The organism is Streptomyces sp. NPDC049597 (assembly GCF_040675505.1).
Lineage (GTDB): Bacteria > Actinomycetota > Actinomycetes > Streptomycetales > Streptomycetaceae > Streptomyces.
On sequence record NZ_JBFAOY010000038.1, the window covers coordinates 1 to 53,718 of the forward strand.

General features: G+C 69.8%; 45 protein-coding genes and 2 pseudogenes. 22 read left to right on the forward strand and 25 right to left on the reverse strand.

The annotated features are described in order from the left end of the window. Positions 1-915: acyl-CoA dehydrogenase family protein (locus AB0K02_RS29580; protein ID WP_365995633.1), on the reverse strand; the 915-nt coding region annotated here is incomplete at its 3' end. A 194-nt stretch (positions 916-1,109) separates the two neighbouring features. Between AB0K02_RS29580 and AB0K02_RS29585 the strand changes: the two genes are divergently transcribed. Further along, the gene (locus AB0K02_RS29585) at positions 1,110-1,781 is read left to right on the forward strand and encodes a TetR family transcriptional regulator (RefSeq protein WP_365995675.1); all 672 of its coding nucleotides are present in this window, start codon (positions 1,110-1,112) and stop codon (positions 1,779-1,781) included. A gap of 254 nt (positions 1,782-2,035) precedes the next feature. Next, positions 2,036-2,422: an OB-fold domain-containing protein gene (locus tag AB0K02_RS29590; protein ID WP_365995634.1), complete on the forward strand. Its 387-nt coding sequence runs from the start codon at positions 2,036-2,038 to the stop codon at positions 2,420-2,422. Between the two features lie 156 nt (positions 2,423-2,578). On the opposite strand, the gene AB0K02_RS29595 is transcribed toward AB0K02_RS29590, so the two are convergent. Further along, positions 2,579-3,733: an aminotransferase class V-fold PLP-dependent enzyme gene (locus AB0K02_RS29595; RefSeq protein ID WP_365995635.1), complete on the reverse strand. Its 1,155-nt coding sequence runs from the start codon at positions 3,731-3,733 to the stop codon at positions 2,579-2,581. Positions 3,734-4,128: 395 nt separating this feature from the next. Here AB0K02_RS29595 and AB0K02_RS29600 point away from each other — a divergent pair, with 395 nt between their 5' ends. The 4 genes from AB0K02_RS29600 (at position 4,129) to AB0K02_RS29615 (ending at position 8,613) form a co-directional block, all read left to right on the forward strand. Continuing rightward, positions 4,129-5,715 carry an ABC transporter substrate-binding protein gene (locus tag AB0K02_RS29600; RefSeq protein ID WP_365995636.1) on the forward strand — a complete coding sequence of 529 codons (1,587 nt, stop codon included), beginning with the start codon at positions 4,129-4,131 and terminating at the stop codon, positions 5,713-5,715. A gap of 323 nt (positions 5,716-6,038) precedes the next feature. Beyond that, positions 6,039-6,398 (forward strand): HGxxPAAW family protein, encoded by a 360-nt coding sequence (locus AB0K02_RS29605; protein WP_365995676.1) that lies wholly within the window; start codon positions 6,039-6,041, stop codon positions 6,396-6,398. A gap of 143 nt (positions 6,399-6,541) precedes the next feature. Further along, positions 6,542-7,156: a TetR/AcrR family transcriptional regulator gene (locus AB0K02_RS29610; protein WP_365995637.1), complete on the forward strand. Its 615-nt coding sequence runs from the start codon at positions 6,542-6,544 to the stop codon at positions 7,154-7,156. Further along, a complete protein-coding gene (locus AB0K02_RS29615) occupies positions 7,153-8,613 on the forward strand; it encodes an MFS transporter (RefSeq protein ID WP_365995638.1) in 1,461 nt (486 codons plus the stop codon). Before AB0K02_RS29610 ends, AB0K02_RS29615 begins: the two co-directional genes overlap by 4 nt. A gap of 140 nt (positions 8,614-8,753) precedes the next feature. Here AB0K02_RS29615 and AB0K02_RS29620 read toward each other — a convergent pair whose 3' ends face one another. Continuing rightward, entirely contained in the window at positions 8,754-11,432 is a 2,679-nt protein-coding gene (locus tag AB0K02_RS29620; protein ID WP_365995640.1) for a LuxR C-terminal-related transcriptional regulator, read from the reverse strand. A gap of 532 nt (positions 11,433-11,964) precedes the next feature. On the opposite strand from AB0K02_RS29620, the pseudogene AB0K02_RS29625 reads away from it, so the two are divergent. Continuing rightward, positions 11,965-12,192: pseudogene (locus AB0K02_RS29625) on the forward strand (nuclear transport factor 2 family protein); the annotation flags it as partial. Next, positions 12,101-13,192, forward strand: a complete 1,092-nt coding sequence (locus AB0K02_RS29630; RefSeq protein ID WP_365995641.1) for a rhodanese-like domain-containing protein — start codon at positions 12,101-12,103, stop codon at positions 13,190-13,192. The pseudogene AB0K02_RS29625 and the gene AB0K02_RS29630, both read left to right, overlap by 92 nt. 360 nt (positions 13,193-13,552) lie before the next feature. On the opposite strand, the gene AB0K02_RS29635 is transcribed toward AB0K02_RS29630, so the two are convergent. Further along, the gene (locus tag AB0K02_RS29635; RefSeq protein ID WP_365995643.1) at positions 13,553-14,170 is read right to left on the reverse strand and encodes a TetR/AcrR family transcriptional regulator; all 618 of its coding nucleotides are present in this window, start codon (positions 14,168-14,170) and stop codon (positions 13,553-13,555) included. A 157-nt stretch (positions 14,171-14,327) separates the two neighbouring features. Between AB0K02_RS29635 and AB0K02_RS29640 the strand changes: the two genes are divergently transcribed. Both AB0K02_RS29640 and AB0K02_RS29645 read left to right on the forward strand, forming a co-directional pair. Further along, positions 14,328-15,098, forward strand: a complete 771-nt coding sequence (locus AB0K02_RS29640; protein WP_365995644.1) for an SDR family oxidoreductase — start codon at positions 14,328-14,330, stop codon at positions 15,096-15,098. A gap of 186 nt (positions 15,099-15,284) precedes the next feature. Beyond that, the gene (locus AB0K02_RS29645) at positions 15,285-15,821 is read left to right on the forward strand and encodes a hypothetical protein (RefSeq protein WP_365995645.1); all 537 of its coding nucleotides are present in this window, start codon (positions 15,285-15,287) and stop codon (positions 15,819-15,821) included. Positions 15,822-15,941: 120 nt separating this feature from the next. On the opposite strand, the gene AB0K02_RS29650 is transcribed toward AB0K02_RS29645, so the two are convergent. Further along, entirely contained in the window at positions 15,942-16,355 is a 414-nt protein-coding gene (locus AB0K02_RS29650) for a MerR family transcriptional regulator (RefSeq protein WP_365995646.1), read from the reverse strand. Between the two features lie 394 nt (positions 16,356-16,749). Between AB0K02_RS29650 and AB0K02_RS29655 the strand changes: the two genes are divergently transcribed. Further along, entirely contained in the window at positions 16,750-18,252 is a 1,503-nt protein-coding gene (locus AB0K02_RS29655; protein ID WP_365995647.1) for a SulP family inorganic anion transporter, read from the forward strand. Between the two features lie 318 nt (positions 18,253-18,570). On the opposite strand, the gene AB0K02_RS29660 is transcribed toward AB0K02_RS29655, so the two are convergent. Both AB0K02_RS29660 and pucD read right to left on the reverse strand, forming a co-directional pair. After that, complete coding sequence (locus tag AB0K02_RS29660; protein WP_365995648.1) at positions 18,571-19,074, reverse strand: nucleoside deaminase; 504 nt, start codon at positions 19,072-19,074, stop codon at positions 18,571-18,573. 133 nt (positions 19,075-19,207) lie between these two features. Beyond that, positions 19,208-21,532 (reverse strand): xanthine dehydrogenase subunit D, encoded by a 2,325-nt coding sequence (gene pucD, locus AB0K02_RS29665; RefSeq protein WP_365995649.1) that lies wholly within the window; start codon positions 21,530-21,532, stop codon positions 19,208-19,210. A 350-nt stretch (positions 21,533-21,882) separates the two neighbouring features. Between pucD and AB0K02_RS29670 the strand changes: the two genes are divergently transcribed. The 3 genes and pseudogenes from AB0K02_RS29670 (at position 21,883) to AB0K02_RS29680 (ending at position 24,048) form a co-directional block, all read left to right on the forward strand. Beyond that, positions 21,883-22,413, forward strand: a complete 531-nt coding sequence (locus tag AB0K02_RS29670) for a GNAT family N-acetyltransferase (protein ID WP_365995650.1) — start codon at positions 21,883-21,885, stop codon at positions 22,411-22,413. Between the two features lie 12 nt (positions 22,414-22,425). After that, positions 22,426-22,628 (forward strand): annotated as a pseudogene (locus AB0K02_RS29675) (hypothetical protein); the annotation flags it as partial. 301 nt (positions 22,629-22,929) lie between these two features. Next, positions 22,930-24,048 (forward strand): amidinotransferase, encoded by a 1,119-nt coding sequence (locus AB0K02_RS29680; protein WP_365995651.1) that lies wholly within the window; start codon positions 22,930-22,932, stop codon positions 24,046-24,048. Positions 24,049-24,238: 190 nt separating this feature from the next. On the opposite strand, the gene ptsP is transcribed toward AB0K02_RS29680, so the two are convergent. From ptsP to AB0K02_RS29700, 4 genes are all read right to left on the reverse strand, one after another. Continuing rightward, the gene (ptsP, locus tag AB0K02_RS29685; protein WP_365995652.1) at positions 24,239-25,882 is read right to left on the reverse strand and encodes a phosphoenolpyruvate--protein phosphotransferase; all 1,644 of its coding nucleotides are present in this window, start codon (positions 25,880-25,882) and stop codon (positions 24,239-24,241) included. Between the two features lie 42 nt (positions 25,883-25,924). After that, entirely contained in the window at positions 25,925-26,203 is a 279-nt protein-coding gene (locus tag AB0K02_RS29690) for an HPr family phosphocarrier protein (RefSeq protein ID WP_365995653.1), read from the reverse strand. Positions 26,204-26,906: 703 nt separating this feature from the next. Then, positions 26,907-27,290 carry a hypothetical protein gene (locus AB0K02_RS29695; RefSeq protein ID WP_365995654.1) on the reverse strand — a complete coding sequence of 128 codons (384 nt, stop codon included), beginning with the start codon at positions 27,288-27,290 and terminating at the stop codon, positions 26,907-26,909. A gap of 253 nt (positions 27,291-27,543) precedes the next feature. Beyond that, positions 27,544-27,972, reverse strand: coding sequence for a Fur family transcriptional regulator (locus AB0K02_RS29700; RefSeq protein ID WP_365995655.1), 429 nt, complete (start codon positions 27,970-27,972; stop codon positions 27,544-27,546). A 555-nt stretch (positions 27,973-28,527) separates the two neighbouring features. Here AB0K02_RS29700 and katG point away from each other — a divergent pair. Beyond that, a complete protein-coding gene (gene katG, locus AB0K02_RS29705) occupies positions 28,528-30,717 on the forward strand; it encodes a catalase/peroxidase HPI (RefSeq protein ID WP_365995656.1) in 2,190 nt (729 codons plus the stop codon). A gap of 161 nt (positions 30,718-30,878) precedes the next feature. On the opposite strand, the gene AB0K02_RS29710 is transcribed toward katG, so the two are convergent. The 3 genes from AB0K02_RS29710 to AB0K02_RS29720 form a co-directional block, all read right to left on the reverse strand. Continuing rightward, positions 30,879-31,241 carry a hypothetical protein gene (locus AB0K02_RS29710; protein ID WP_365995657.1) on the reverse strand — a complete coding sequence of 121 codons (363 nt, stop codon included), beginning with the start codon at positions 31,239-31,241 and terminating at the stop codon, positions 30,879-30,881. Continuing rightward, positions 31,238-32,992, reverse strand: a complete 1,755-nt coding sequence (gene ctaD / locus AB0K02_RS29715) for a cytochrome c oxidase subunit I (protein ID WP_365995658.1) — start codon at positions 32,990-32,992, stop codon at positions 31,238-31,240. Before ctaD ends, AB0K02_RS29710 begins: the two co-directional genes overlap by 4 nt. Before the next feature lie 450 nt (positions 32,993-33,442). Beyond that, a complete protein-coding gene (locus AB0K02_RS29720) occupies positions 33,443-34,303 on the reverse strand; it encodes a UbiA family prenyltransferase (protein ID WP_365995659.1) in 861 nt (286 codons plus the stop codon). Positions 34,304-34,339: 36 nt separating this feature from the next. Here AB0K02_RS29720 and AB0K02_RS29725 point away from each other — a divergent pair, with 36 nt between their 5' ends. Genes AB0K02_RS29725 through AB0K02_RS29735 form a run of 3 tightly spaced genes read left to right on the forward strand, consistent with a single transcriptional unit; the run spans position 34,340 to position 37,053 of the window. Beyond that, on the forward strand, positions 34,340-35,485 hold the full coding sequence (locus AB0K02_RS29725; RefSeq protein WP_365995660.1) for a 3-oxoacyl-[acyl-carrier-protein] synthase III C-terminal domain-containing protein: 1,146 nt from the start codon (positions 34,340-34,342) through the stop codon (positions 35,483-35,485). A gap of 9 nt (positions 35,486-35,494) precedes the next feature. Continuing rightward, complete coding sequence (locus tag AB0K02_RS29730) at positions 35,495-36,013, forward strand: isoprenylcysteine carboxyl methyltransferase family protein (RefSeq protein ID WP_365995661.1); 519 nt, start codon at positions 35,495-35,497, stop codon at positions 36,011-36,013. Beyond that, positions 36,010-37,053 (forward strand): NAD(P)/FAD-dependent oxidoreductase, encoded by a 1,044-nt coding sequence (locus AB0K02_RS29735; protein WP_365995662.1) that lies wholly within the window; start codon positions 36,010-36,012, stop codon positions 37,051-37,053. Before AB0K02_RS29730 ends, AB0K02_RS29735 begins: the two co-directional genes overlap by 4 nt. Positions 37,054-37,136: 83 nt before the next feature. On the opposite strand, the gene AB0K02_RS29740 is transcribed toward AB0K02_RS29735, so the two are convergent. The 5 genes from AB0K02_RS29740 to AB0K02_RS29760 form a co-directional block, all read right to left on the reverse strand. Further along, on the reverse strand, positions 37,137-38,003 hold the full coding sequence (locus AB0K02_RS29740) for a methyltransferase domain-containing protein (RefSeq protein ID WP_365995663.1): 867 nt from the start codon (positions 38,001-38,003) through the stop codon (positions 37,137-37,139). A 159-nt stretch (positions 38,004-38,162) separates the two neighbouring features. Beyond that, entirely contained in the window at positions 38,163-38,753 is a 591-nt protein-coding gene (locus tag AB0K02_RS29745) for an ATP/GTP-binding protein (protein WP_365995664.1), read from the reverse strand. Continuing rightward, complete coding sequence (locus AB0K02_RS29750; RefSeq protein ID WP_365995665.1) at positions 38,740-39,105, reverse strand: DUF742 domain-containing protein; 366 nt, start codon at positions 39,103-39,105, stop codon at positions 38,740-38,742. Before AB0K02_RS29750 ends, AB0K02_RS29745 begins: the two co-directional genes overlap by 14 nt. Next, the gene (locus AB0K02_RS29755; protein ID WP_100105847.1) at positions 39,105-39,509 is read right to left on the reverse strand and encodes a roadblock/LC7 domain-containing protein; all 405 of its coding nucleotides are present in this window, start codon (positions 39,507-39,509) and stop codon (positions 39,105-39,107) included. Before AB0K02_RS29755 ends, AB0K02_RS29750 begins: the two co-directional genes overlap by 1 nt. Then, positions 39,506-41,776: a nitrate- and nitrite sensing domain-containing protein gene (locus AB0K02_RS29760; protein WP_365995666.1), complete on the reverse strand. Its 2,271-nt coding sequence runs from the start codon at positions 41,774-41,776 to the stop codon at positions 39,506-39,508. Before AB0K02_RS29760 ends, AB0K02_RS29755 begins: the two co-directional genes overlap by 4 nt. Positions 41,777-42,587: 811 nt before the next feature. Here AB0K02_RS29760 and AB0K02_RS29765 point away from each other — a divergent pair. Then, a complete protein-coding gene (locus AB0K02_RS29765; protein WP_365995667.1) occupies positions 42,588-44,513 on the forward strand; it encodes a sensor domain-containing diguanylate cyclase in 1,926 nt (641 codons plus the stop codon). Between the two features lie 204 nt (positions 44,514-44,717). Here AB0K02_RS29765 and AB0K02_RS29770 read toward each other — a convergent pair whose 3' ends face one another. The 4 genes from AB0K02_RS29770 to AB0K02_RS29785 form a co-directional block, all read right to left on the reverse strand. Then, complete coding sequence (locus tag AB0K02_RS29770; protein ID WP_365995677.1) at positions 44,718-46,172, reverse strand: SulP family inorganic anion transporter; 1,455 nt, start codon at positions 46,170-46,172, stop codon at positions 44,718-44,720. A 161-nt stretch (positions 46,173-46,333) separates the two neighbouring features. After that, entirely contained in the window at positions 46,334-46,936 is a 603-nt protein-coding gene (locus tag AB0K02_RS29775; RefSeq protein WP_365995668.1) for a carbonic anhydrase, read from the reverse strand. Between the two features lie 53 nt (positions 46,937-46,989). Continuing rightward, complete coding sequence (locus AB0K02_RS29780) at positions 46,990-47,130, reverse strand: hypothetical protein (RefSeq protein WP_365995669.1); 141 nt, start codon at positions 47,128-47,130, stop codon at positions 46,990-46,992. Positions 47,131-47,570: 440 nt separating this feature from the next. Then, complete coding sequence (locus AB0K02_RS29785) at positions 47,571-48,254, reverse strand: class I SAM-dependent methyltransferase (protein ID WP_365995670.1); 684 nt, start codon at positions 48,252-48,254, stop codon at positions 47,571-47,573. 362 nt (positions 48,255-48,616) lie between these two features. On the opposite strand from AB0K02_RS29785, the gene AB0K02_RS29790 reads away from it, so the two are divergent. The 3 genes from AB0K02_RS29790 (at position 48,617) to AB0K02_RS29800 (ending at position 51,019) form a co-directional block, all read left to right on the forward strand. Continuing rightward, the gene (locus AB0K02_RS29790; protein ID WP_365995671.1) at positions 48,617-49,825 is read left to right on the forward strand and encodes an MFS transporter; all 1,209 of its coding nucleotides are present in this window, start codon (positions 48,617-48,619) and stop codon (positions 49,823-49,825) included. Positions 49,826-49,859: 34 nt separating this feature from the next. Next, positions 49,860-50,291, forward strand: a complete 432-nt coding sequence (locus AB0K02_RS29795) for a heme-binding protein (protein WP_365995672.1) — start codon at positions 49,860-49,862, stop codon at positions 50,289-50,291. Between the two features lie 401 nt (positions 50,292-50,692). Then, complete coding sequence (locus tag AB0K02_RS29800) at positions 50,693-51,019, forward strand: hypothetical protein (RefSeq protein WP_365995673.1); 327 nt, start codon at positions 50,693-50,695, stop codon at positions 51,017-51,019. Here AB0K02_RS29800 and AB0K02_RS29805 read toward each other — a convergent pair. Beyond that, positions 50,983-51,318 (reverse strand): hypothetical protein, encoded by a 336-nt coding sequence (locus AB0K02_RS29805; protein ID WP_365995674.1) that lies wholly within the window; start codon positions 51,316-51,318, stop codon positions 50,983-50,985. The genes AB0K02_RS29800 and AB0K02_RS29805 overlap by 37 nt on opposite strands. Positions 51,319-51,477: 159 nt before the next feature. Beyond that, positions 51,478-53,268: a gamma-glutamyltransferase gene (gene ggt / locus AB0K02_RS29810; RefSeq protein ID WP_365995678.1), complete on the reverse strand. Its 1,791-nt coding sequence runs from the start codon at positions 53,266-53,268 to the stop codon at positions 51,478-51,480. Positions 53,269-53,718: the final 450 nt, after the last annotated feature.

Sequence of the window (53,718 nt, forward strand, 5' to 3'; positions counted from 1 at the left end):
CTTCATCGCCATGTCCGCGAGCATGAACTGGATGCCCTGGAAGTCCGCGATCGGCTTGCCGAACTGCTTGCGCTCCTTGACGTAGCCCTTGGCGTAGTCGAGCGCGCCCTGCGCGATGCCCAGCGCCTGCGCCGCGATCGTGATGCGGGTGTGGTCCAGCGTCTTCATCGCCGTCGCGAAGCCCGTGCCCTCCGCGCCGATCATGCGGTCCGCGGGAATGCGGACGTTGTCGAGGTAGACCTCGCGCGTCGGCGAGCCCTTGATGCCGAGCTTCTTCTCCGGCGCGCCGAAGGAGACGCCCTCGTCGGACTTCTCGACGACGAAGGCGGAGATGCCCTTGGAGCGCTTGTCCGGGTCGGTGACGGCCATGACCGTGTAGTACTCGGAGACACCGGCGTTGGTGATCCAGCGCTTCACGCCGTTCAGGACCCAGAAGTCGCCGTCGCGCACGGCCCTGGTCTTCATGCCGGCCGCGTCCGAGCCCGCGTCGGGCTCCGAGAGGCAGTACGAGAACATCGCGTCGCCCTTGGCGAGCGGGCCCAGGTACTTCTTCTTCAGCTCCTCGGAGCCGGAGAGGATCACAGGCAGGGAGCCCAGCTTGTTCACCGCGGGGATCAGGGACGAGGACGCGCAGACGCGGGCCACCTCCTCGATCACGATGACCGTGGCCAGCGCGTCCGCGCCCGCGCCGCCGTACGTCTCCGGGACGTGCACGGCGTGCAGGTCGGCGGCGACGAGCGCGTCGAGCGCCTCCTGCGGGAAGCGCGCCTCCTCGTCCACCGCCGCGGCGAACGGCTCGATCTTCGCCTCGGCGAGGGAGCGGACCGTCTCGCGGAGCATGTCGTGCTCCTCGGAGAGGCGGAAGAGAACGAAGTCGTGGCGCATGGGGCTACCCCAGTCTGTCCCGGCCGCCATAGGCAGCGACGGCAACGAAGATGGCACTAAGTACCCTCCAGTATGCACACTGAGTGCCATGAATCCAGCCCCCGCCCCGGTGGCGCGGGACCGGCCGCACGCCACCCGGGGGCGGTCGCGTCCGGTGCTATGTTCCCGGCATGAGCGAGGTGCGTGGACACGGTCCGGGGGGCGGCGGCGACGTGAAGCCCTCGATGCGCGATGCCCTGATCGCGGCGGCGTTCGAGTTGTTCCTGGAGCGCGGATTCGAGCAGACCACGATCGACGACATCGTCGCGCTCGCCGGTGTGGGCCGGAGATCCTTCTTCCGCTACTTCCCCTCCAAGGAGGACGTGGTCTTCCCCGATCACGAACGGTGTCTCGCCGAGATGACGGCCTTCCTGCAGACGGGCGGCGACGAGGAACCCGTGGCACGGGTCTGCGACGCCGCTCGCCTCGTCATGCGGATGTACGCCGACAACCCCTCCTTCTCCGTGCAGAGATATCGCCTGACCAAGAGCGTGCCGGGGCTGCGCAACCATGAGTTGTCCGTGGTGTGGCGATACGAGCGCACCCTCGCCGACTACCTGCGTCGGCGCTTCGCCGGCTGGTCCGAGGGGACCCTGCGGGCCGATGTGATCGCGGCCTCCGTCGTCGCGGCCCACAACCACGCCCTTCGGTCATGGCTCCGCTCCGGCGGGCAGGGGGACGTCGCGGCCCGCATGGACCCCGTCCTCGACTACGTACAGAGCGCCTGGGGTCCGGCGGCGGAGGCTCAAGGGGCCGGCGGGCGAGAGGCGGAGGACGTGGTGGTCCTGGTCGCGAAGCGCAGAACACCGATGTGGCGCGTGGTCCGCGGGATCGAGACCGCCCTCGAGGAGAGCTGATCGCACACCCGACCTCAACTGGGGGAACTGAGTTCCTTTACAGGTGGCACTCAGTGCCATAGTCTCGCTGGCACGCGGCCGCGACGCGGCCTGCGTGCTCCAGCCGTGACCGAGGTGGGCCATCACCTCCCGTCGCGGAACGCTTCGGATGCCTCCGGCTGCGCGTGCAGGGAGATGACACGGTGTTCTATGCAGCGATCGAGACCGCGGACAACGAGCCCCTCCGAGGGAGTGGCGCTTCCAGCGCCGTGCATGTGCCACCTGCAGACTCGGACGATCTCGGCGGGATGTCGCAGGACGGGGTGCGGGGCGGCGAACTGTACTTCCAGCGCTGCCGGTGGTGCCACACCGCTGCCTTCCGCCGCCTGCTGTGCCCGGTCTGCGCTTCCACCGATCTGGCATGGGAGCGCAGCGCCGGCACCGGCGTCGTTCGCCATCTCACCGTCGTCGGCCGGAGCACCGGTAACCCCCGAGTGCTCGCCATCATCGACATGAGGGAAGGGTTCTGGCTGCGCTCCAGGGTCATCGGTGTGTCACCAGGCGCCGTGCGGGTGGGAGCCGTGGTGCGTCTGGCCGTGGACGGCGGACCGGAAGCGCACGAGCTCACCTTCCGACTCGGCGACGTCCCCCCACCGCGTTGAGCCGTACGCCCCTGGCGGTCGCACAGCCGGCCGCTCCCCTCGACACACCAGCCGGGGCTTCCACACCTACGACGGCTGACACCCTCCTCCCGGGAGGGACCGCGGCGTCACTGCGGCTGGAGCCGCTGCGGCGCACGAGGCCTCCGCGAGCGGTTCTCAGCGGGCGAGATCGTCCACGCTGTTCAGAGCGGTGTCGATCTCGGCTGGTGTGTTGATGACGGCGGTACCGATCCGGGCGTACGTCGAGGTGGACAGCCGCACGCGGTGGGTGGCGGCATGGTCGACGACCTGCTGATGGGTGCGTCCGGCCACGCTGAAACACGTGATGCCCGCTGACAGCTCCGGGTCGGCAGGGGTGTGCACGGTGACCCCCGGGATGCGGCTCAGTCCTTGTTTCACCCGCGTCGACAGCTGTGTGATGCGGGCAGCAACGCGTGCTCGGCCCAGCTGCTCATGCAGCGCTACCGCCACCGGCAGGGCGAAGGCATGCTCGAACGCCAGGAACCCGCCGGGCGACAAGGGTGCTGCTCCCCCGCCGCTGATGAAGCTCACGAATGTGGGCCGCAGTTGGTCGAGGACGTCCGGCGCCACCCAGACCAGCCCCGTTCCCCTTGGACCGAACAACCATTTGTGCGTTCCTGCGATCACCACGTCCGCGCCCAGGCCGGCGGCATCCTCGTCGATCGCCGCCAGGCCGTGCACGCCGTCGACGACCAGCAGGCACCGGTCGGCAGGGCTGCGGCCCTCATTGGCTCGGCGCACCACGTCGGCCACCGCGCGCACCGGCATCCGAAGCCCCGTGCTCGACTGCACCCAGGTGATCCCCACGACTCTGGTGTTCGGGCGAATCGCCTCGCCGACCGCCGCAGCGATGCCGTCCGCCGTCGCGGTGGCCGGATCGGCGAACCAGGAGGCCAGCCGCAGCGTGTTGCCGTGCTTGTCGGCCGCCAGCCGGGCGGCCGTGCGATGGGAGATGTGGTCGTGCTCGGTCAGCAGGAACTCCTGTCCCGGACGGGTCAGGAGGCCGTTGTAGAAGACGCCCAGCCCGATGCTCGTGCTCGCCGTCACCGCGATGTCCTCGGCCCTGCCTCCCAGACAGGCCGCGAGCGCCTGGCGTACCCGGGACCATCCGGTAGGACCGTCGGGCAGCGACAGCCCCGTGGGCACCGAGAGAGGATTGGCGTCGACCTGTTCGCTCACATGCTCCACCGCATCCCGCACCACCTTCGGATGCGAGGCCAGATAGAACAGCGCAAGGTTCGCCCATCCGGGCTCCAGGCGAAACTGCGCCCGCAAGGCGTCCCAGTCCACGCGCCCGTCGATCGTGGTGACGGGCCGCTCCCGTGGTGTGCTCACACGGGCCGCGCCGGAGCTGGGCACGAGGGCGACCGCCACCGCTCCCGCGGACTTGGCCAGCAGGTCGCGCCGGCTCGTCATCGACATCCAGCACCCCTTTGCACCGCGACCGGCGGAGCGGTGGCGGAATAGCTGTCCGGTGCCCTTCTGACGACGAGGTTACGCAAAGTGGCCGCGGGCGCCGACAGCACATGCCCAAACGGCGCCCGTCCGGGGCAGGCGTGCTGGGCGCTGCGCCACCGCCGTTTCGCGTGGCGTCCGGCCGGCTGCGCCGGCAACCCGTCCGACTTGTAACATTCGGCAGGGCACATCGCCGCCCCTGTGGCACAAGAGATCAGAGGCACAGTTCTGTGAAGGCACGTGACAAGTGGCTGACCATCCCGCTCGCGGCGGGGGTGGCGGCCGGCCTGTTGAGCGGCTGCGGCGACCAGGAGGGCGGTGCCGGTTCCGACGGCGGCTCTCTGGTCATAGGCATGTCGGACGAGGTCCTCGCCACTGATCCGGCGGCAGGCTACGACCCCGGTTCCTGGCTGCTGTTCAACAACGTCTTCCAGTCGCTGCTCAGCTTCCCCAAGGGCAGCTCCACCCCACAGCCGGAGGCGGCCGAGCGCTGCGCCTTCGACGAGGGTGGCAGCAGGGTCTACCGCTGCACGCTGCGCGACGGTCTGACGTTCAGCAACGGCAACCCTCTGACGTCGGAGGATGTGAAGTTCTCCTTCGAGCGTGTGCGGAAGATCGCCAGCGACGCGGGCCCCATGCCTCTGCTCTCCACCATCGACAGGATCGAGACGCCCGACGAGAAGACGGTCGTCTTCCGGCTCAACGCCCCCGACGCCACCTTCCCGAGCAAGATCGCCTCGGGCGCCGGCTCCATCGTGGACCACCGTGAGTACGAGGCCGACGCGCTGCGCACCGACGGCAAGGCGGTCGGCTCGGGGCCGTACAAGCTCGACTCGTACAGCAAGGACAAGGCGGTCTTCTCGCTCAACTCCCGCTACCGGGGCACCGCCAAGGCGCAGAACTCGGGTATCACCCTCAAGCTCTTCCACAGCGACCAGAAGGCGCTGGCATCGGCGCTCGGCGAGGGGCGGGTCGACATCGCCTACCGAGGACTGACCGCGGGCGACATATCCGAGCTCCAGGGCTCGGCGTCGGCGGACGCCCAGGGGATCGAGGTCATCGAGGGCACCGGCGCAGAGGTGCAGCACCTGGTCTTCAACCTCAACGACCCGGTCGTCGGCAGGCTCGGCGTGCGCAAGGCCATCGCGTACCTCGTCGACCGCGACGCCCTGGTCCGGGACGTCTACCGGTCCACGGCAACCCCGCTGTACTCGATCGTCCCGGCCGGCATCACCGGCCACAACACCGCCTACTTCGACATGTACGGCGGCAGTCCGCAGCCGCAGCGGGCGAAGCGGGCACTGCGCTCCGCCGGCATCAACGACAAGGTGAAGCTCACCCTCTGGTCCACGCCGAGCCGCTACGGCCCCGCGACCGACCAGGAGTTCAAGGCGATCGCCCAGCAGCTCAACGACAGCGGCCTGTTCGATGTGACGGTCACGTCGGTCGGATTCGAGCAGTACGAGAAGGACATCGCGGCCGGGAAGTACGGCGTCTACGTGAAGGGCTGGGTCCCCGACTACCCCGACCCCGACAACTTCACCCAGCCCTTCTTCGGCGAGGACAACGTCCTCGGCAACCACTACCAGAACAAGAGGATCACCGGCTCGATCCTCCCCCGGACCGCCGCCGTCACCGACCGGGCCGCCACCGAGCAGCAGTACGGGGAGCTCCAGGACCTGGTCGCGGCGGAACTGCCCATCCTGCCGCTCTGGCAGGGCAAGCAGTACGCGGTGGCCTACCGCAACATCACAGGCCTGGAATGGACATTGGACGCATCGACCGTCTTCCGCTTCTGGGAGATCAAGAAGATCTGACCGGCCGCCCCGCCCCGCCCCGGTGAGCAGCCGGGGCGCCCCGGCTGCTCACCGGGGACATCGACACCCGCTACCGGGCGACAAGGTCCTGCCCCACGAGCGAGCCGGCGGGGCGCAGCAGGCGCTGTCCACACGACCTCCGCGTGCCTTCTGCAGCCCACCGGTGATCACCCCTTCGGCGAGGAAGCCGTTGAACCCGCTCGTGCGCCCCGGCTCCCGTCCATGAGTGAGTAGTTCCTGCTCAAGTGCTGATCGCTTCCGGTGATCCAGGCTGTCCTTCGACGTACGAGCTGCGGCTCACCGGCAAGGCTTCGGGAGTATTGATGAGCGCACATGGTGATGTGGACATGGGTCACACGGTGGCGGGGTGGACCGGCACCTCCCTCGCAACGATCGGCTTCGGCGTCGCCAGCCTCGGCATCGTCTCTGTATCCGGTCCTGCGATCGCCGTAGGCATCGCGATCATCGCGCTGTCCGTGATCGTCACCTGGGTTCTTCATCTGGCCGGTTGGGGCAAGCCGAGCGGCCCTCGTCCGGCTGACCAGTGGGACTGGCGCGTCAAGGACCTCACCGCGCGTCAAGGGCACCCTGACTGTGTCGGCTGCCGGACAGCCGGACGGCGGGCATCGGCGGCTGCTGAAGTCGGCAAGCCGGTGCCGGAAACCGTCGGCGCGCGGCTGTAGAGCAGTGTGCTGTCTGCCGTCGAGGAACGCGTGGGGGGCACGGCCAGCTGACCGGTACCGGCACGGATACCGGCGGACCTTGTAGGGGTCGGGGCGCACCCAGGGAGTAGACAGTGTCTACTCAAGTCCTGTAGACAGGGTCCATGAGCGAACGGGACACGGGTCTGCGCGCCCGGCTGGTCGACGTCGGCGTCGATCTCGTGAAGAAGGAGGGCATGCAGGCCCTGTCCCTGCGGGAGATCGCCCGCAGGGCGGGTGTCTCGCACGGCGCCCCACGCCGCTACTTCCCGACCCACCTGACACTGCTGTCGGCGATCGCCCGCCGCGGTTTCGAGGACGTCGCCGCGCGGGCGACCGAGGCCGTCGCCGCCGCCCGGCTTGAGGACGACCCACGGGCGCAACTCGTTCTGTTCGGACGGGTGTACCTCGACTTCGCCAGGACCGAGCGCGGCATGTACGACCTGATGTTCCGTCACGATCTGCTGGAGAGCAACGAGCTGGGCCTTCGCGAGACAAGCCTGCCGTTGTACCGCACCCTCGTGGACCTCGTCGGCCGGGCACGGACGGAATCCGGCATGGGCGATGGAGTCGGCCTCGCCTCCGAACCGGTGATCGTCGCCGGTGCGCTGTGGGCGAATCTGCACGGCATCGCGCAGTTGTGGGGCTGGGGAAGCCTCCAGCTCGCCACGGGCAGCGACGACGTCGAGCCCCTGCTGGGCGCCGCCCTGGACGCGCACCTTGGTCCATGTACCCGATGAGCGTCCCACCGACCGGCACCACGGCGCCACCGGGCCGGCGTGGCCTCCAGCGAATAGCCCTCACCAGCAGCATCACCGGTGCGGTGGTGGTCGCCGTGGACGGCTCCGTGCTCACCGTTGTGCAGCCGGTCATGCAGCGCGAACTCCACGCGTCGTTCACGCAGATCCAGTGGACCAGCACCGGATATCTGATCGCCGTGGCGAGTCTGCTCGTGTTCGCGGGCCGGCTCGGCGACCGCTTCGGTCACCGCCGCATCTTCGCCGTGGGGGCGCTGGGCTTCAGCGTCACGTCGGCGGCGATCGGCCTCGCCGGCAGCGCCGGACTCGTGATCGGATTGCGTGTGCTCCAGGGCGTCTTCGGCGCCCTGCTGCAGCCTGCCACGCTCGGAATGCTCCGCGCCGCCTACCCACCCGACCGGCTCGCCATGCCCATCGCGCTGCGCACCAGCGCCATCGGCCTCGCGGTCGCCGCCGGGCCTCTCGTCGGCGGCGCACTCGCCGTCCATCTGGGCTGGCGCTCGGTCTTCTTCCTGAGCGTCGTGCCCGCGCTCACCGTCGGTGTGCTCGTCCTCCTCGTGCGGACACCGGAGCCGGAGTGCGCCGACCACGCCCGCGGAGGTCTCGGCCTGCCCGGAGCCTGCCTGTTCGCTGTGTCCCTCGGGAGCCTGGTGCACGCCCTCGTGGAACTGCCCGGGACCGGCTGGACCGCGGCGACCACCCTTGCGGTCTTCGCCGCGGCGGCCGCCGGAGCCGCCTTCGTTGCCTACGAGCGGCGGACCGCGAGTCCGCTCGTACCGCCCGACGTGCTGCGGTCGGTGCCCCTCATGGCGTCGCTGGCCGTCCTGGTGTCGGCGTCCGCGGCGCTGCTCGGAACCCTCTTCCTCGCCACATACCTGCTCCAACACGTCCTCGGACTGGACCCGTTCTCAAGTGCGCTGCGCATGCTGCCTCTGGCGGCGGTGATGGTCCTGGGCGCCCCTGCGTCAGCGCTGCTCCAGCGCCGGCTGGGCCACCGGCGCACGGCGGTGGCGGGAATGGCGCTTCTCGCGCTCGGCATCCTTCTGGCGTCGCGCCTCGACGGGCAGTCGACGCCGATGGCAACCGGCCTCTCCTTCCTTGTCATCGGTGCCGGCTTCTGCCCCGTCATGGTCACGGCGACCGCCGTCGTCGTGCGGGAGGCGCCCCTCGGGGCGGAGGGCGTGTCCGGCGGTCTGCAGCAGACCGCGATGAACATCGGCCCGGCGCTGGGCGTCGCTGCGGCGACGTCACTGATGACCCTCCCGGCACAGGGTGCTGGTGGAGACGGGGGTGCGGAGTCCGGCTGGACGAGCGCGGCCTGGACCTCGGCGATGGGCCCCACGCTCATCGGCCTCGCCGCCGTGGCCGCGACCGGCGCGCTGCTGGCCACGATGCTTCCCGACCGCGCCCGCGTTCACCCATACCGCCACCGCAAATGAGGCCAGCCACCTCGGACTCGGTGTGGACTGTTTCCTGTGCCGAACCTGCGGGGACGAACGAGCGCGCCAAGCGGCCAAAAGCGGTCGCCGACCGTCGTGGTCAACCGCGGCTTCTCCTCTGCGGACCCTGTCACAGCTGCTCAAGGAGCCCGGTCGAGGTGTGCTGCGAGTTCTTGACGTGTGGTGATGCCCATCTTGCCGTAGATGCGTTGCAGGTGGTTGTCGACGGTTCGGACCGAGAGGGTGAGCCGTGCCGCTATGTCCTTGCTGAGGAGTCCCCGGGCGGCGAGCAATGCTATTTCCTGTTCCCTTTTCGTCAGTGAGGCACCGGCTTCGGTGATCAGGAGAGCAGGGGTGCGGGCACCTTCACAACGTGCCGCGAGGTTCCGGGCCCTGATGGCGGCGGCTCGCGAAGGCCGTCCGCTGCCGTTCGCTCGCAGGAGCTTTGCCGCGGTGGCACACGCTTCGGCAGCCAACAGGTCCGCTCCCATGGTCTCCAGTCGGTCCCCGACAACGAGGAGTCCTTCAGGATCCTCAGCTGCCCATGCGGTGGCAAGGTCCGACCGAGCCTTGTGAAAGCGGTTGTCACCCGTTTCGGCGATCTCCCTCAGGCGGCCGGCGGCCTCCCGAGCGCCGCCGAGCCGAGTGAGGTCCGTCAGGAGAATGGCTTCGAAGGAGATCTGGTGTCGTTCTCGAGCCTCTCGTGCCGCCGAGCCCAAAATCGTCCGTGCACGCGTCAGCTCGCCGCGCGCGACACAGAGCCACGCCTCGCCCAGCATCTCTTCCGGCAGACGCACCGCCGTACCCAGTCGACAACGCTCGGTCCAAGCCTTCTCCGCCGCCTCCACGTCACCTTGCAAGGCGGCAGACGCCGCCAGGCCTGCCAGTGCCATCGACAAAGGGTTGGCAGTGTGGGGGCGCGACGCGTAAGCCACCTGGGCGTACCAACGGCGCGCCGACCCGGGGTGACCGGCAAACCACTGGGCGCGCGCCAGGTGAAACTCCAGGAGCCGGTGCGAAGTGGGAGCCGAGACGGGTTCCCTGGCCAGGGCGGCATGAATCCCTTCTGCGACCGAGCGGGCCTCGTTGAGCCGGCCGTCCTCCGTCAGGGCGAGGACACGGATCGACTGGTACTGATGCAGCGCCTCATGCATGCCGAGGGGGGAGCCATTCGACTCAGCCGCTGACATGACGTCCCTGGCCCTTTCCGCCCACGCCAGTGCTTCCTGCGCCGCGCCGAAGGCGGACAGGGCTGCCGACTTCGTGATCGCGGCGATGAACCGCGTCTGCACATCGACAGCCCCCGGGTCGTCCAGGTCGAGGCTTTCACACAAAGCCCGGCTACGGGCGAAGTCACCCACCGCCAAGGCGCACATCGCCTCGTTGACCGTCAGGGCGAATCGGCCGGACGGGCTGCCTACGCGACGACGAGCCGCGCCCAGTACCTCCCACACCCGCTCGGAGGAACTGCCCAATCCCCAGACGAGGTTCTGCGTCCGCACCAGCGTGACAGGGACAACCTCACGTTCACCTTCGGCCACGGCGTCGGCCATCGCGAGAACGGCCTCGGCATGGTCGAAGTCACCCGTCTCGAACAGTGCCTTGCCCATGAGCAGGCGTGTGCCGACACCGTGCTGCTCCTCGGACAGCGCCCGGAGCAGGAACAGCGCCTGCGTGTACTCAGCGGCATGCACCGCCAAGGCCGCGGCCTGGGCCAGCAGCGCCGGGTCGGCCGTACCGGTTGCCGCCAGTCGGTAGCGGGCCAGATGCAACGCATCATCACGGCGCCGCGCTCCGCACCTTTCCAGAACGGCGACATGGCGCAGCAGCGTCTCGCGCCGGCGGACCTCCGGCATCTGCTCGCGCAGCACCTCGCCGTAGAGGGGATGAGCCAGGCGCATGGTGCTGCGCCGCTGCTCGGGCACGACGACGACGAAGCCGGCTTCTTCCAGCTCCTCGGCGGCTTGCAGGTCCCCTTCCCCGGCCAGGAGTGCCGGCGACAGTGGTTCGCACAGGGCCAGTGTGTCCAGAACGCGGCGGCCTGCGGTCGAGGCACTGCTCAGACGCAAACGGATCAGATCGGTCAGACGCCGAGTCGTCGAGAACCGGCACTCCGTGATCTCCCAGAGTTCGCCGTCGTGCGCCAGGGTTCCGGCCTCGGCGGCCCCTGTGACCAGCTCGCGCAGGAAGAGAGGATTGCCGCCGCTCGAGGCGTGGACCAGATTGGCGGCACGACTGCCGACCGTGCCACCGAGAACACGCTCCAAAAGTTCCCGTACACAGTGGAGCGGGAGGTCACACAGATCCACACGGTGTGCTGTGTCGCCGCCTGTCAGTGCCGCTACGACGTCGTTGCAAGCCTCTCCCGACCGTACAGAGCCGATCAGAAAGACAAGTCCGGCGTCCATCAACTGTCGCAACAGCATGGCGGAGGTCGCATCGAGGAGATGCACGTCGTCGATGAGGATGACGGTCCGGCCGCCGCGCGGCCGGCTTTCCCGAAGAGCCTCGGCCACGGCGGCGAACCCGGCCACCGGGTCGGAGAGGCCGATACCGTTCGGCAGGAGGTGCGCAATGGCCCCGAGCGGAACCGAGGCCGCCGCCACGGTGGCCACCGCACGACGGGTGGCATGCCCCTTCTCCTCGGCCTTCTCCAGGCACTCCTCTGCCAGGCGGGACTTGCCCACACCCGCATGGCCGTAGATGAAGAAGCCCGTTCTGCGCCGATCGGCGAGAACCTCGTCGAACTCCTTCGTCTGGACGGCACGTCCCACGAGGGGCCATCGGCGCACCAGCCGTTCCCGGACCAGGCCCTGCACTTCGTCTCCCCACCTCCCCAGCTGCGCGCGCCCCCCGCATCCTGCGATCAGGTGCCGTGACGACCTCCACACCCGCCGACGATTGATTCGTCGCAGCCGAATCTCCCTGGCTCTCGCCGGAGCAGTGCAAGGACAACGGGTCGAACGCCACGGACAGGCCAATTGTCCTCCACCTGGACTCCGCGACAGTGATCGCCAATTCACGGCGTTCGACGGCTCCCGAGCCCAAGGATATGACGGCTGGACGAAGAAGCCGCGGCGCGGTCGCCGGCGGATGAGGTGGGAGGTCAGGCAGGCCGGCAGCAGTGCGGAGGCCCTGCTGTGCGCCGCCCGCCGACGCGGCGGGCTCGCCCGCCCTGCCGCGGATCGCGTCGGCCACGCGGGGCCGGAGCCGGTGCGCCCCGCGGGCCCCCACGCTCCTCCGGCGCTGCCGAGCACGGCTCCGCCCCGTGCCCCAAGGCCGCGCCGAACCGCATGGCCTTCCAGGAGTCCTGTCGTTCGGCGGCGGCGCGGCGATCGGCTTGCAGCGCACCAGGCGCTGACGCCGGACGTCCTGTTCTGGGGGCCTTTGGGACGCAGCCAGGGAGTCGAGGCGGTCGAACGCTTCGTGTCCGAGATACGCCTCCATCCGGCAGGGCCGGGCACCATGGTGCTCTGCTCCGCGGTCGATGCTCCAGGCGAGTGGGCGCGCTACAGCTGGGTGTACAACACGCTGGGCAGCGGTCCGACGCTGTTCCGCACTGACGTGGTGCATCTCCGGTGGTGCGGGGCCAGCCCGTTCGGGCCGCATCGCAGCGCCGCGCCACCGGCCACGCGCGGCACTCCCCTGCGACCCAGAACCTCAGCCGCGGCCCGCGGCATCGGGCCGGCGTCCCCGGCCTCGGCAGCGGACTTCCCAGCTGACGCTCGCGGGGCTCCTCGGATGCTGGAAGGATTGTCCCGTGTTGATCTCGGTTCCTGAGCTGCGACGGAAGCTTGGCCAGTCAGGCCTTGTAGTCATCGATGCCCGAGCTCCCGTGGGAGAACCTGCCCGAGGCCACGCGAAGTACAGAGAGGGTCACATTCCCGGTGCGCGCTGGCTGTCATGGGACGAGGCGCTGCATGCACGCGACCCGCACACTCCGGGGCGTCTGCCCGAAGCGGAGCGTATACGGGGGGCGCTGGCAGCGTGTGGCGTAGGGGAAGGCGACTCGATCGTTGCCTACGACGACAACCAGCAGTTCACCGCCGCGCAGTTGGTATGGATCCTGCATACCTACGGGTTTCGTCGTGTGCACAGGCTCGACGGGGGATGGCCGTGCTGGACAGCCTTGGGCGGGGCCGTTGAGCACGGGGAGCCGGCGGTCGAGCCCCGCACGGGGCCCGCGTTGCCGGCTCACGCAAGCGAATCCAGCCGAGCCGAGATCGACCACGTACGGGCGCTGATCAATGAGGGTGCTCCCATTCTTGATTGTCGTCGCGACAGCAGCTGGTGCGAAGATCCCTACCTGATACCAACGGCACAACGTCTTCCCGTTCGGCTGCTCCTGGACGACAACGGCCTGTTCCTGCCGCCGAGTAGACGCCTCCGTATCGCGCAAGAGGCTGGTGCACTTGCGGACAGAACGACTCTCGTCTACTGCGGAGCCTCCATCTCCGCAGCAGCAGTCTGGTTGGGGCTCACCGAGGCGGGGTGGGAGGACGTACGCCTTTATGACGGCGGCCTGCCGGAGTGGACCTCGCTGGGTCATCCCGTTCAAGCCAACACTCGCCCATCGTGACGTCGGCTGCTTCCGCGGGTGCGGCGGTGGGCGACGGGGTGGATGCGGTGTCGGTGGCGGAGTCGGTGTACTGGCGAAAGTGGCGCGCCCACGGACCCGGTCGTGGGTGTGCGGAGTTCCAGGCAGTGTTCGCGCAGCCGGCGCAGACGTTCAGCGGCCTGTGGGCCCAGCCGGTCGGGGCGGTGATGATCCGGCGTGCGGCTTTCCCCGGGGAATGGGTCGTTCGCGAGACTCGTCCAGGGCCAGGCCACCTCGTCCTGCAGGGCCCCGGCGCTCGACCCGACGCGGCCCCGCGAGGCGCGGCCGCCCGGGGCACCGGCGGGGGCTCGTGCGGACCGGCGACGGTCCGAGGCCGTCAGGTCAGTGCCTGCTCGTTGCCGTCGCTGCCGCCGCGCGGAGGTGTTCGATACCGGTGTCGAGCGCCGACGTGAGGTGCGTCGAGTCGCCCGTGGACATCATGATGGTCACGCCTCCCTGGATGCCCGCGAGCAGCGCGGCGGCCGTCCGGTCCACATCGAGGGCCGGCGACACCAGGCCGTTGGCCTGAAGGGCGCGCATGCCGCGGGCCAGTTGCTGCTGCCATTGGCGCATCAGCTCCGTGACGATCGCCCGTGCACCGGGGCGGGACCGCCCGACCTGCAGGAACAGCGCCCCCAAGGGGCAGTGGTCGCCCTGTCGTTCGTAGCGTTCCACCACCGCGTTGCGCCACTCGTGCCAGGACTCCCACGAGTCCAGACGCCCCAGGTGCGGCTGCTGGTCCTCCAGGACGCGGTCCGCTTCGAACCGGGCCACCGCCAGCAGCAGTTCGTCCTTGCCGTCGGGGAAGTAGTGGAAGAGCTGGCTCTTGCTCGTACCGGTGCGGCTGCGGATGTCGTCGAGGGTCGTGAAGGCGACTCCCTGCTCGCGCAGCACCTCGGCCGCCCCGGCGACGATGCGGGCCCGTGTGGCGCGGCCCTTTGCAGTCGGCGCGTCCGGCATGGCGCCTCCTCTCCCCACTCGATGGACCAACCAGTCCACTTTACGGGAGGCAACCCGGACGACGGCGCTCCCTGCACGATGCCTTTTTGGACTTGCCGGTCCATTTTCTGCCGTGGACAGTTGGCCGCACATCGAGGCAGGCGAGGGAGATCGCATCATGAGTGAACGACTGCGGAACAAGACGGCACTGGTCACGGGATCGACCAGCAACATCGGGCAGGCGATCGCAGAGGCCTTCGCCGCCGAGGGGGCCCACGTCGTCGTGTCCGGGCGCAACCGAGAACGCGGGACACGGGTCGTCGAAGGGGTCCGCGCCTCCGGCGGCCGGGCCGATTTCCTGGTGGCGGACCTCGACGGCAGCCCGGAGGCTTCCCGCGACCTGGCCGACCGGGCCCGTGAGGCTCTGGGCGGGCGGATCGACATCCTGGTGAACAACGCCGGCATCTACCCTGCCCCGGGCACCACCACCACCGACGAGAAGACATTCGACGAGGTCTACGGGGTGAACGTGAAGGCGCCGTTCTTCCTCACCGCTGCCGTCGCCCCGGCCATGGCGGAATCGGGCGGCGGGGTGGTCGTCAACCTCGGCTCGTGGATCGCGCGCCTGGGTGTTCCCCTCGGCGCCCTCTACAGCTCCACCAAGGGAGCCATGGAGACGCTCACACGGGCGTGGGCCGCGGAGTTCGGCCCGAGGGGCGTGCGGGTGAACGCCCTCTCGCCGGGCGTGATCCTGCCCCCGGCGCCGGACGGCGGCGAGCCCCACCCGGGCGAGACCATGATGAAGGGCACCCCGGCCGGTTCCGTCGGCACACCGGAGGCCATCGCGCATGCCGCGGTCTGGCTGGCCAGTGACGAAGCGTCCTTCGTGCACGGCACGGTGGTGGACGTCGACGGCGGCAGGACCGGCGTCGCGGTCATCGCCGCATAGGCCCGTCGGAGCACCTGCTGCCGGCCCCTTCGGGTGCCGGACGCCGCCGCCACGGGACCCGGCGCCGGCGTCCGACACCCCTTTGGGGCACAACAATCACGCGAGCAGCGCGTGGCGTCGCGCTCGCCGACGCCACGCGGGTGAGCATGTGCGGACCCAGCCCTCTTCCCGCACCGAGGCGATGCCATGCCCGACCGCGCCGACCATGTCCGTCCCGAGAGCGTCGCACCACGGTGGGTCCAGCGGCACCGGCCGCAGGAGCAGTCGCTGTTCAGCGGGATCTACGGACTGGTCCTCGCCAGTGCCCTGGTGGCCGCGCTCCACGCTGCGGGCGAGGAGGCCGATCCGGGTCCGGACGCCCTGTGGGTCCTGCTCACCGCGATGGCGTCGGGCGCCGCCCATGGGTACGCGCACGTCATCGCCCAGCGTGCGTCCGCCAACGCGGCGACCACCACGAGCAGATCGCGGTCGGTGCTCGCCGAGTGGCCACTGGTCGCCGCCGTACTGCCCACGGTGGCGATGCTGCTCGCCGCGGTTGCCGGATGGTGGGCAGAGGCCACGGCCGTGGACGTGGCCCTGCTCTTCAACACCGTCGCGCTGTTCGGCCTGGGCACCTCGGCCGCCCGCACCGCCGGGTACGGATGGCCGTCCTCGTGCCGGGCAGGGGGTCTGGACATGCTGATCGGCCTGGTGATCATTGCCGCGAACGCCCTGATCAAGTAGCCACCCCGCCGGGCCGGCCACCACAGCGACCGGCCTCAGCTGGCCGCCAACAGCGGCGACGGTGCCGGGCCCGCGCACCCTGGTGGTGCGGCAGTGCCGGCGCGGCATGATGCCGCGGGTTCAGGGACGGGCGACCGGGCGGCTCTGCGTCAGGCGGGCGCCGAGGGTGGCGGCGAAGTCCTCGGCGCGGGCCAGCTGAACGCGGAGCCTGTCGACCTGCTCCGTGGCGGCCTGCTCGTACTCGCGCACGCGGTCGAGCAGGCGCTCCCGCTCCTCGGTGTCGAGGTCGCTGTCGGCGTCGAGCCGGTCGGTGGCGTCCAGGAGATCGCGCATCTGGTCGAGGGTGAAGCCGAGCGGCTTCATGCGGCGGATGACCATGAGCCGCTGTACGTCGGTTTCGGTGTAGAGGCGGAAGCCGCCCTGGGAACGGGCGGAGGGGACGACCAGGCCGGTCTCCTCGTAGTGCCGGATGGTGCGCAGGGACAGTTCCGTCCGCGCGGCGACTTCACCGATCTGCATGTGCTTGCCGTCCACGCCCGTGGTCCTGGCCCTTCTCGTCGTGGCGGGGCTGCGTCCGTGCGGCGCCGCCGATCTCTACCCTAACGTTAGGGTAGAGTTGCTGACGACGAGGGCGGCCTGCGCCGCCCGCAGTGCTGTGTCGGGGCCGACGACGCCTCCGGCGAAGATCCGATTCTTGCGGAAGAGAGCGTGCGCGAGCCCATGACGCCCATCGCCGCCGCCTGCCCGCCATGACGCCGCGCCCCCGGGCGTGAGCCAGGCCGCACTTCGCGCAGCCCCAATGCTCCGCTGCCTCCTCCTTCCGGTCCGCCCCTGGCGGGTCGTCCGCGGGGTGCCGGCCCGGCCCTTCCGCGTTCTCCCCCGTGCCCCCGCCCAGGGGTGTGCCCGAGCACGACAGGTTTCCTCTCCCTTGTCCTCTTCCGCTGTGTCCCCCGCCGCGCGGCTGCGCGGACTGCGCCCCGACTGGCTGAACGACCCGAAGGTCTGGCGTACCGAGGTCCTGGCCGGTCTGGTCGTCGCCCTCGCGCTGATCCCCGAGTCGATCTCGTTCTCGATCATCGCCGGGGTCGATCCGGCGGTGGGCCTGTTCGCCTCGTTCACCATGGCCGTGGTGATCTCCGTCGCGGGCGGGCGCCGTGCGATGATCTCCGCCGCGACGGGTGCGGTCGCGCTCGTGATCGCGCCGCTGAACCGTGAGCACGGGTTCGGGTATCTGGTGGCCGCGGTCGTCCTGGCCGGTGTCATCCAGGTCGCGCTCGGCGCGCTCGGTGTCGCGAAACTGATGCGGTTCGTGCCGCGCTCGGTGATGGTCGGCTTCGTCAACGCCCTCGCGATCCTGGTCTTCATGGCCCAGGTCCCCGAGATGACGGACGTGCCGTGGCCCGTCTACCCGCTGATCATCGGCGGTCTCGCGCTGATGGTGTTCTTCCCGAGGATCACCACCGTTGTCCCGGCGCCGCTGGTCTCCATCGCCATCCTCACAGTGATCACGGTCGCCGCGGGCATCGCGGTGCCGACGGTGGGCGACAAGGGCGCCCTGCCGTCCTCGCTCCCTGTACCCGGGCTGCCGGACGTGCCGTTCACCCTGGACACGCTCACCACCGTCGCCCCCTACGCCTTCGCGATGGCGCTCGTCGGCCTGATGGAGTCGCTGATGACCGCCAAGCTGGTCGACGACATCACCGACACCCACTCCTCCAAGACCCGCGAGTCCGTCGGCCAGGGCGTCGCCAACATCGTCACCGGCTTCTTCGGCGGCATGGGCGGCTGCGCGATGATCGGCCAGACGATGATCAACGTGAAGGTGTCCGGCGCCCGCACGCGCCTGTCCACCTTCCTCGCCGGCATGTTCCTCCTGGTGCTGTGCATCGTCTTCGGGCCGGTCGTCTCGGACATCCCGATGGCCGCCCTGGTCGCGGTGATGGTGATGGTGTCGTTCGCGACGTTCGACTGGCACTCCATCGCCCCCAAGACCCTCAAGCGGATGCCGGCCGGCGAGATCGCCGTCATGGTCATCACCGTGATCTGCGTGGTCGCCACCGAGAACCTCGCCATCGGCGTCGTCGTCGGCTCCGTCACGGCGATGGTGGTCTTCGCCAAGCGCGTCGCCCGCTTCGCGGAGGTCACCGCTGTCACGGACCCCGATGGAGGTACGGTCGTGTACTCCGTGACCGGAGAGCTCTTCTTCGCATCCTCCAATGACCTCGTCGGCCGGTTCGACTACGCCACCGACCCGGACAAGGTCGTCATCGACCTGTCCGCGGCGCACATCTGGGACGCCTCCTCGGTCGCCGCCCTGGACGCGATCGGGACCAAGTACGCCCAGCGCGGCAAGACGGTGGAGATCATCGGCCTCAACCACCCAAGCGCCGACCTCCACAAGAAGCTCACCGGCGAACTCACCAGCCACTGACCCGTCCCGGTAAACCGTGCGCCGGGTGGTGGCCATGTCCGGGCCGCCCGCCGCCGAGCCGGGCGGCACCACTCCGGCCTGGAACGTCAACCCCTGGCACGGTGCCTACCCGGACTCCCTGGAGCACCAGTGGGACCAGGTCGCGGTCCCGTTCTGGCGCGAGATCGAGAGGCCGGCCGCTGAGCGCGGTACACGCGGCGCGGCCGGCGGGCGCGCGGACCGGGCCGTCGCCTTCCCGGGCACGGCGGCGACCGCCGCCGTGCCCGGTTCCTCGTGCTGGGGGTGCATCTGTCCGCCTGGTCTACACGAGCACCCTTGTCAGTACGCGATGCGGTCGGATGTGGCCAGCCACGCGTCGAACGGCGCCGTGCGGTTCGGGAGGTCCAACTGCTCGACCCGCATGGGCCACATCGACTGGGGCCTCTTCTCGAACAGGTCGTAGAACTTGCGGTCGTCGAAACCGGCGACCGCGGCGTCGTGCCGGTCGGCGGAGTAGACGAGCCGGTCGACCCGTGACCACAGTGCCGTGGAAAGGCACATCGGACACGGTTCACACGAGGTGATCAGGACGCAGCCCTCGAGTGTGAAGGTGTCAAGTTCCTTGCAGGCGGCGCGTATCGCGCTCACCTCGGCGTGCGCGCTGGGGTCCAGGGTCGCGGTGACCTGGTTGTTCCCGGTCGCTACGACGTCGCCGTCCTTGGCGATCAGTGCGCCGAACGGGCCGCCGCCGCTGGTCGCGCTGCTGGTGGCCAGTCTGATGACCTGGTCCATCCAGGCACGCTCGAAGTCCTGGATGCCTGTTTCGTGGGTGTGCGTGGTCACGGTCACTCCTTCGGGAGACGGTCGGGACTTTCCGGGTGCTCTGCCCGTGCGGGGCACCGCATCGGGGGAACGCGTGGCGCGCCGCGGGTGTCGACGTGAGATCAGCGCTGCCGACGGCACCCGCGAGGCGTCATCACGGCTGGACGCCGCAGATCTGCTCCGGCTTGACCGGGGTGTGGGTGAGGTTCAGCCCCGTCGCGTTGCGGATGGCGTTCACGATCGCCGGGGTGGCGGAGATGGTGGGCGGTTCGCCGACGCCCCGCACGCCGTACGGCGCGTTCGGATCAGCCCTTTCGATCACGTCCACCGTCATCGGAGGCATGTCCAGAACGGTCGGGATCAGGTAGTCGGTGAACGACGGGTTGCGGATCTTGCCGTCCTTGACCTGGATCTCCTCCATCACGGCAAGGCCGAGCCCCTGCGCGGAACCACCGTGGATCTGCCCGACGACGGCGTCCGGGTTGACCGCCTTGCCGACGTCCTGGGCACAGTCCAACCGCACGACCTTGACCAGCCCCAGGTCGGTGTCGACGTCCACCACCGCCCGGTGTGCGGAGAAGGCGTGCTGGACGTGCACACGCCTGCTCTGTCCGGTCTCCGGGTCCATCGCGTACGTCCGCAGGTGGTGGTATTCCCTGGTTTCCTCGATCACGTCGTCGCCGAGCAGGTCGACGAGGTCCGCGACGACGCCGGTGGATGCGGAGACGACCTTTCCGCCGGCGAGCGACAGATCCGCGGGGTTTTCGCCGAAACGCTGGGCGACCCGGTCGAAGAGCACGTCGCGGACGGCTTCGCACGCGTTCTTGACGGCGCCTCCGGTGATGTAGGTCTGCCGGGAGGCCGAACTCGACCCGGCGTCACCGACGTTGGTGTCGGCCGGGTGGATGTTCACCCGCTCCACGCCGAGTTCGCTGCGGGCGATCTGCTGCTGCACGGTGACCAGGCCCTGCCCGACCTCGGCCGCCGCGGTGTGCACCATGGCGACCGGCTCGCCGCCGATTGCCTGCAACCGCACCCGCGCCGTGGAGTAGTCGTCGACGCCTTCCGCGTAGGAGACGTTCTTGATGATCACACCGTAGCCCACGCCCCGGACAACGCCTTCGCCGTGCGAGGTGTTGGACAAACCACCCGGCAGGCTCCGGACGTCCACCGGTCCGGTCCGGCTCTCCGGTGGCATCGGGAGCTTCTCGAGCCGTTCCAGCAGCTCGGCGACCGGCGCGGGGGAATCCAGCACCTGCCCGGTGTGCATGGTCGAGCCCTCGGCGACGGCGTTGAGCTGACGCAGCCGCACCGGATCCATGTCCAACGCCTTGGCGAGCTTGTCCATCTGCAACTCGTAGGCGAACGCGGGCTGTACGGCGCCGAGACCACGCATCGCGCCGCACGGCGGATTGTTCGTGTAGAGGCCCCAACCCTCGATCCTGACATGGGGCACCTCGTACGGTCCCGTGCCCAGCGACGTGGCGTTGCTGACCACGACCGGGGTCTTGGAGGCGTACGCGCCGCCGTCGAAGTACATCTTCGCCTTGACGTAGACGAGCTTGCCGTCCTTGGTCGCGCCATGCTCGTAGTACATCTTCGCCGGGTGGCGGTGCACGTGGCCGTAGAAGGACTCCTCCCTGTTGTAGACCATCTTCACCGGCTTGCCGGTGTGCAGCGCCAGCATGCAGCAGTGGATCTGCATGGACAGGTCCTCACGGCCGCCGAAGGCCCCGCCGACGCCGGACATGGTGAAGCGCACCTTCTCGACCGGCAGCCCGAGCGCCCGCGCCGTCTGCTTCCGGTCCACGTGGAGCCACTGGGTGGCGATGAACAGGTCGACCCCACCGTCCTCGGCCGGGACGGCCAGACCCGATTCCGGCCCGAGGAACGCCTGGTCCTGCATGCCCAGGGTGTACACGTCGGACACCACGACGTCGGCCGTGGCTTCCGGGTCGCCCTTGATGATCGGCTGGTACCGCACCACGTTGCCCTCGGGGTGGAGCTTGGGCAGTGTGTCGTCGTGCGCGGCCCGCTCCGGGTCGGTGATCGGCTCCAACACCTCGTAGTCGACCACGATCTTTTCCATGGCGCGCCGGGCGGTCTCCGGATGGTCGGCGGCTATCAGGGCGACCGGCTCGCCCTGGTAGCGCACGACGTCCTCGGCAAGCACCGGCGTGTCGGCGACCTTCAGGCCGTAGATGTTCTCGCCGGGGACGTCCTCGTGGGTCAGCACCGCGTACACGCCGGGGTGCTTGAGCGCCGGACCGATGTCGATCGAGTTGATCCGCGCGTAGGGGTGCGGGCTGCGCAGGGTCGCGCCCCAGATCATGTCCTCCGCCCACAGGTCCGAGGAGTAGGCGTACTCCCCGCTCACCTTGAGCGTTCCGTCCGGCCTCAGTGGGCTGTCGCCGATCCCGCCGGCGATCGACTCATTGAGACCCTGCGGCGTGCGGGCGGGAGAAGTCTGGTTGGTCATCAGGAAGCCTCCGATCCATGTGCTGGGCGTCTGTGGTCAGCGCTTCCCCCATGTGACGGGTCGGAGGAAGACCACGGCACTCGTCCGTTGATCTGTTTCAACGTGCCTTGTGGCGATGCGACTTGCGTGTTGAGTACACAGCCGACCGAGCGGGGCCAGCCAGGGGTGGAAGGCATGAAAGCGTCCGCAGGCCGAGGCCGTTTCTTCGTAGGCTCCTACAAGAGCAGGCCGGGTCCCCATTGGTAGTCAACTCCTAACGCCGTGGGCCATGGTTCAGGGGCGCAGGGCGATGTCGGTGCGTGTGAAAGTGGTTTGTCGACCTGGGTGTTGCGTGGGTACCGTCGCCGTCTGTGACCCCTACTGTGCGCACCGAGCGGCTCCTCCTGGAGCCTTACGTCCCCGAGGACGAAGAGGGCTTCGTCGCTCTGTTCCAGGACACCAGGGTGTCGCAGTGGATGGGCGACGGCCCCGCTTCCGAAGCAGCAGACCGGGCCCTGTTCGGGCGGATCTTCACCAAGGTCTATGCCCAGGACCTGTTCGATGTCTGGGCTGTTCGCCGGGACGGACTCCTGGTCGGGCATGCCGAGATCAAGCCGACCGACGTCACCGGCGGCCACGAGATCGTCTACGCTCTGGCACCGGCGGCATGGGGGTTCGGTCTGGGGACCGAACTGGCGGAGGCGCTCGTCGCGTACGGCTTCACCATGCTCGGCCTGTCGAAGGTCTACGCCACCGTGGCTGCACCCAACGAGGCCTCACTCGCCCTGCTGGCCAGAATCGGTTTCGAGCATGTCCGGGACGTCAAGGAGGACGACGGCAGCACCACCCGCATGTTGGTCCGCCGTCCGACGGCGAGCGACAAGCCGTCCCTCGTCCGATAGGGGCGACTCCCCGGCACACTCAGCAGCGACCCAGCCGATCACCTGTACTGGCGGCTGCTGGACGCCCTCGCCTTCGCCCCGGACGCGGAGAAGGTCGCTGCGCCATGGCGGGAACTCGGTCGAGTCGATCTGACACCGGCCGTCCTGGCCCAAGCCTGGAGGAGTATCTGCAGGCGCTCTTGCGTCAGTGCGAGCACTCGCCGGCGCTGGGCTGATCTTCTCCGTGGCCGGTGAGATCACAGCTGACAGTCGACATGGTCGGGGATCAGGGAGGCGAGCGATACCGGCGCGCCGGAACGGTCATTGCGGGACAGTCCTTGGGCGTGCCAGGTGCACAGATCCCCCGATCGGTCTCACCAACCGCCGCCGGGATACGCCTGTGAGCAACGCGGTCCCGATATAGTGAGCTACCGACTTCCGCGAGCGAAAGCAATTGAGCATGGCGGTAGAGCGCAGGCCCGGAATTCTCACGGCGGCATACGTCGATGACCACACGTCGCCCGTGGACCACACGTGATGTCGGCGCCATCAGCCACTCCATCCGTCCCTGGCGAACCTTGCGTATCGCCGGTCAATTCACACAACGAATGGGATCCGCTGGAGGAGATCATCGTCGGGCGTCTCGACGGCGCGACGATTCCCTCCAAGCATCCGGTCGTGGGCTGCAACATCCCACCGTGGGCGGCGCGCCTGCAGGGGCTTGCCGCCGGCTTCAAATATCCACGCGTGCTCATCGAGCAGGCGCAGCAGGAGCTCGATCGGTTCATCAGCCTCCTCCAGTCGCTCGACATCACGGTCAGGCGCCCGGACGCGGTCGACCACCGGCAACGCTTCGGCACCCCCGACTGGACGTCGCGCGGTTTCTGCAACACGTGTCCGCGGGACAGCATGCTCGTGATCGGCGACGAGGTCATCGAGACTCCGATGGCATGGCCGTGCCGGTATTTCGAGACCCACTCGTATCGCGCGATCCTCAAGGACTACTTCCGGCGCGGTGCGCGCTGGACGGCGGCACCGAAGCCGCAGCTCACCGACGACCTGTTCGAGGCGGATTTCCGTATCCCCGAGGCCGGCGAGCCCATGCGCTACATCCTCACCGAGTTCGAGCCGGTGTTCGATGCCGCGGATTTCGTGCGCGCGGGACGCGACCTGTTCGTGACGCGCAGCAACGTCACCAACCGCATGGGCATCGAATGGCTGCGACGGCATCTCGGATCGGGGTACCGCATCCACGAGGTCGAGAGCCGCTGTCGCACGCCCATGCACATCGACACGACGCTCTCACTGCTCGCGCCCGGCAAAGCACTCGTCAATCCCGAATACATCGACGTCGACCGCCTGCCCGACATCCTGAGTTCGTGGGACATCCTGATCGCCCCGGAGCCCGACCGGATCGACGAGCGCCTGCTCAAGATCACCTCGATGTGCGGGAAATGGCTCAGCATGAACATTCTCATGATCGACGAGAAACGGGTGATCGCCGACCGGCACCACACCAATATGCTGCGGGCACTTGAGAAGTGGGGGTTCGAGCCGATCCCGTGCGACCTGCTGCACTATGCGCCGTTCGGTGGCTCATTCCATTGCGCGACGCTCGACATCCGGCGTCGCGGCACGCTCGAATCGTATTTCTGAGGAGCGCGCGGCAGGCGCTGTACGGCCGGCCAGACGGTGGCCGAGGACGCCACAGCCGAGGGCGCGATCACCTCCTCCTGGCCGCCCTCGGCGCGTCCGTCGTTGCGTGGAGCCCCGCCACCGCGATGTGCCCGGCCGACCGAGGACCGGACATCGGCGACGCGGCTCACGCATCACTTCGGCAGCGGACTCACACCGTGCCCCCGGAGAGGGACTCCCGCACCGCCGCACACGCCTCCTGTGCGTCGGCCGCCTCGAGTGCGATCGAGGCAAGGCGACGGCACTCGTCGAGGCTGCGGGCCGCCAGGGCCGCGCGGACGTCCGCAAGGCAGCCGGGGGCAGTCGACAGGCTGGTGACGCCCAGTCCGACCAGCACCAGGGCCAGCAGCGGATCGGATGCCGCCTCGCCGCACACCCCGACGGGACGCCCGTTCGCGGCACCCGCCTCGGCAGTGCTGCGCACCAGGTCGAGGAGGGCGGGCTGCCAGGGGTCGAGGAACTCGGCGAGACCGCCGAGCATCCGGTCGGCAGCGAATGCGTACTGGGCGAGGTCGTTGGTGCCGATGCTGAAGAAGTCGCAGCTCCGCGCAAGGCTCCGGGCCCGCAGGGCTGCCGCGGGCACCTCGACCATGGCACCGGCCGTGCGCAGTCCGTACGACCGGGCGAGGGCGGTGAACTCCGCCGCTTCGGACGGCAGGGACACCATGGGCGCCATCACCCATACGTCGGCCGTGCTGTCCGCGGCCGCCGCGGCGACGGCGGCCAGTTGCGCCGCCAGCAGCTGCGGCTCGCGGCGCGCGGTGCGCAGTCCGCGGACGCCCAGCGCCGGGTTGGGCTCGTCTGGAGCGGTGACGAACGGCAGCGGCTTGTCGGCTCCGGCGTCCAGAGTGCGTACGACGACTCGGCGCCCGGCGAACGCTTCGAAGACCCTGCGGTAGGCAAGGGTCTGTTCCTCTTCGGTGGGCGCCTGGGCGCGGTCGAGGTAGAGGAACTCCGTACGGAAGAGCCCCACGCCCTCGCTGTCGGCCTCCGCGGCCACCGGAAGTTCGGAGAGCGCGCCCAGGTTCACCAACAGCTTCACCGCATGACCGTCCGCCGTACGGCCCGGTCCGCTGACAAGTGCCGCGTTGCGCCGGCGGTGCTCCTCTCGCGCGGTCGCCTCGGCGACGGCGTCCGGGTCGGGGTCCGCCACCACCGTCCCGGCAGCGCCGTCCACGAGCACCAGCTGTCCGTCCGTCAGCGCGGCGGCATCTGAGCAGCCGACAACGGCAGGCAGCCCGAGGATCTTCGCCAGGATGGCTGTGTGGCTGGTCGGCCCGCCCTGCTCGGTGACGAGGGCGAGGACCTGCGCCGGGTCGAGGAGCGCGGTGTCGGCGGGCGCGAGGTCGTCGGCGACCAGGACGTGGGGGTGGCCGGGATCGGGCAGGCCCGGCATGGGCAGCCCCAGGACTCGTGCCACCGCACGATTGCGCAGGTCGCCGAGATCGGCAGCGCGTTCGGCGAAATAGCCGCCGGCCGCCAGCAGCGAAGCGCGGAACTCCTCGAACGCGGCGTCCAGCGCATGCGCCGCGTCCCTGCCCTCGCCGATCAGTGACTCCACCCGGTCGGTGAGAGACGGGTCGGATGCCATCATCGCCTGGGCGGACAGGACGTCCGCCGCCTCACCGGCCACGGCCGCGGCCCGCCGCTCCAGGTCGGCCGCGACATCGGCCAGGGCGGCGCGGGCTGCGGCGGCCTCCCCGGGAGCGTCCGCCGGCTCGACCCCGCGCGGTGCGGGCAGGGCGGGCGGGCGCCATGCGGGAGACCGGTCCGCACGCGGTGCCGCCGCCGACACGGATGCCGCGCATCAGGACGGGCGTCACGCCGGTCGCACGGGTCACTGCTGCTCCTGCGCGTCGAGGTCGGAGCCGACGAGCGCGGCCAGCTCGTCGATCGCGGCGTCGGCGCCCTCGCCTTCGGCGGCCAGGACGAGGAGGTCACCGTGCTCGGCTCCGAGCGCGAGCACGGACAGCAGGCTGCGGGCGTCGACCGGAGGCTGTCCGTTCCGGGCCACGGTCACCTTGACCGGCTGCCGGGACGCGGCCTGGACGAAGAGGGACGCGGGGCGGGCGTGCAGTCCGGAGCGCGAACCGATGGCGACTGTGCGCTGAGGCATGGGTGGCCCTCCTACAAGAGGTTGCGGGGACGGGATGTCCGGTGATGTGCGTCGGGTCAGCGGGAGGGCACGGCGTTGTACCCGGGATGACCTGGTTCGCTGTCCAGCAGCGCCGAGGGACTCGTCCGCTTCGGGCGACTGCGGGAGCGTTCGGTTCGGCAGGCGGCGACCGGGCGCCGCACGGAACGACGAAGCCGCCGTGCGGTTACGCACGGCTCCGCCATCTGCCGGGGCCACCAGGTGCATGTTGTTTTGGATCCGTTTCCATGACCGAACCTGTGGTTTTCACGGATGCTACGCACTTCAGCACGGCGAAGTAAATAGATACGGGCATGAAACATGCACGGCACCGTGATCAAGACGGGAGGATCAGACAACAACCGGACATAGTCGGGCATGCGCCAGGGCTCTCGGTGGCGGTCACGGCACCCTCGGGCGCCGTCGCGTTCAGCGGATACCGCCTGGTCCCGCCTTGTGCCGGGCGAGCGGGGCGGGTGGCTGCCAGGAGCGGGCGCGCTCCCGGGCACGGGAGTGCTCGGAGCCCGTCATGGAGCGGTGCTGCCGGAACGCGAGGGGGCACGGCAGCCAGGAAGTCCCGGATGTCGCTGATCTCCTGGGCGCAGATGCCGTGCCCCATGCCCGGATAGGTTCACTCGCAGAGCTCGGCACCTGGCACCGGTGCGTGCGACGAGATCGGCGGGGATCACCTGGTCCGCGATGTCACGCCCTCAGAAGACTGGGAGCCCCGCGAGCCGGCCGGCTCCTCGGGCAGACCTGCGTCCCAGGGAAGGGTGCCGGAGAGCAGAACAGCGGCCGAGAACCGCTGCGGCTTGGACAGGGTGAGGGCGCCCGCCATGGCCATACCAGCGGAGAAGCCGACCACGGCCAAAGAGGAGTGCCGCGCCTGTGTCGCGCCGAGCCAGTCGGCCGTCCTGGCGATGGACTCCGGCAGAGGTCGCCCGATTCCCCGGGCTTCGTACGACCTGCGCCCCGAGCCGGCCGAGATCACCGCGTCCACGCTCGTGGTCGGCGGCTCCCACGACGTTGCGACTCCGGTGGCGCACGCCCAGGGGCTCGCGACGGGCATCGCGCACGCCGTACTGAAGGTCATCGGCCGCGCTCGCCGCAGAGCAGCCCCACGCCCTGCGGGCCGCGCTCACCGCCCATCTGCCCGCGGCACGCGCCGGGGACGGGTCGCGCCTGGGTCCCGCGTCCGACCGCGACGTCTGACCTGCAGGGAGGAATCGACGCCGCTGAAGGCGACCGGGGCCGCCCTCGGCGGCGGGTTCCCGACGGCCCGCTTCCACCGTCACCGTAGAACCAAGAGCCAACGATCAGAATCACACGTGCGGCAGACCCGGCGCGCAGGACGGGCACAGGCCACAGTAGGTGACCTCGGCCTCGGAGACCGTGAAGCCGAACCGTTCCCCGGCCGGGAGGTCGGCCAGTGGATCGCCGGTCGGGTGGACGTCCCGGATGGTGCCGCAACCGGAGCAGACCAGGTGCTGGTGCGGACGGTGTGCGTTGGGGTCGTAGCGCTTGGCACGGCCGTCCGTGGAGACCTCGACGACCTCACCGAGGGACACCAGCTCGCCGAGGGTGTTGTAGACGGTCGCCCGTGAGATCTCCGGCAGCCGCTCCACCGCACGGGCGAGCACCTCGTCGGCCGTGAGGTGCACGTGATCGCCGTCGAGCACCTCCGCCACCACACGCCGCTGCGAGGTCACCCGCCAGCCACGCCCGCGCAGCCGCTCCAGCAGGTCACTCATATGGGTTCACCTGTTCAGGCTCGATGGGACAGCCGGAGTTTACCGGCAGGTGTCCGGGTTCGATCGGGAGGGGATGAGCGCACCGTGCCGGGCGCTCTGCGTTCCACCGCCCATTGCGTGCCAGGCCAGCATATAATTGTCCGTTTCCGCTTCTCAGGTCAGCGGGGTGATCACAATGGTCAGAAAGACGTCACCCTTTCCCGCATGTCCCGCAGGCCGGGAGAGTCGTCAGCCAATGGGCCGGGTCCCGAACGACCTTGGGCTCTGAGTGCCTGTTACGCGGGGTTGCCCTGCGTGTTCTCTTAGCGGTGCGGTCTGCGGTGCGCGACCATACGGACGCCGACAAAGGATCAATCATCGGCGTCGTGCGTGAGGAAGGGTTCTCGCCGGCCGCCGGCCCCGCGTCGACTGCCGCGGGTCCGGAAGGCGTTTCCCCTCGGCGGGCTCCATGGCGCACCACGATCGCGGGTCGCAGTGCTCGCCACCAGCAGAGCAAGCAACGTCAAGAGCAAGCAGCCAGCAGACGGAAACACCGAGACAGGAAGAAGGACGGACGTGTCCGGCAGCGAAAGCGAGAACCCTGCAATCCCCTCTCCGACCCCCACGCCGACTCGCCCCAGGACGAACCGGGACTGGTGGCCGAATCAGCTGGACCTTCAGGTTCTCCACCAGCACTCGCCCCGGTCCAATCCGATGGGCGAGGACTTCGACTACGCAGCAGAATTCAGCACCCTCGACGTCGACGCGCTGAAGCGGGACGTCTTCGAGGTGATGACGACGTCGCAGGACTGGTGGCCTGCCGACTACGGGCACTACGGGCCGCTCTTCATCCGGATGAGCTGGCACGCCGCCGGAACGTACCGCATCGCCGATGGCCGGGGCGGTGGCGGCAGCGGCGCCCAGCGCTTTGCTCCTCTCAACAGCTGGCCGGACAACGCGAGCCTCGACAAGGCACGCCGCCTGCTCTGGCCGGTGAAGCAGAAGTACGGCAGGAAAATCTCCTGGGCCGATCTTCTGGTCTTCGCCGGAAACTGCGCCATGGAATCGATGGGGTTCAAGACGTTCGGGTTCGGATTCGGGCGCGAGGACATCTGGGAGCCCGAGGAAATCTTCTGGGGGCCCGAGGACACCTGGCTCGGAGATGAGCGCTACACCGGCGACAGGGAACTCACCGGTCCCTTCGGTGCGGTGCAGATGGGCCTGATCTACGTCAATCCGGAGGGGCCCAACGGCAACCCGGATCCGGTGGCCGCGGCGCGGGACATCCGCGAGACCTTCGGACGTATGGCGATGAACGACGAGGAGACGGTTGCGCTCATCGTCGGCGGCCACACGTTCGGCAAGTGTCATGGCGCGGTCGATCCCTCGTACATCGGTCCGGAACCCGAGGCCGCCCCCCTCGAACAGCAGGGCCTCGGCTGGCGGAACACCCACGGCAGCGGCAAGGGTGCCGACACGCTCACCAGCGGGCTCGAGGGCGCATGGACCACGGAGCCGACGAAGTGGGACAACGGATACCTGGACAACCTCTACAAGTACGACTGGGCGCTGACCACCAGCCCCGCCGGTGCCAAGCAGTGGACGCCCACGGATCCCTCGGCCAAGGACACCGTGCCCGACGCCCATGATCCGTCCAAGAGGCACGCCCCCATGATGCTCACGACGGACCTCGCGCTGAAGCTGGACCCGGTCTACGGGCCGATCACGAAGAGGTTCCACGAGAACCCGGACGAGCTCGCGGTGGCGTTCGCCAAGGCGTGGTACAAGCTGTTGCACCGCGACATGGGACCCGTCTCGCGCTACCTCGGCCCGTGGATTCCCGAGCCGCAGCTGTGGCAGGACCCTGTCCCCGAGGTCGATCACGAACTGGTGGGAGACGGGGACATCGCCGCCCTCAAGGACAGGATCCTCGCCTCGGGACTGTCCATCCCCCAGCTGGTCACCACCGCTTGGGCGTCGGCGGCAAGCTTCCGCGGCACCGACAAGCGCGGAGGGGCCAACGGCGCACGGATTCGACTCGCTCCGCAGAAGGACTGGGAGGTCAACGACGTGCCCGAGGTGGCCGAGGTGCTGCGGACACTGGAGCAGATCCAGCAGGACTTCAACGCCTCACAGGCCGGCGGAACGAAGGTTTCGCTCGCTGATCTGATCGTCCTCGGCGGGTGCGCGGCCGTCGAGCAGGCCGCGAGGAACGCCGGGCACGACATCGCCGTCCCGTTCGCACCGGGGCGCACGGACGCCTCCCAGGAGCAGACGGACGTGGAGTCGTTCGCCGTGCTCGAGCCCAGGGCGGACGGGTTCCGCAACTATCTCCGGGCGGGAGAGAAGCTGTCGCCGGAGACTCTCCTCCTGGACCGCGCGAACCTGCTGACACTGACCGCTCCCGAGATGACGGTGCTGATCGGCGGCATGCGGGCACTGAACACCGGCTTCCGGCGATCCCCCCACGGCCTCTTCACCCACCGGCCGGAAACTCTGACCAACGACTTCTTCGTCAACCTGCTCGACATGGGCACGGAATGGAAGGCGTCGACCTCGTCCGAGAACGTATTCGAAGGCCGGGATCGCGCCACGGGCGAGGTGAAGTGGACCGCCACCGCCGTCGACCTCATCTTCGGTTCGCACTCCCAGCTCCGAGCGGTCTCGGAGGTCTATGCGTCGCAGGATGCGGGAGAGAAGTTCGTGCGTGACTTCGTGGCGGCGTGGGACAAGGTGATGAACCTCGATCGGTTCGATCTCGCCTGAGCCCGATGTCCCGGCCGGTCACGCAACGGCCGGCCGGGACGTTCCTCGGGAGCCGGCGGCGGCGGTGTACTGGCCCCGAGGGCTGAAGCGCCCCCGGGGTCTCCGGCTGCGGGGAAAGCCGATGAGCGGCTGTGCTCAGGGTCCGCCGGGCAGCGTTGCCCTCATGTCTGCAGAGCGAGACAGTAGGTGATCAGGCACAGCACCGCGACGCACAGGAGTGCCGCGAGGCTGCCGCACAGCACCCGTTGCCTGAGACACTCGTATCGTTGCGTGTACTCCTGGCGCAGTTCGCCGGCGCGAGTGACCAGGGCCGCCAGAACGCGGCGTGACAGTGCGATCCGGTCCTCGGCGTAGAGGCGGACGACTTCCTCGCGCTGGCCGGTGGTGAGCCACGGCATCCGGTCGGCGAACACCTCCGCCTCGACGCGGGCTTCGTGCAGACGGCTCTGCGCCAGCAGATAGCCCTCGAGTTCCGCGATGCCCGCGGCCGCCTCCTTGTCCGGGTTCTGCGCAGGCCGGTTCACTTCTCACCCTTGTTTCCACCGAACGGCGGAGCGACTCCTCGTCCGGGTTCGACGACGTCCCGGCGGCCTGCACTCTCCAGGTGATCGACCTGCGAGATCCCAGGGTGGTGCAGGTCGAACGCGGGGGATTCGCTGCGGATGCGCGGCAGCGTGAGGAAGTTGTGCCGCGGCGGCGGGCAGGACGTGGCCCACTCCAGCGAGCGGCCGTATCCCCACGGGTCGTCCACCAGGATCTGCTTGCCGTACTTCGCCGTCTTCCAGACGTTGTACATGAAGGGCAGCATCGACAGGCCCAGCAGGAACGAGCTGATCGTGGAGATCGTGTTCAGCGCGGTGAAGCCGTCGGCGGCGAGGTAGTCCGCGTAACGACGCGGCATCCCTTCGGCACCGAGCCAGTGCTGCACCAGGAACGTGCCGTGGAAGCCGATGAACAGCGTCCAGAACGTCATCTTGCCGAGCCGCTCGTCCAGCATCTTGCCCGTGAACTTCGGCCACCAGAAGTGGAATCCGGCGAACATCGCGAAGACCACGGTGCCGAAGACGACGTAGTGGAAGTGCGCGACGACGAAGTACGAGTCGGAGACGTGGAAGTCCAACGGCGGGGAGGCAAGAATGATCCCGGTGAGGCCGCCGAAAAGGAATGTGACGAGGAATCCGATCGCCCAGAGCATCGGTGTCTCGAACGACAGTGCCCCCTTCCACATCGTGCCGATCCAGTTGAAGAACTTCACACCGGTCGGGACCGCGATGAGGAATGTCATGAAGGCGAAGAACGGCAACAGCACGCCGCCGGTGACATACATGTGGTGCGCCCACACCGTCACGGAGAGACCTGCGATCGCGATGGTCGCGCCCACCAGACCGATGTAGCCGAAGATCGGCTTGCGGGAGAAGACCGGGATGATCTCCGTGACGATGCCGAAGAACGGCAGGGCGATGATGTACACCTCGGGGTGGCCGAAGAACCAGAAGAGGTGCTGCCACAGCAGGGCGCCGCCGTTGTCGGCGTCGAAGACGTGGGCGCCGAACTTGCGGTCCGCCTCCAGGGCGAACAGCGCGGCCGCGAGGACCGGGAAGGCGAGCAGGACCAGCACACCGGTCAGCAGCACGTTCCAGGTGAAGATCGGCATCCGGAACATCGTCATGCCGGGGGCGCGCATACAGATGATCGTGGTGATGAAGTTGACCGAGCCGAGGATCGTGCCGAAACCGGAGAAGGCCAGACCCATGATCCACAGGTCGGCCCCGACACCAGGCGTGCGTTCGATGCTGTTGAGGGGCGAATAGGCGAACCAGCCGAAGTCGGCCGCACCCTGGGGGGTGAGGAAGCCGGCCACCGCAATCAGCGAGCCGAAGAGGTACAGCCAGTACGCGAACATGTTCAGCCGCGGGAACGCCACGTCGGGCGCGCCGATCTGCAGCGGCATGATCCAGTTCGCGAATCCGGCGAACAGCGGCGTCGCGAACATCAGCAGCATGATCGTGCCGTGCATCGTGAACGCCTGGTTGAACTGCTCGTTCGACATGATCTGCGTACCGGGCCGGGCCAGTTCGGCACGCATCAGCAGCGCCATCAGGCCGCCGATCAGAAAGAACATGACGGATGTCGACAGGTACAGCGTGCCGATCGTCTTGTGGTCGGTGGTGGTCAGCCACCTGATGACGACGTTGCCGGGCTGCCTGCGCCGCAAGGGCAGCTCGTTCTCATAGGCATCCTCGTCCTCGAACAGCGACGCCTTGTTCAGGCTCACGCGAACTCCACTCGTCAGATACGACACGGCAAGCCAGCGAGCAACACCCAGCACGCTGCCCTACAGAAGGCATTCAAGGGGCAACCTAACGATTCCCGGTACCGGCTGCCGGGTGACACCTCCGCCGTGCACACCGCTTTGAGCGTCCCAACCTGCGATATCGGGGAACATGAGCCGCGGTACGTCAAGGAGCGGCCTCCCCGGATTCACTCTTTCAGCAGCATGCGTCGAAAGGACTCGTCCCGGTCGTTCGTCACCCGGACAGGGAAAGCACCAGAGGCACAGTTTCGTGACCGCCGAAACGCCGGACGTGCCGGCCCGGGGATTCGCGCAGCGTATTGAGTACGCGTTCATGTGTCGCGGCACCGGGCGACGACCGCACAGGGACTCGCGGCCGGCAAGGCCGGGTCCTGCCTGAACACCCGTGTCCGAGAACCTCGCGGCCTCGGGTCAGCTCATCTCCCGTCCTCGAAGGACCAGTTGCGCCACGGCCATGCCCGCCACCGCGATCGCGGCACGGAACGGCCACCGGCTCCGGTTCGCCGACGGCACGGCCGTACCCCCGACGGCGACGATCCCGGCCGCCGCTGCCGGCACCCAGGTCAGCACCCCGGCCCGCCCGGGCGGGCCCACCACGAGCACGACCATGGCTGCCCACATCACGAACGGGCTCACCCACCGGCAGACCGTTCGCCCCAGGAGCTGCGGCAGCCCTCGAACACCGGCCGCAAGGTCGTCTTCGATGTCCGGGTACACATTGACGACGTGTGCCCCCACGCCCAGCAACGCTCCCGCCGCCACGGCCCACCAGGCGGGCCAGGACGGCAGCGGCAGACCCAGAGTGACGAAGGCCGGCAGGGAGCCGAACGCGACGGCATAGGGCAGCGGTGAAAGCACCGTGTGCTTCAGCCACAGGTTGTAGGCCCAGCCGGTGGCCACCATGCCCAGATGCGCAGCTCCCGCCGCGGCGCCGCTCAGCAGCGACAGCGGCACGCACAGCGCCAGGGCCGTGCCGGCCGCCACGGCGACCGTGCGCTGCGACAGTTCCCGGGTGGCCAGTGGCTTGTCGCGGCGCCCGCAGCGCCTGTCGCGGTGCGCGTCGACCGCGTCGTTGCACCAGCCGATCGAGAGCTGACCGGCCAGCACGGCCGCGGCCACCGCCGCCGTACCCGCCGGCCCGCGCCCGGCCGCCGCGGCCAGCGCGGTCGCGAACGCCGTCACGGCCAGCGCCGGCTCCGGGTGGCAGGCGCGCAACAACGGGGGGAGCCGGTGTGTCGTACGAGGAAGGGTCTCGGCGGGGTGTAGAGACACGAATGCAAGATAATCGGGCACCCGAAACGAGAAGGCATGACCGACATGCGTGTCCCTGTGATCGTCGACGATGCCCCCTCACCGACCACCCTGCCGGACGGTGCGACCGCCCCCGGTGCGGCCACCACGATCCTCGCCGTCCGCACCGCGCTGCCGCCGCACCGCTACAGCCAGGACGACCTCGCCGAGCTGATCGGCGACCTCTGCCTCGCGCCCGGCGCCGAGCGAGCCCTGCTGCGCCGTCTGCACGCGTCCGCCGGAGTGCGGACACGGCACCTCGCCCTGCCGATCGAGCGGTACGCCGGCCTCGGCGACTTCGGCAAGTCCAACGACGCCTGGATGGCGGCCGGACTCGATCTGGGCGAGCAGGCCCTCACCGGCGCGCTCGAGGAGGCGGGGCTCGCGCCGCGCGACGTCGATCTGCTGGTGTGCACCTCCATCACCGGCATCGCCGCTCCCTCGCTCGACGCCCGGCTGGCCGGACGCGTGGGACTGCGGCCCGACGTCAAGAGAGTCCCGGTGTTCGGCCTGGGCTGCGTGGCAGGCGCCGCCGGCCTCGCCCGGCTGCACGACTACCTGCGCGGTCATCCGGAGGACACCGCCGTGCTGCTCACCGTCGAACTGTGCTCGCTGACGCTCCAGCAGCGGGACGACTCCCCCGCGAACCTCGTCGCCGGTGCCCTGTTCGGCGACGGCGCGGCCGCCGTCGTCGCACAGGGCCTCGGCGCCCGCGGCCGGGACGGCGCTGGGCCGACGGTGGTCGCCACGCGCAGTCATCTGTACCCCGAGACCGAACAGCTCCTCGGGTGGAACATCGGCGCCAGCGGCTTCCGCGTCGTGATCGATGCCGGTGTTCCCGGGATGGTACGCCGCCACTTCGGTGCCGATCTGCGTGCCTTCCTGGCCCACAACGGCCTGACCGTGGACGACATCGGGACCTGGGTGTGCCATCCCGGAGGCCCCAAGGTGCTTTCCGCCGTGGCCGACGTCCTCGGCCTGCCCGACGGCGCCCTGGACACCGCATGGCACTCGCTCGCGACGGTGGGGAACATGTCGTCGGTCTCCGTCCTGCACATCCTGCAGAACACCCGCGAGTCCCATCGGCCCGAGCCCGGTACGTGGGGCCTGGTCCTGGCGATGGGCCCCGGGTTCTGCTCCGAACTCGTCCTGCTGCGCTGGTGAGTGGTCCCCATGTCCTGGTACACGCTTCTCGTCCTCGCCGTCGCCGCCGAACGCGTCGTCGAACTCGCCGTGGCCCGGCGCAACGCGGCCTGGACGCTGGCCCGTTCCGGCGTGGAGTACGGCCGCGGCCACTACCCGGTCATGGTCGTCCTGCACACCGGCCTGCTGGTCTGCTGTCTGCTGGAGCCATGGCTCGCCCACCGCCCGTTCCTGCCCGCCCTGGGATGGCCCATGCTGACGCTGGTCCTCCTGGCCCAGGCGCTGCGCTGGTGGTGCATCACGACGCTCGGGCGGTACTGGAACACCCGTGTCATCGTCGTTCCCGGGGCGCGTCTGGTCGACGCCGGCCCGTACCGGCTCCTGCGCCACCCGAACTACGTCGCCGTCGTCGTGGAGATCACCGCACTGCCCCTGGTGCACTCGGCCTGGCTGAGTGCGCTGGTGTTCACGGTGGCCAACGCCGTGCTGCTCACGGTCCGCATCCGCTGTGAGAACGCCGCCCTCAGCGGCCGGGCAGTCGCGGCGTGAGCGACCGTCACGACCTGATCGTCGTCGGCGGGGGCCCGGCCGGTCTCGCGACCGCCCTGCACGCGGCACGCGCCGGTCTCGACACCGTCGTGGCCGAGCCGCGCCGCTCACCGGTCGACAAGGCATGCGGCGAGGGCCTGATGCCCGGCGCCGTGCGGTCCCTTGCCGCGCTCGGCCTCCACGTCCCCGGTCACCCGATCAAGGGCATCCGCTACGTCCAGGGCTCACGAAGAGCACAGGCTCCGTTCCGGTACGGCCACGGGCTCGGTGTGCGCCGCACCAGCCTGCACAGCGTCCTGCACCGCGCAGTGCGCGAGGCAGGCGTTCCCGTGGTTCCCCTGCGAGTCGAGGCGGTGCGGCAGGACGCCACCGGCGTGCTGGTGCCCGATGCCGGTCTGCGTGCCAGGTGGCTGGTCGCCGCGGACGGCCTGCACTCGCCGCTGCGCCGCTCCCTGGGCCTGGAGGCCCCTTCCCCGGGGGCGGCCAGATACGGGCTGCGCCGTCACTTCGCCGTGCCGCCGTGGTCCTCCCACGTCGAGGTGCACTGGGGCCGGTACGGGGAGGCGTACGTCACCCCGCTCGGCCCGGATCTCGTCGGCGTCGCCCTGCTCACCGCCCGACGGGCGCCCTTCGACGCCCAACTGGAGGGCTTTCCCGCCCTTGCCGAACGCCTCCCCCCAGCGGCGGCCGTCACCGCGGTACGGGGCGCGGGACCACTGCGCCAGAAGGCACGCACCCGGTCCCACGGACGGGTCCTCCTCGTAGGAGACGCCGCCGGATACATCGACGCGCTGACCGGTGAAGGGATCTCCCTGGCCCTCGCCGGTGCCGAAGCCCTGGTCGGCAATCTGCGCCGCGGCACACCGGGCCGCTACGAGAGCGACTGGAACCGGGCGACCCGCCGCCACCGGCTGCTGACGGAACTCCTGTTGCGCGCCCGGCAGATGTCGGCGCTGGCACCGCTCATCGTGCCCGCGGCCGAACGTCTGCCACGCGTCTTCGCCGCCGCGGTGAACGCACTGGCATCAGACGAGAGCTGACCCTTCGCGGCGGGCCGTCGTTGTGGCCGAGCGCCCCGGCGACACGGCACCGGGGCGTCTGCGGACGGCCGTGACGCCGTTGGTCACCTTTCGCCGTCGCCCTCCGCCTGTTCCTCCGCCGTCCGCGGCCGGCGGCCCCAGGTCGTGATCAACCCGGCGGAGACGTCCGCGCAGTCGGGAGACGCGAGATAGCGGATCGCCTCGTCCACCGCGGCGTCGTCCACCATGCCGGTCGCTGTGATCGCCCCGCGAGCGCGGTTCCACGTGTCCGCCCAGAAGCGGCTGATGGCACTGCCCGGGGTCAGAGCGGGCACATGCACTTCGGCGCCCACGGACTGGAGGCCGGCGGCCCGCAGCAACTGCGGATAGCCGCAGACCCAGGAGACGTCCGTGCCGATGGACGCCTTGAGCCCCTGCCACATCGCCTGCATCACCCGGGTGTAGGGAGTCGGGGGCGCGAGGGCTGAGGTCAGGTCGATGGCGTCGCCCAGGACCAGAACTCCACCTGGCGCGACGAGGGAGGCGAGTCTGGCGATCATCCGTTCGGGGTCGGGCAGGTGCATGAGGACGAACCGTGCGTGCACCAGGTGGAAGCTGCCGAGTGGCAGGTCGCAGGTGGTGACATCCGCCTCGACGGCCGTGAGCCCGGGCAGGGGGTGAGCGGCCAGGAACCTGGTGTCGCGGTCGACGGCCACGACTTCGTCCACGCCGGCCTCGTCCAGCAGGAGCCGCGCCACCGAGCCGGTGCCCGCGCCGATGTCGAGGCACCGCCACCCCGGCTCCAGCCCCACACCCAGGCGCATGAGGTGGGCCAGTGTCACCTCGTCATAGGTGAGGGCCCCGAGGTCGATCCGTTCCCCCTCGCCTTCCTGGTCCGGCCGGAACACGCGCCCCCCGTAGTGGGCGTCGTGTCCCCCGTCCGGATCGCTTCCCTGCTCGTGTGTCCGCATGCGGCCGATCCTGCTCACATCGTCCCGCCACCGGCAGAGGCGCGCCGCAGGCTCCTCCGCAGCGGTGCTGCCGAACACCGCCGGCCTCGCCGCGACGGTCACGTGTCGGCGCCGACGCGCCCGCGCCGATGCACGCCGCCGGCTCGCTCCCTCCTTCCCTCAGACGGACACGGACGTCTTCGCCTTGACGATGAGCAGGTCGAGGAGCGAGAGCAGGGCGTCACGGGCGTCGTGACGGGACCGGGCGTCGAGCATGAGGATCGGCGTGTTCGGGTCACGCAGATGCAGCGCCGCCCCGATCTCCTCCGCGGTGTACAGCTGCTCGCCGTTGAAGCAGTTCGCGCCGACCACGAACGGAAGCCCGCGGTTCTCGAAGAAGTCGACGGCGGGGAAGCTGCGGTCCAGGCGCCGGGTGTCGACCAGCACGATCGCTCCCAGCGCCCCGTTCAGCAGGTCGTCCCACATGAACCAGAAGCGCTCCTGGCCCGGCGTACCGAACAGATAGAGGACGACCCCGGCGTCGGTGAGGGTGATACGGCCGAAGTCCATCGCGACGGTGGTCACGGCCTTGGACTCGATTCCCTCGAGGTCGTCCACGCCGACCCCGGCGGCCGTCAGCCGCTCCTCCGTACGCAACGGCTCGATCTCGGAGACTGTCTCGACCAGCGTCGTCTTGCCGACGCCGAATCCCCCCGCGATCAGGATCTTGACGGGGGCCGCTTCCCGGGCAGGGGAGTCATATTCGGGCAAGGCTGTCCCTGATTCTCATGAGCAGGTGGACATTGGTGGTCTCGGCCTCCTCCAGCGGCGGCCGGTGGTGGATCAGGCCGCGGTCCGCGAGTTCGCCGAGAAGGACCGTCATCGGAGTGAGGCGCATGTGCATCCGGGCCGCGATCTCGGCGACCGCGCGCCCGTCCGGAGCCGGACACATGGAGAGGATGGCCTGCCACTCGGTGGGCAGGCCACCGCGGGCGTCCGCGGCCACCGCCGCCGTGATCGTGGTGTCCATGGTCAGGACGGTGTGCGGGGCGGCTGTACGGCCGTCGGTCAGTGCGTACAGCCGCGTCCGGCGGCGGCATTTGGGCTGCGGGTCGTCCGGCATTACGACGTGGGCGCCTGGGTGCGCTCAGGTGTGCCCAGCCACTCGCCGAGCGCCTGCGCGGTCCGCACCGCCTCGCCGCCCAGCTCCCCGAGCCGTGCCTTGCGGGAGGTGACGACGATGAGCGTACTGCCCTCGCCGCACCCGACGATGCAGAGGTACCTGTCGTCCATCTCGACCAGCTGGCGGATCACCCGGCCACCGTCGACCTCCCTGGATATCGCCTTCATCGTGGCCGCGATACCGGAGGATGCCGCGGCTATGCGCTCCGCCTGCGGCCGTTCCAGCAGGTAGGCGCTGAGCTTGATCCCGTCGTTGGAGAGCAGTACGGCTCCCTGGACACCGGCGATCCTGCTCAGATTGTTGTCCAGGATGCTGTAGATCATGTCGTTGGATGTCGTCGTCATGGCTGATCCTGTCGGAGCTCTTCTTCTGCTGACTGGGTTCCGTGTTCGTAGTCCGCCCAGGCGTCGGCCACCTCGTCGGGTGTCGCCGCGTTCCGGCCGGCCACGGGTTCCGGTGCGCGCGGCTCGCGCAGCTGCTCGGCGATGTGGGTCTGCGGGACACGCTCGGGCAGGGCGGGCCGCGCGTCGCCGTCCGGCGCCACGGGCCGAACCGGGAGCGTGCCCGACCGCGACCGCTCGTGCGCCCGCCGGCTCGGCAGACCGGAACGCGAATGCAGGACCAGCTCGGGCTTGCGTTCCTCGATGCGACCCGGGGCGAACTGCGGCGTGGCCGGGACGGGCTGAGGCGGGACGGCCCGGACCGGCTTGCGCGGCTGTTCCCGCTCGGTCGCCACGAGCAGCTTCTTGGGAATGATCACTACGGCCGACGTCCCTCCGTACACCGACCTGCGCAGCGTCACCCTCGCCCCGAGTTGCTCGGCGAGGTGGCCGACGACGAAGAGACCCAGCCGGTGTGCGTTCTCCGCGAGCACGGCGTACGGCGGGGCCGAGTGGAGGCGGCCGTTCATCTCCTCGTAGCTCGCGGGTGTCACTCGCGGACCGCGGTCCTCGATCTCGACCGACAGACCGTCAGCCACCAGCTCCGCCCGGATGACGACCTTCGACTGCGGCGGGGAGAACCGGGTGGCGTTGTCGAGCAGTTCTGCCAGCAGGTGGCTGATCTGGCTGATCACGCGCGGTTCCACGCTGATCTCGTCCAGGGCCTGCCGCTCGATCCGCCGGAAGTCCTCGACCTCCGCGGCGGCCTCGCGCAGCAGGTCGGCGACGCGCATGGGCTCCGTGTGCGGGTCGGGGATCTCACCACCCGCCAGGATCAGCAGGTTCTCGATCTGCCGCCGCATGCCCACCGTCAACTGGTCGGCTCGCATCAACTGGGCGAGGAGCGCCTCGTCGTGGCCGAAGGTGTCCTGGAGGTCCTCGGTGAGGCTCAACTGGCGGCTGACCAGATTTCCGGTACGTGAGGCGATGCCCGCGGCGAACATGCCGAAGCCGTGCCGCTCGTCCGCCAGCGTCCTGTGCCCGTCGACGGACACGGCGACGACCCGGGCGAACGCGTCACTGATACGTCCGACTTCATCCCCCTCTCCACGGACCGTGGGCAGTGCGTCGGATGCGACGGGCTGGCCCCGCTGCAGGCGGTCGACGACGTCCGGCAGGATGTCCTCGGCGATGGTCACCGTGCGTTGGTGCAGACGGTGCAGGCGGCGCAGCACTGTGCGCGTGGTGAACACGACGACGACTGTGACGAGCAGCAGCGCGGCGCCGCTTCCGGTGATCAGCCAGGCGACCTCCGTCTCGAGCGCCGCCGCCTCGGCGTCGGCCTGGGCGAGCAGCCCCCGCGCCCGGGCGGCGTTCAGCGTCTCCAACTGCGGCGCCCACTTCTCGTGCGCGGCCGGCCAGCCGGCCACCGTACGGGGCAGCTTCACGCCGAACCGGGTCTCCGAGTGCTCGGACACGATCTCGTTCTCGATGCGGGTCTTGGCCTGCCACGCTTCCGAGTGGGCCATCCGTGCGTAGAGTTCGTTGTCCTCGGCAGGCAGATACGGCACGACCCACATGTCGTACAGATACCGGTGGGCGCCGATGGCGTTGACGATGTCGGCGAACTTGGAGGTGCTCAGCTGCCTGGACGGCCCGGCCTGCGCGAGGATCGTGTCCTGCTGCGCCAGCATCTCGGAGGCCGAGAACATGGCGACGACCACGCGGCCTTCCTGAGTGAGCCCGCCGTCTTCCGTGTGGCTGAACTCGTCCTGGTAGAAGCGCACCATCTGGCTGATGACGCCGGTGTAGTAGGCGATCGTGCTGTCGGCGGTGCCACTGCGGACGTCGGCGCGTTCGCGGTAGGCATCCAGGTCGTCGAGGCCTTCCGTCACCTCAAGGAGCCGACGGTCCGCCTCCTCGGATCGCGCCCCGCCGGTGGAGGACGACCGGCGGAACTCGGCGGCTGCCCGGTCCGTGGCGGCACGCCGCTTCCGCAGGTCCTCATCGGACACCGAAGAGCCCGCCCACAGCGCGGCAGTCATCGTCCGCTCGGCCTGCATCTCGACCATGAGCGCGTACAGGGGTACGCCGATCCGCTCGCCGGCCGCCACGTCGGCGCGCAGGTGATGAGCGCGGTCCAGCAACCGGTCCGCGCTGATGAAGGCTTGGACACCCATCGCCAGGGTGGGGACGACCGCCAGCCAGACGAGCAGCGTACGCAGGCGCACGGTACGCCGCCGACGAGCCGTCGACCGGCCTCGTGATCTGTCGGGTTCTATGGGAGACATCAATCCTCGGGGGCGGGGAATGCGGGCGGCAGACCAGCAGCCGGACAAGACGTGGTCCTGGGGGGGGACCGGGGAAACGCCCGCTCCGGCTTCGCTGGGACGTAGGGGTGCCGATCATAACCAGCCACGCCCAGAAAGAGAGGGCTTGCAGCAGTGATCAATTACGTGGTACAGGCCCGGGAAAGAGTCGAGGACCTGAGGCCGCGTCGGACCAACCGGTACGTCCACGAAGGAATCCGGCACGGTGCCCGGGCGTCACAGGTCGCCTGCCGCACCCGGGGCCGCCTCCGGCGGCGGAGGGAGAGACCGAACTACGCGCGACGGTGCGGCCCGCCCGGCAGTGGCGGTGCACCCCCGCGACGCACAAGAGAAATCTCGCCGTGTACAGGTGAGCAGTTCGCCACAGGGCTCTCCGGCGGCACAGCGGGGCGCCTCCTCCTTGAGCGTCACCTGACCCAGGAACGATTCTCCCCGCACAGGCCGACGGGAGCGACAGCGTTTCCCCTACCAGTTCGATCCCGCCGTGTCAGCGACACACAGCCCCTGTCGTTATTTCAGGTGAAAACCCCCAGGCGGCACGCTCGTTGAGCGAAGGACCGTCCTAGCCTTTTATCGCACTTGAGTGTTGCAAGGGGGGTTGGGTCTGCCCTCCTGAGCCACGTCACTCCGGGAGATGCGCATGGTGCCAGGATTAGCCGGTCGTGGCGGTTCGGCCCGCACCGCCCGCATCGGCCGGCTCCACGAGGCAGGGATGCGCGAGGCGCTGGGCGTGGGATCTGCGGCAGTCGCGGCCGCGGGAGGATGCGTCACGGCGGCAGCGGTGCTGGATGCCTGCGTAGGGGTGGCAGCCGCGCACGGGGTGGCCGCACTCTCGCTGTACGCACGTGCCCGAACCGTCATGGGAAGGGTGCGCCTGCGCCTGATGCTGCTGGCGGTTTCGGTGGCAGCAGGCGGCCTGCACCACCTTCTGGCCAGTCAGCCTCCCACGGCGCCGGTACGGTTTGCCGGCCTTCTCCCCTCCGTGGTCGAACTGCTGGCGTTCGCCGGGTTCGCCGTCTCTCTGGGGTCGGGTGTCGCCGGACTGGTCGTGGCGGCCACCGACAGCGGCACGACCCTGATCTGGTTACGTCGGCTCCTGGACGGCTGGATGACCGCGGGCTCGCTGTTCACGCTGAGCTGGGTGCTTCTGTCGCACCGCGTCGACAAGGGTGGTGACGTTTCGGGATCGCTGACGGATCTCACCCGCGTGGCGTCCGACATCCTCGTTCTGGGGCTGCTGGTCGCCTTGCGCTTCTGCCGGAGACCCGGGGAGCGCGCGGCGGTCACTCTGGCGGCCGTGGCCCTCGTCCTCCTGACCGTGAGCGACATGCTGCCCATTCTGATGTCCTCTCCCGGCGCGTGGTCGGGGATTCCTGTCGCGGCGACCTTTGCCATGGCCGGATTGTTCCTCGTGACCCTCGCGCCCTGGCTGCCCGGCGGTGCCAGCGTCATGGGAGCCGACCGGCGCGAGATGCCTGTCGCCGGGGTGGTCGTGGCCTTCGTGCCCGTGGCCGTCTGCGCTCTCGCCATGGCCGCGCACGTACTCGCCGGTGGCCACCTCGATGTGGTGATGGTCGCCCTGGGGAGTTCTGTGCTTCTGGGGCTCAGCGCCCGACAGGGCGTTGCTCACGCCGACCACCTGCGGCTCACTCGAGAGGCCGCGGCCCGGGAGGCGCATTACCGCACGCTGGTCGACGGCTCGAGCGACGTGATCACCATCGTCGGTCTCGATGGTCGCGTGCTCTACATCAGTCCGGCCGTCCGTGAGGTCTTCGGATACCGGCCTGAGGAGCTCGTGGGCGCCCGGCTGCCCCTGTACAGCCACCCCGACGACGTGGCGCCGTTGATGCAGGCTGTCGAGACGCTGAGGCGGGAAGCCCAGTCGGGCACCCGCGGTCCGGGCCGCTGTCTGTCGTCCAGGGTTCGGGCAGCGGATGGCCAATGGCGCCACGTCGAATCGACGATCAGCCACCACGCGGACGGGCTGATCTTCAACAGTCGCGATGTCACCGAGCGAGTCGCATTGCAGGCACAGCTCGAGCACCTGGCGTTCCACGACGTGTTGACGGGCCTGCCCAACCGCGCGTTGTTCGCCGACAGAGTCGAACACGCACTGCGGAAGCGGACCGCCGATGCCACGCCGCCCGCGGTGCTCTTCCTGGACCTGGACGGCTTCAAGGCCGTCAACGACTCGGCGGGTCACGCGGCAGGCGACGCCCTGCTCGTCCAGGCTGCCCGCCGGCTCCAGGGATGTGTGCGGGCCGCGGACACGGTCGCCCGCCTCGGCGGCGACGAGTTCGCCGTGCTGCTGGAGGGCAGGGCAGGAGCGTGCCCTTCCCGGGCCGGGGAAGTAGCGGAGCGGATCTTGTCGGCGCTGATGAAGCCGTACCGCATCGGCAGCACCGATGCGGTGGTATCGGCTTCCATCGGCATCGCGGTGGCCACTCCGGGGATCACACCGGAGGAACTCCTGCACAACGCCGACCTGGTCATGTACGAGGCCAAGGCCGCAGGAAAAAGCCGCATCCGCATACACGGCGCCCAGCCGCGCGGCGTCCGTTGCGAGACTTCTTCCACCGCCGTCGGCCCCTGCCACTGCGAAGACACTCCCGTGACAACGGCCCACACAGTGGGTTGAGGTGTCCCGGGTGCCGCTCGCAAGTGTCGGGCGGAGGGTGACCGCCCGGAATGCCGGAGGCTGAGACCGAGGTCTCCATGCGGGGTCGGGCCGCTCCGTACGCCCCGGGCTCGTGGCCCCGGTCCGTACGACCCCGGGCTCGTGGCCCCGGTCCGTACGACCGCCCGGTGAACGGCGGCCGTACGGACCGGGGGCAGGAAGCGGTCAGGCCGCGGGCATCAGCACCCGAGTGGCTCCTTCCTCCTTGTTGTGCCGGTCGGCCCAGTTGGAGAGGGCCGTACTGCACGCGTGGTCCACGTGCCGCAGGCCGAGCAGGTCGAGCTCGATGTGCCGGTCCTTCGGCAGCTTCTCGAGGGTGTCGAGGATCCGGGGCAGCCTGAGGAAGGTCGCGTTGCCGGAGACGACCACCCTCACGGGCCCGTTGCGGTCGGCGCCGTCGTCCACGTGGACGTGGACGTGCGACGTCTCCCATGCCGTCTTGGCGACGGCGAGCAGCAACCCGGCGAGCACGCCCTCGAACATGCTGGTCGCGATGATGGCGACCGCGGTCACCACCAGGATCAGGGCCTCTCCGCGATGCTCGCGCCACAGCGGCCCCAGCTCCTTCAACGGGATGAGCTTCCAGCCGGAGAAGACGAGGATGCCGGCGAGCGAGGCGACTGGGATGAGGCCGAGCGCCGTCGGCAGGAGCGCCGCGAAGAGCAGCAGCCAGACGCCGTGCAGCACTCGTGACGCCTTGGTCCGGGCGCCCGCCTGCACATTGGCCGCGCTGCGCACGATGACCGCGGTCATCGGCAGCGCCCCAAGAGCACCGCACACGGCGTTGCCCGCTCCCTGCGCCATCAGCTCCTTGTCGTAGTGCGTGCCGGGTCCGCTGTGGAGCCGGTCGACGGCGGCGGCGCTGAACAGGCTCTCCGCCGACGCGATGAGCGTGATCGCGACGACCGTGCCGATCGCGCCGACCACGCCGGCATCCGCGATGTCGCCCAGGTCGTCGCGGGACGGGGGCCGGATCGCGCCCAGCAGCCCCTGGACGTCCACCCGCTTCACGGGCAGCCGGAACAACGCCACCACAGTGGTGGTCAGAGCCACGGCGGCCAGCGGTGCGGGGACCATGCGGACCTTGGGCGGCAGATGCTTCCACAGGGCCATCAGCGCGACGGTCACCACTGCCAGAGCGAACGCGGTCAGCGCCGCGGGCGAGCCCGCCGTACGGACGGCCAGTTCGGGAAGGCCGGCGAGATTCGCCGGGCCCGAGCCGGGCGCCTTCGCGTCGGCCATGGCGTAGAACTGGCCGGCGATCAGTACGAGGCCGATCCCCGCCAGCATTCCCTCCACCACGGCGATGGAGATGGCGCGGAACCAGCGGCCCAGCCTCAGCGCTCCCATGACCAGCTGGAGCACGCCCGCGGTGAGGACGAACACGCCCAGGGCCCCGAGCCCGAAGTCGGTGACGGCTTCGAGGACAAGCACGGTCAGGCCCGCGGCAGGTCCGCTGACCTGGAGGCTGCTGCCGGGGAGCAGTCCGGTCACCAGCCCGCCGACGATGCCGGTGACCAGGCCGAGTTCCGCCGGGACTCCGGAGGCCACGGCAACGCCCACGCACAGCGGCAGGGCGACCAGGAAGACGACGACCGAGGCAGTCAGGTCGGCCCGCAGCGTCGAGGCGGAGGGTCGCTCCGCGCGCTGTGGCGCCGCCCGCCGGTGACGTCCCCGGTTCCCGCGCTCGCCGCTCCCGCGCGTGCTGTGCCCACGTTCGCTGTTCGCGCGACTGCTGTTCCCGTGGTGACGGTGCCCGCGTTCGCGGGTGTCGGCGGTACTCACAGCGGAAGGAACGCGTCGTCGTGCGGACGGCGGACGAGCACGGAGCCGGTGTCTATCTCGTAGTACCAGCCGTGCAGCCGCAGTCGCCCGTCTGAGACCCGGCGGACGACGCACGGGTAGTCGCCCAACCGCCGCAGCTGCCGCACCACATGGTGCTGGACGGCTTCGGCGACGGCGGGGTCAGCGGGGGACGAGGGGTCGGTGAAGAGGGGCGGCGGTGACGCGCTCTCCAGCCAGCCGCGGACCGCCGGGACGGCGGAGAGGTCTTCGCGGCGCGCCATGGCCCCGACGGCACCGCAGTGGGAGTGGCCACAGACGACGATGTCCGTGACCCCGAGCACTTCGACGGCGTACTCGACGGTGGCCGCCTCGCTCGAGTGCCGACCGGGGTCGTGTTCGGGGATGATGCCGCCCGCCGTGCGGAGTTCGAACAGTTCGCCTGGGCGGGCTCCGGTGATCAGTGAGGGGATCACCCGGGAGTCGGAGCAGGTGATGAAAAGCGCTTGGGGGGACTGGCCGTCCGCAAGGCGGCCGAACTCCTCGGCGCGGGCGGCGGCCCGATGCCGGAAGGCACGGGCGTTGTTCGTGAACAAGTGCATGGGGGGTTCCTCCAGCGCGCCCGAGGCGCGCGGTGGGGAGTCGTCATGTCGGATCACAGGTACTCGTCGAGGCCGTGCGGAGGTCGACGGATGGCGCGCAGGCGTAACACCGGCAGGACGGCGGGGCCGTGCCGGGGGGCACGGTCCGGAGCCGGGACGGAGGTCTCGTCCGCGGGCTCGGGTGGCTCGGGCATTCACGTACGCGGGTGACTGGGGACAACTCCGGTAAGGGGTCTGCCTTCCGGCGGTCTCTCCGGCGCTCGGTGCAGCGCTTCACCGCGTCACGTCCCTCCCCCGTTTCGGTCGCACAGTTGGTCCAACTGGTCGGTAACTCCGGCCTCTTGAGTCACTCTGGCATCACAGGGGCCCAAAAGTCTGTGATTCGTTAGACATTTGTGAGCGTCACGCTCCTTGACAGTCCGCTGCCGTGGCGACTACCGCGGGTCACCCCAGTTGAGGGGCCCGATCGAGTCCGGCGACGCAGAAAGACCGTCCCTCGAGTGTTACGGATCCCACCCGCGGCGACCCCGGGGCCCTCGCCTTCGGCACCGCGTGGGTCACGTGCTCACCGGAGCACACGCAGCGCCGCAAGGACGGAACGCTGTCAGCCGAGTGGTGCCACCGAAACGGCGAGCTACTCGCTTCGTGCGCGACAGCGCAGGAAGATCTGCTCCTCGGGCGGTACGTCCGAACTCGCCGGTGTATAGGCGTAGATGACTTCCTCGGCGATGTCGAAGCCCGCCCCTTCGACCACCTCGTGCAGGTCCGCACGCGGGTAACCGGAGATCCGGATCATGTTTCCGATGAAGGGGATCGCGAAGTCGTCGAGGTCGGCCTCCACCATCGACAGCAGGAACAGGCCCCCCGGGGCGAGCAGATGACGGATCGTCCGCAAGGCCAGCGGTATCTCGGCGCGTGGCAGCATGAGGAGGGAGAAGAAGGCGGTGACCGCGTCGAAGCGGCCGAGATCGAGGGGCCCGGAGGGCCGCAGATCGGCGATGTCCGCCTGATGGAACACCCCGGCGGGCACGTGCCGGCGGGCCAGACCGACCATGACGGCGGAGAGGTCGATGCCGACGACCTCGAAACCCGCCTGAGCGAGTCGTCGCGAGGTCGGGATCCCGGTACCGCACCCCACGTCGAGCACCCGGGATCCGGCGGGAAGGGATCGGGCGAGCCACTCGGAGGCCTCGATCTGGCCCTCCTTGTGCGGGAAGACCTCGTCGTAGCGGTTGCCGATGGCGTCGAAAGCCTCGGCCTGACCGGCGCGGTCGAAACGCGTGCTCTCGCAAACTGGTTCGTTGCCCGGACTGCTCACGCTGACTCCCCCTTCGGCGCAGGCTGGTGAAAAGCGTCGCACAAAGGGACCGCCGGGACACCACCGCGTACGCGGTTTGTTCCTGATCAGGTGGCGAGGCGTAGGTGGCGAGGGGTGCGGCGGTGGGAGGCACGACGACCACGGGGCGTACGGCCCGACCACCGGCCCGCGAGCGGGTGCTTCGGAGTCGGCTCAGGTACCGGCACGGGCCGACGGGGTGGTGGTCCTTTGTCGACACGACGTACTCACACAGAGTAATAGCCACTCCCAGAGATAGCCCGCGCTTGCATTCATCACGCGTCTGCAACTATTGTCGTGGCCTGTAAGACCTCTGCGCAACCATTTCTGGAAGGTTCGTCGTCATGCCTCTCGCGCTGCTGGCCCTGGCCATCGGAGCCTTCGGGATCGGCACCACCGAATTCGTGATCATGGGCGTGCTGCCCCAGGTCGCCGGCGACTTCGGTGTCTCCATCCCCACCGCCGGCTGGCTGGTGACCGGCTACGCCCTCGGTGTCGTCTTCGGTGCCCCGTTGCTGACCGTGCTCGGGACCAAGGTGTCCCGCAAAAAGATGCTCTTGTTCCTCATGGGACTGTTCATTCTGGGCAACGCGCTCTCCGCCTTCGCGCCCAGCTTCGGCGTCATGCTGACCGGCCGGGTCGTCGCCTCCCTCGCCCACGGCGCGTTCTTCGGCATCGGATCGGTGGTCGCCGCCGACCTCGTCGCCCCCGAGAAGAAGGCCTCCGCCATCTCGCTGATGTTCATGGGCCTGACGGTCGCCAACATCGTCGGCGTCCCGGGCGGCACCTACATCGGCCAGGCCCTCGGCTGGCGCATCACCTTCACCCTCGTCGCCGCCCTCGGCATCATCGGCCTCCTCGGCGTCGCCAAGCTCGTTCCCGAGCAGGGCAAGCCCGGGACGGACAACGTCCGCGCCGAGTTCGCCGCCTTCAAGAACGTCCAGGTCTGGCTCGCCATGGCGATGACCGTCCTCGGGTACGGCGGCGTGTTCGCGGCCATCACGTACATCACGCCGATGATGACCGAGGTGGCCGGTTACTCCGAGGCCGCCGTCACCTGGCTCCTCGTCCTGTTCGGCATCGGCATGTTCCTGGGCAACCTGCTGGGCGGAAAGTTCGCCGACCGCGCCCTGATGCCCATGCTGTTCGCGTCGCTGGGTGCCCTCTCGCTCTCTCTGCTGGTGTTCACCGCGACCGCGCACGACAAGACACTCGCGGCGATCTCCCTGACGCTGATCGGCGCCCTGGGGTTCGCGACCGTCCCGCCGCTGCAGAAGTGGGTGCTCGACCAGGCCTCGGCCGCTCCGACGCTCGCCTCCGCCGCCAACATCGGCGCCTTCAACCTGGGCAACGCGCTCGCCGCCTGGCTCGGCGGCATCGTGATCGCCGGCGGCCTCGGCTACACCTCGCCGAACTGGGTCGGCGCCCTTCTCTCCGGCACCGCCCTGCTGCTCGCCTTCCTGGCCGCGCACCTCAACAAGCGCACCGGCGCCGCACAGGCACAGACCGCTGTGCCGATCGCAGCCTCTTCCCCCGCGCCCGCCGCGCGCTGACCGCCACCTCCACCGCCGCGAAGAAGGAACGACCATGAGCACCACAGCCACCGCCACCGCCGTGACCCCGCTGACCGCCCAGGACGCCGAGGTCCTGCTCACCGCGGCCCGCCGCGCGGCCGAGGAGGCCGGCGTCACCGTCAGCGTCACCGTGCTGGACGCGGGCGGCCATCCGCTGGCCTTCCGCCGTGACGACCGCGCGGTACTGATCTCCGGTGAGACCAGTACGCGCAAGGCCTACACCGCGCTCCAGCTCAACGCCCCCACGGCCGACCTCGTCGATCTCGTCAAGCCCGACGGCCCCTTCCACAGCCTGACCACGGCACTGGACCGCCCGCTGTTGTTCATCGCCGGCGGCATCCCCGTCCACCGCGACGGCACGCTCATCGGCGCCGTCGGAGTCGGCGGCGGCGCCCCCGCGCAGGACCACGCCTTCGCCACCGCGGCCGTCGCAGCCCTCGGCTGACCGTTCCCGCTTCACACCGGCCCCACCCGGACGCCCGCAACCGGGTCCGGCGCACCACGCCAGGCCGCACATGCCTCACGCGGGCGGGGCTTCCCTCGACCCGCCCGCGTGAGCCCAGCGTCGAGATCCTGCGTGCCGCCTGGGCGACCCGTCCCGACGGACAGGGGCTCGCGCTGCCCGCCCTCGGGCTGGGGGCCGACCGGCGGCTCGACGTACTGCCCAAGCCGGGCGGCGCCACGATCCCGCCGGCCATCGCCGGTCACGCCCAGCAGTCCTCGCAGTGGATCGCCGAGAACGCCGACGCCTCCCTCAACTATCCCCGCCCTCTCGGCGCGCTCCGGCTCAGGACCAAGGAGTGGCGCACGCTCACGGACGACGCCCCCAAGCCGTATCTGACGCCGATGCAGCTCGACCTGACCTCTGATCCCGACACGCCGGCCACCGCGATCCGCCTCGGCCTGCGCACCGGCCGCCACGCCCTGCGCGAGCACCTGAAGAAGATGGGTGACCTCGGTGTCGCGCACGTCTCGTTCAACCTCCGGCCAGGGGACCGCCCGGTCGAGGACGTCCTGCGCGAACTGGCCGCCCGGATCCTCCCTGACTTCCCCTCAGCCGCCTCCCCGGCAGGCCCAGGACCGGGCGGGCCCCGGACGCTGCGCCCGGGGCCCGCCCAGCCGGTCGGCCGCCTGGATCAGGCGGGCTGCTTCACACAGGTGCCGACCACGTAACCGGTGACGCCGTGCTTGGTGACCTTGACCCAACGCGAGCTGGTGATACCGCACTTGGTGTACGAGCCGCCGTAGTACATCTGGCAGGGCGACGGCGCGGTCTCCCCCTTGTTGAGCTGGGCGAGGGCCGTGCCGTTGACACTCGTCCGGTCACGTATCACCACGGTCTCGAGGGCCAGTGCCGTGCAACCGGCCGCGGTCGCGTTCGTCCGTGCGACCGCGGGGCTTCCGGCGATGAGCGTGGTCCCGACCAGTGCGGCGGACACGACGGACGCGCCGAGGATCCTGCGTGCGTGCATATCTGATTCCCCTTTGATTGACGCGGGCATGCCGCCCGCGTGGTCGGGGGACAGCCTAGATCCATCGGCGTCGCGGGCTTGACGGACACCATGGACACCACACGCACCGCACGCACCACGGGCCTCGCGGACACGACGGCCGTGCTCCGTCCCCGGGCCTCAGTCGTTCTGGTGCAGCACCATCGCCGAGCCCCCACCACGGCGCGTCGGCTCGGCCACCGCCTGGAGGCTGCCGTCGGGCAGGAACTCCAGCGCCGCCACCGCCCCGATCTCCGGAGAAGGTGTGAAGGTGCTCGGGGCGAGGACGAATCGGTGCCCCAGGCTTTCCAGCGCCGCGCGCTCGGGCGAGGAGAGGAAGGCCGGTTCGGCTTCGGTCGCCGCCCGGTTCCGCTGCGAGACGCGCGGCGCGGCCACCGCCTGTGGCAGCGCCATGCCCAGGTCGACCCGGTTGACGAGGGTCTGCAGCACGGTGGTGATGATCGTGGCCCCGCCGGGTGAGCCGACGGCGAGCATCGGCTTGCCGTCGTGCAGGACGATCGTCGGCGACATGCTGCTGCGCGGGCGCTTGCCGGGCCCCGGCAGGTTCGGGTCCGGCACGCCCTCTGCCAGGGGGGTGAAGTCGAAGTCCGTCAGCTCGTTGTTCAGCAGGAAGCCTCGGCCGGGCACGGTGATGGCCGACCCGCCGGTCTGCTCGATCGTCAGGGTGTACGAGACGACGTTGCCCCACCGGTCCGCGGTCACCAGGTGGGTGGTGGAGGGCCCCTCGTACGGTTCCTCGGCGCCGGTGCCCCGCGTGCAGCCCGAGCCCGGGCTGCGCGGGTCGGCCGGCGCCAGCGGGCTGGTCAGCACGGCGTCGGGGCGGATGAGGCACGCGCGGTCCTTGGCGAACTCCTTGGACAGCAACTCCTGGGTGGGCACGTCCGAGAAGGCCGGGTCGCCCACCCACCGGTTGCGGTCGGCGAAGGCGATCCGGGCGGCCTCCACGTAGTGGTGGAGGGCCTGGGCCCGGTCGGCCGACGACAGGTCGAAGTTCTCGAGGATGTTCAGCGCCTCGCCGACGGTGGTCCCGCCGGATGAGGACGGCGCCATGGAGTAGACGTCCAGCCCCCGGTACGTGGTGTGGGTCGGATCGCGGCGTACGGTCGTGTAGTCGGCGAGGTCGCCCCGCTCCATCAGCCCGGGGCGGACGATGCGGTCGGCGCCGGGGGTCACCGGCGGCTCCTTGACGGTCTGCACCACGTCGCGGCCGATGTCCCCGTGGTACAGCGCGCCGACGCCTTCGCGGGCGAGTTCGCGGTAGGTCCGGGCGAGGTCGGGGTTGCGGAAGCGGGAGCCGACCACGGGGAGTTCACCGTTGGGCAGGAACAGCTCGGCGGTGGAGGTGAAGTCCCGGAAGCGGGCCTCGTTCATCGCCGTCTGGGCACGGAACTCCTCGTTCACGACGAAGCCTTCGTCGGCGATACGAGTGGCCGGCCGCAGCGCGGACGCCAGCGAGACGGTGCCCCAGTCCTTCAGCGCCTTCTCCCACGTGGCGGGCGTGCCCGGAACTCCCACGGAGAGCCCCGAGTTGACGGCCTCGGGGAACGGAATGGGCTTTCCGGTCGCGGGGTCGACGAAGGAGTCCGCACGCATCCGGGCCGGGGCGGTCTCCCGGCCGTCGATGGTGCGCACCTGCCCCGTCGCGGCGTCGTAGGAGACGAAGTAGCCGCCGCCTCCGATGCCCGCCGAGTACGGCTCGACCACGCCGAGCGCCGCCGCGGTGGCCACCGCGGCGTCGACCGCGTTGCCACCGTGCCGCAGGACGTTCAACCCGGCCTGAGAGGCGTACGGATTGACGCTGGAGACCGCACCGCCGCTGCCGGTGGCGACGGCCTGCTTCGCGGGAGGTGGCGGCTCGGAGCCGCCGGCGGCCGGCACGGCAGAGGGAGCACCGGTGGCGCTGGTGGGCATCAGGACGGGGAAGACGAGCGCCGCCGCGGACGCGGCAGCGACAACGGCACGACGGACAGCCAAGGGAGCCTCCGGTGACCTGCGTTGAGGGGAACGCTCGAAACCCTGGCAGCGTCCTGGCAGGTCAGCAACGACGTACCGGAAGATTTGCGTGAGATCTGAGGTTTCCGGCGGGTAGCCGGCAAGTCGGTCCCCTGACACCGCACTGCGCGCCGAGGCCCCCGCAACTGCCCCCACCCGCACGCCGGATGTACCGGTCGATGCGACCGGACGCCGGTCCGACGGAGGCCGAACGAGCCGCGCGGGGCGACCCGGGCGGGCTGGTCCCACTCGTGCCCGGCCGAACGAGCCAGGCCGTGACCGTACGGCTCCGGTGAACGCCCGCGGAGCCGCTGCTCAGGTCGGGCCCGGACGCCGGAAGGGCCGGTTCGGCGCCAGCGGCGCCGAACC

What these genes read in the sequence shown, in the direction of transcription:
- AB0K02_RS29805 (WP_365995674.1), bottom strand. Translation starts at nt 51,318, where the DNA reads ATGCACGCACGCAGGATCCTCGGCGCGTCCGTCGTGTCCGCCGCACTG.
- AB0K02_RS29645 (WP_365995645.1), top strand. Translation starts at nt 15,285, where the DNA reads ATGCCCGACCGCGCCGACCATGTCCGTCCCGAGAGCGTCGCACCACGG.
- AB0K02_RS29695 (WP_365995654.1), bottom strand. Translation starts at nt 27,290, where the DNA reads ATGCCCGTCGCGAGCCCCTGGGCGTGCGCCACCGGAGTCGCAACGTCG.
- AB0K02_RS29790 (WP_365995671.1), top strand. Translation starts at nt 48,617, where the DNA reads ATGCCTCTCGCGCTGCTGGCCCTGGCCATCGGAGCCTTCGGGATCGGC.
- ggt (WP_365995678.1), bottom strand. Translation starts at nt 53,268, where the DNA reads ATGCCCACCAGCGCCACCGGTGCTCCCTCTGCCGTGCCGGCCGCCGGC.
- AB0K02_RS29700 (WP_365995655.1), bottom strand. Translation starts at nt 27,972, where the DNA reads ATGAGTGACCTGCTGGAGCGGCTGCGCGGGCGTGGCTGGCGGGTGACC.
- AB0K02_RS29780 (WP_365995669.1), bottom strand. Translation starts at nt 47,130, where the DNA reads ATGCCCGAGCCACCCGAGCCCGCGGACGAGACCTCCGTCCCGGCTCCG.
- AB0K02_RS29605 (WP_365995676.1), top strand. Translation starts at nt 6,039, where the DNA reads ATGAGCGCACATGGTGATGTGGACATGGGTCACACGGTGGCGGGGTGG.
- AB0K02_RS29740 (WP_365995663.1), bottom strand. Translation starts at nt 38,003, where the DNA reads ATGCGGACACACGAGCAGGGAAGCGATCCGGACGGGGGACACGACGCC.
- AB0K02_RS29615 (WP_365995638.1), top strand. Translation starts at nt 7,153, where the DNA reads ATGAGCGTCCCACCGACCGGCACCACGGCGCCACCGGGCCGGCGTGGC.
- AB0K02_RS29725 (WP_365995660.1), top strand. Translation starts at nt 34,340, where the DNA reads ATGACCGACATGCGTGTCCCTGTGATCGTCGACGATGCCCCCTCACCG.
- AB0K02_RS29690 (WP_365995653.1), bottom strand. Translation starts at nt 26,203, where the DNA reads ATGCCTCAGCGCACAGTCGCCATCGGTTCGCGCTCCGGACTGCACGCC.
- AB0K02_RS29730 (WP_365995661.1), top strand. Translation starts at nt 35,495, where the DNA reads ATGTCCTGGTACACGCTTCTCGTCCTCGCCGTCGCCGCCGAACGCGTC.
- AB0K02_RS29640 (WP_365995644.1), top strand. Translation starts at nt 14,328, where the DNA reads ATGAGTGAACGACTGCGGAACAAGACGGCACTGGTCACGGGATCGACC.
- AB0K02_RS29610 (WP_365995637.1), top strand. Translation starts at nt 6,542, where the DNA reads ATGAGCGAACGGGACACGGGTCTGCGCGCCCGGCTGGTCGACGTCGGC.
- AB0K02_RS29755 (WP_100105847.1), bottom strand. Translation starts at nt 39,509, where the DNA reads ATGACGACGACATCCAACGACATGATCTACAGCATCCTGGACAACAAT.
- AB0K02_RS29635 (WP_365995643.1), bottom strand. Translation starts at nt 14,170, where the DNA reads ATGCCGGACGCGCCGACTGCAAAGGGCCGCGCCACACGGGCCCGCATC.
- AB0K02_RS29795 (WP_365995672.1), top strand. Translation starts at nt 49,860, where the DNA reads ATGAGCACCACAGCCACCGCCACCGCCGTGACCCCGCTGACCGCCCAG.
- pucD (WP_365995649.1), bottom strand. Translation starts at nt 21,532, where the DNA reads ATGACCAACCAGACTTCTCCCGCCCGCACGCCGCAGGGTCTCAATGAG.
- AB0K02_RS29765 (WP_365995667.1), top strand. Translation starts at nt 42,588, where the DNA reads ATGCGCGAGGCGCTGGGCGTGGGATCTGCGGCAGTCGCGGCCGCGGGA.
- AB0K02_RS29775 (WP_365995668.1), bottom strand. Translation starts at nt 46,936, where the DNA reads ATGCACTTGTTCACGAACAACGCCCGTGCCTTCCGGCATCGGGCCGCC.
- AB0K02_RS29680 (WP_365995651.1), top strand. Translation starts at nt 22,930, where the DNA reads ATGTCGGCGCCATCAGCCACTCCATCCGTCCCTGGCGAACCTTGCGTA.
- AB0K02_RS29750 (WP_365995665.1), bottom strand. Translation starts at nt 39,105, where the DNA reads ATGCCGGACGACCCGCAGCCCAAATGCCGCCGCCGGACGCGGCTGTAC.
- AB0K02_RS29585 (WP_365995675.1), top strand. Translation starts at nt 1,110, where the DNA reads ATGCGCGATGCCCTGATCGCGGCGGCGTTCGAGTTGTTCCTGGAGCGC.
- AB0K02_RS29800 (WP_365995673.1), top strand. Translation starts at nt 50,693, where the DNA reads ATGCAGCTCGACCTGACCTCTGATCCCGACACGCCGGCCACCGCGATC.
- AB0K02_RS29630 (WP_365995641.1), top strand. Translation starts at nt 12,101, where the DNA reads ATGCTCCAGGCGAGTGGGCGCGCTACAGCTGGGTGTACAACACGCTGG.